At 69.0% G+C, this 43284-nt stretch carries 36 protein-coding genes and 1 tRNA gene (1 of these 37 cut by a window edge); 19 read left to right on the top strand and 18 right to left on the bottom strand.

Annotated elements, in window-relative coordinates:
• Positions 1 to 58: 58 nt before the first annotated feature.
• Positions 59 to 1111 (top strand): alginate lyase family protein, encoded by a 1053-nt coding sequence (locus AOZ53_RS19665; RefSeq protein WP_082385686.1) that lies wholly within the window; start codon positions 59 to 61, stop codon positions 1109 to 1111.
• Positions 1112 to 1217: 106 nt separating this feature from the next.
• The gene (locus AOZ53_RS34260; protein ID WP_116523079.1) at positions 1218 to 1385 is read left to right on the top strand and encodes a hypothetical protein; all 168 of its coding nucleotides are present in this window, start codon (positions 1218 to 1220) and stop codon (positions 1383 to 1385) included.
• On the opposite strand, the gene AOZ53_RS19660 is transcribed toward AOZ53_RS34260, so the two are convergent.
• The 4 genes from AOZ53_RS19660 to ykgO are packed head-to-tail and all read right to left on the bottom strand — an operon-like array spanning position 1364 to position 4585.
• Positions 1364 to 1618 (bottom strand): hypothetical protein, encoded by a 255-nt coding sequence (locus tag AOZ53_RS19660; RefSeq protein WP_054478955.1) that lies wholly within the window; start codon positions 1616 to 1618, stop codon positions 1364 to 1366. The genes AOZ53_RS34260 and AOZ53_RS19660 overlap by 22 nt on opposite strands.
• A gap of 18 nt (positions 1619 to 1636) precedes the next feature.
• A complete protein-coding gene (locus tag AOZ53_RS19655) occupies positions 1637 to 3289 on the bottom strand; it encodes a nucleoside recognition domain-containing protein (RefSeq protein ID WP_054429078.1) in 1653 nt (550 codons plus the stop codon).
• Positions 3290 to 3307: 18 nt separating this feature from the next.
• Positions 3308 to 4423, bottom strand: a complete 1116-nt coding sequence (locus tag AOZ53_RS19650; protein ID WP_231689909.1) for an NAD(P)/FAD-dependent oxidoreductase — start codon at positions 4421 to 4423, stop codon at positions 3308 to 3310.
• A gap of 21 nt (positions 4424 to 4444) precedes the next feature.
• Positions 4445 to 4585 (bottom strand): type B 50S ribosomal protein L36, encoded by a 141-nt coding sequence (gene ykgO, locus AOZ53_RS19645; protein ID WP_025138121.1) that lies wholly within the window; start codon positions 4583 to 4585, stop codon positions 4445 to 4447.
• Between the two features lie 207 nt (positions 4586 to 4792).
• Here ykgO and AOZ53_RS19640 point away from each other — a divergent pair, with 207 nt between their 5' ends.
• The 4 genes from AOZ53_RS19640 to AOZ53_RS19625 all read left to right on the top strand — a co-directional run bounded on the left by AOZ53_RS19640 (position 4793) and on the right by AOZ53_RS19625 (position 11393).
• The gene (locus AOZ53_RS19640; protein WP_054429081.1) at positions 4793 to 5503 is read left to right on the top strand and encodes a GntR family transcriptional regulator; all 711 of its coding nucleotides are present in this window, start codon (positions 4793 to 4795) and stop codon (positions 5501 to 5503) included.
• Complete coding sequence (gene acnD / locus AOZ53_RS19635) at positions 5500 to 8118, top strand: Fe/S-dependent 2-methylisocitrate dehydratase AcnD (protein WP_054489014.1); 2619 nt, start codon at positions 5500 to 5502, stop codon at positions 8116 to 8118. Before AOZ53_RS19640 ends, acnD begins: the two co-directional genes overlap by 4 nt.
• 64 nt (positions 8119 to 8182) lie before the next feature.
• Positions 8183 to 9367 (top strand): 2-methylaconitate cis-trans isomerase PrpF, encoded by a 1185-nt coding sequence (prpF, locus tag AOZ53_RS19630; RefSeq protein WP_054429084.1) that lies wholly within the window; start codon positions 8183 to 8185, stop codon positions 9365 to 9367.
• A 73-nt stretch (positions 9368 to 9440) separates the two neighbouring features.
• On the top strand, positions 9441 to 11393 hold the full coding sequence (locus AOZ53_RS19625; protein WP_054489012.1) for a YncE family protein: 1953 nt from the start codon (positions 9441 to 9443) through the stop codon (positions 11391 to 11393).
• Between the two features lie 61 nt (positions 11394 to 11454).
• Here the strand turns inward: AOZ53_RS19625 and AOZ53_RS19620 are convergent, their stop codons facing one another.
• Both AOZ53_RS19620 and AOZ53_RS19615 read right to left on the bottom strand, forming a co-directional pair.
• Positions 11455 to 13002, bottom strand: coding sequence for an argininosuccinate lyase (locus AOZ53_RS19620; protein WP_054489010.1), 1548 nt, complete (start codon positions 13000 to 13002; stop codon positions 11455 to 11457).
• A 103-nt stretch (positions 13003 to 13105) separates the two neighbouring features.
• On the bottom strand, positions 13106 to 14368 hold the full coding sequence (locus AOZ53_RS19615; protein ID WP_369816837.1) for an ATP-binding protein: 1263 nt from the start codon (positions 14366 to 14368) through the stop codon (positions 13106 to 13108).
• Positions 14369 to 14715: 347 nt separating this feature from the next.
• On the opposite strand from AOZ53_RS19615, the gene AOZ53_RS19610 reads away from it, so the two are divergent.
• Complete coding sequence (locus tag AOZ53_RS19610) at positions 14716 to 15258, top strand: SMI1/KNR4 family protein (RefSeq protein ID WP_054489007.1); 543 nt, start codon at positions 14716 to 14718, stop codon at positions 15256 to 15258.
• Between the two features lie 12 nt (positions 15259 to 15270).
• On the opposite strand, the gene AOZ53_RS19605 is transcribed toward AOZ53_RS19610, so the two are convergent.
• The 3 genes from AOZ53_RS19605 to AOZ53_RS19595 are packed head-to-tail and all read right to left on the bottom strand — an operon-like array spanning position 15271 to position 18230.
• Positions 15271 to 16047 (bottom strand): SDR family oxidoreductase, encoded by a 777-nt coding sequence (locus AOZ53_RS19605; RefSeq protein ID WP_054489005.1) that lies wholly within the window; start codon positions 16045 to 16047, stop codon positions 15271 to 15273.
• A gap of 34 nt (positions 16048 to 16081) precedes the next feature.
• The gene (locus AOZ53_RS19600) at positions 16082 to 16996 is read right to left on the bottom strand and encodes a beta-keto acid cleavage family enzyme (RefSeq protein ID WP_054489003.1); all 915 of its coding nucleotides are present in this window, start codon (positions 16994 to 16996) and stop codon (positions 16082 to 16084) included.
• Positions 16997 to 17006: 10 nt separating this feature from the next.
• A complete protein-coding gene (locus AOZ53_RS19595; protein ID WP_156333444.1) occupies positions 17007 to 18230 on the bottom strand; it encodes an ABC transporter substrate-binding protein in 1224 nt (407 codons plus the stop codon).
• Between the two features lie 138 nt (positions 18231 to 18368).
• Here AOZ53_RS19595 and AOZ53_RS19590 point away from each other — a divergent pair, with 138 nt between their 5' ends.
• Together AOZ53_RS19590 and AOZ53_RS19585 are read left to right on the top strand one after the other, a co-directional pair.
• Complete coding sequence (locus tag AOZ53_RS19590; RefSeq protein ID WP_231689910.1) at positions 18369 to 19145, top strand: Crp/Fnr family transcriptional regulator; 777 nt, start codon at positions 18369 to 18371, stop codon at positions 19143 to 19145.
• Between the two features lie 94 nt (positions 19146 to 19239).
• A complete protein-coding gene (locus tag AOZ53_RS19585; RefSeq protein WP_054489002.1) occupies positions 19240 to 19812 on the top strand; it encodes a GNAT family N-acetyltransferase in 573 nt (190 codons plus the stop codon).
• 43 nt (positions 19813 to 19855) lie between these two features.
• Here the strand turns inward: AOZ53_RS19585 and AOZ53_RS19580 are convergent, their stop codons facing one another.
• From AOZ53_RS19580 to AOZ53_RS19570, 3 genes are read right to left on the bottom strand one after another with little or no spacing between them, the layout of a single operon-like run.
• A complete protein-coding gene (locus AOZ53_RS19580; RefSeq protein WP_054489000.1) occupies positions 19856 to 20908 on the bottom strand; it encodes an RNA methyltransferase in 1053 nt (350 codons plus the stop codon).
• A 58-nt stretch (positions 20909 to 20966) separates the two neighbouring features.
• Complete coding sequence (locus AOZ53_RS19575; protein WP_054488998.1) at positions 20967 to 22022, bottom strand: DUF72 domain-containing protein; 1056 nt, start codon at positions 22020 to 22022, stop codon at positions 20967 to 20969.
• A 52-nt stretch (positions 22023 to 22074) separates the two neighbouring features.
• The gene (locus AOZ53_RS19570) at positions 22075 to 23535 is read right to left on the bottom strand and encodes an amidase (protein WP_054488996.1); all 1461 of its coding nucleotides are present in this window, start codon (positions 23533 to 23535) and stop codon (positions 22075 to 22077) included.
• A gap of 108 nt (positions 23536 to 23643) precedes the next feature.
• Between AOZ53_RS19570 and AOZ53_RS19565 the strand changes: the two genes are divergently transcribed.
• From AOZ53_RS19565 to AOZ53_RS19555, 3 genes are all read left to right on the top strand, one after another.
• A complete protein-coding gene (locus tag AOZ53_RS19565) occupies positions 23644 to 24264 on the top strand; it encodes a TetR/AcrR family transcriptional regulator (protein WP_054478935.1) in 621 nt (206 codons plus the stop codon).
• A gap of 116 nt (positions 24265 to 24380) precedes the next feature.
• Complete coding sequence (locus AOZ53_RS19560) at positions 24381 to 25463, top strand: hypothetical protein (protein WP_054488994.1); 1083 nt, start codon at positions 24381 to 24383, stop codon at positions 25461 to 25463.
• Entirely contained in the window at positions 25451 to 26323 is an 873-nt protein-coding gene (locus tag AOZ53_RS19555; RefSeq protein ID WP_197286503.1) for a nucleotidyl transferase AbiEii/AbiGii toxin family protein, read from the top strand. Before AOZ53_RS19560 ends, AOZ53_RS19555 begins: the two co-directional genes overlap by 13 nt.
• Positions 26324 to 26500: 177 nt before the next feature.
• Here AOZ53_RS19555 and AOZ53_RS19550 read toward each other — a convergent pair.
• The 5 genes from AOZ53_RS19550 to AOZ53_RS19530 form a co-directional block, all read right to left on the bottom strand.
• Positions 26501 to 26574, bottom strand: a tRNA-Gly gene (locus AOZ53_RS19550).
• A 78-nt stretch (positions 26575 to 26652) separates the two neighbouring features.
• Positions 26653 to 27639, bottom strand: coding sequence for a Bug family tripartite tricarboxylate transporter substrate binding protein (locus tag AOZ53_RS19545; RefSeq protein WP_054488992.1), 987 nt, complete (start codon positions 27637 to 27639; stop codon positions 26653 to 26655).
• Between the two features lie 66 nt (positions 27640 to 27705).
• Positions 27706 to 28668 carry a hydroxymethylglutaryl-CoA lyase gene (locus AOZ53_RS19540; RefSeq protein WP_054488990.1) on the bottom strand — a complete coding sequence of 321 codons (963 nt, stop codon included), beginning with the start codon at positions 28666 to 28668 and terminating at the stop codon, positions 27706 to 27708.
• A gap of 40 nt (positions 28669 to 28708) precedes the next feature.
• Positions 28709 to 29902: a CaiB/BaiF CoA transferase family protein gene (locus AOZ53_RS19535; protein ID WP_054475710.1), complete on the bottom strand. Its 1194-nt coding sequence runs from the start codon at positions 29900 to 29902 to the stop codon at positions 28709 to 28711.
• A 157-nt stretch (positions 29903 to 30059) separates the two neighbouring features.
• The gene (locus AOZ53_RS19530) at positions 30060 to 30971 is read right to left on the bottom strand and encodes a LysR family transcriptional regulator (RefSeq protein WP_054488988.1); all 912 of its coding nucleotides are present in this window, start codon (positions 30969 to 30971) and stop codon (positions 30060 to 30062) included.
• A 178-nt stretch (positions 30972 to 31149) separates the two neighbouring features.
• On the opposite strand from AOZ53_RS19530, the gene trmB reads away from it, so the two are divergent.
• The 6 genes from trmB (at position 31150) to lysM (ending at position 40843) form a co-directional block, all read left to right on the top strand.
• Positions 31150 to 31920, top strand: coding sequence for a tRNA (guanosine(46)-N7)-methyltransferase TrmB (trmB, locus tag AOZ53_RS19525; RefSeq protein ID WP_156333443.1), 771 nt, complete (start codon positions 31150 to 31152; stop codon positions 31918 to 31920).
• The gene (pip, locus tag AOZ53_RS19520) at positions 31920 to 32861 is read left to right on the top strand and encodes a prolyl aminopeptidase (protein ID WP_054429112.1); all 942 of its coding nucleotides are present in this window, start codon (positions 31920 to 31922) and stop codon (positions 32859 to 32861) included. Before trmB ends, pip begins: the two co-directional genes overlap by 1 nt.
• Before the next feature lie 12 nt (positions 32862 to 32873).
• Positions 32874 to 33074 (top strand): sulfur carrier protein ThiS, encoded by a 201-nt coding sequence (gene thiS, locus AOZ53_RS19515; RefSeq protein ID WP_006391536.1) that lies wholly within the window; start codon positions 32874 to 32876, stop codon positions 33072 to 33074.
• A gap of 294 nt (positions 33075 to 33368) precedes the next feature.
• Entirely contained in the window at positions 33369 to 34472 is a 1104-nt protein-coding gene (locus AOZ53_RS19510) for an AraC-like ligand-binding domain-containing protein (RefSeq protein ID WP_054488986.1), read from the top strand.
• Positions 34473 to 34667: 195 nt separating this feature from the next.
• Positions 34668 to 40148 (top strand): autotransporter domain-containing protein, encoded by a 5481-nt coding sequence (locus AOZ53_RS19505; protein ID WP_054488984.1) that lies wholly within the window; start codon positions 34668 to 34670, stop codon positions 40146 to 40148.
• Between the two features lie 248 nt (positions 40149 to 40396).
• A complete protein-coding gene (lysM, locus tag AOZ53_RS19500; protein ID WP_025138165.1) occupies positions 40397 to 40843 on the top strand; it encodes a peptidoglycan-binding protein LysM in 447 nt (148 codons plus the stop codon).
• A 176-nt stretch (positions 40844 to 41019) separates the two neighbouring features.
• On the opposite strand, the gene ffh is transcribed toward lysM, so the two are convergent.
• Entirely contained in the window at positions 41020 to 42426 is a 1407-nt protein-coding gene (ffh, locus tag AOZ53_RS19495) for a signal recognition particle protein (protein ID WP_049076369.1), read from the bottom strand.
• Between the two features lie 106 nt (positions 42427 to 42532).
• On the opposite strand from ffh, the gene AOZ53_RS19490 reads away from it, so the two are divergent.
• A protein-coding gene (locus AOZ53_RS19490) for a cytochrome C assembly family protein (RefSeq protein WP_054429115.1) crosses the window boundary here: on the top strand, positions 42533 to 43284 show its 5' portion. Its footprint extends 91 nt past the window's final position; 752 of the gene's 843 nt are visible here — the first part of the coding sequence; it begins with the start codon at positions 42533 to 42535; the stop codon falls past the right edge of the window.

Raw genomic sequence — 43284 nt, 5'->3', positions numbered from 1 at the left:
CCCCCCCCCCGGCAGGCGGGTGAACGGCAATCGGCCCGACCGGGCAAAGGCACCCGCGATGCGTTCTCTTTCCTCCCCCTTCCGTGGCGGCGCCCGGCCCGCCGCCGCGCGCTGGCGCTACGCCGCATGCCTGCCGCTGATCCTGCTGGGCGCCCAGGCGCTGGCCGCGCCGCAGCCGTGCGAAGCGCCGCCGCCCGGCCCGCGCGACCTGGAAGGCACCGGCTACTACACCGACGCCGCCCACTCGCAGATCGACCCCGCGCTGCAGGCCCGCAACCAGGCCCAGACCCGGCCGCTGAACGACTACGCCCGCCGCGTCGCCGACCTTTCCGACGCCTACCTGGCCCACGGCGACGCCGCCGCCGGCCAATGCGCGCTGACGTGGCTGGCATCCTGGGCCAAGGACGGCGCCATGCTCGGCCGCATGATCCACGGCAACAACGACCAGGCCGACTACCTGCGCCAATGGACCCATGGCGCCGCCGCCCTGGCCTATCTGAAGACGCTGCCGCTGGCCACGCCGGCGCAACGCGGCATCATCGGGCCCTGGCTCGAACAGCTGTCGCGCGCCAACCTGGCCTACTGGGAAGACCCCCGGCACCAGCGCAACAACCATTACTACTGGACCGGCGTCGGCATCCTGGCCACCGCCATCGCCAACGACGACGCCTGCCTGCGCCGCGGCGCGCAGACGATCTACCGGAAAGGCGTCGACGACATCCAGGCCGACGGCAGCCTGCCCATGGAAATGGCGCGCGGCGCCCGCGCGCTGCACTATCACGACTACGCCGCCGCGCCGCTGGTGATGATGGCGCAGCTCGCCGATGAAAGCGGCCAGGACTGGTATGCCTACCGCGAAGGCGCCCTGGGCCGGCTGGCGCGGCGCGTGGCCAAGGGCTACCTCGACAGCGCCTGGTTCGCCCGCCACGCCGGCGTGGCGCAGCAGGACGGCAAGCCGCATGGCTTCAGCGGCTGGATCGAGTTCTACCGCCTGCACGCGCCCAACACGCCGGCCTTCAGCGCCCTGCATGCCGCCGGCCCCTTCGACGATCCCCGCCTGGGCGGCAACCTGACCCTGATGGCCGCCCACGGCATCGTGCCGCGACGCTGATGCCGACCCGCCCGTCGGACGATGCCGGCGGGCCGCGCCAGGCGTAAACTGGATCCACACCCATACGCTGTATGCGGCCGCCGAGGGGCAGCCGCCGGAGATCACCATGCAAGCCACCGCCACACGCACACTCGCCCTGCTGGCCGCCCTGCTGATATTGGGCGGCTGTTCCTCCCTGGGTCCCGGCGGCCCGCCGCATCCGGGCGCGGTCAACCCCTACAGCAGCGGCGGCTTCCACGACGCCGGCCCGAACTATCCGGACACCGGCCCCTGAGCGCCCTGCCTGGCGGCCGCGCCCGACGCGGCCGCCGGATCGTTCGCCAGCTTGAACCAGCGTTGCACGCGCTGCCAATGCGCGTCGCCGTAGAGCCGGCGAAAACGCAGGTTCTCCTCGGACTGCGCGTCCGCCATCGCCGCCAGGCGCTGGGCAATGAAGGCCGGGGTCAATGCCAGGCCGCAGTCGACCGTGATGCAGCGATGCCACTGCGCGTACGTTTCAGGGATCATTTCCGTTTCTCCGGGCAATCAGGTCAATGCCTGCGCCAGCAGCCAGGCCGAGACCAGCGAGGTCACGGCCTGGCGCCCGGCCAGGCCCCAGGCGTGGCGCGCGCCCAATTCGCGCCCAACCGTCCATAGCGTCACCAGGCAGGCCGAACAGGTCGACGCCAGCCACACCAGCACGAACATCTGCGCCGCATCCAGCCGGGCCAGCAGCGCGCCCTGGCCCTGGTTCAACGCCAGCAGGCCATCCTTGCGCAGGATCGAGAACACCACGCCTGTCGCCGCGTCCGCCGGCAGGCCCAGCGCGGCCATCGGCGCGCGCAGCAGCGACGCCAGCGCCTGCAACGCGCCCAGTCCGTCCAGCAGCGAGGCCGCCACGCAGATCAGCAGGAACACCGGCATTGCCTGTTTCAGGAACTGCGCCACCACCGCGCGCAGGCGCCATGTCACGCCGCGCCACGAGGGCCATTGCAGATACGCCTTGCCCGGTAGCGGCGCGGCGGCCTCGGCCGGCAAGGCGCCATGCCACAACCGCGTGTGCGCCGCCCCCACCAGGAACAGCAGCAACAGATAGGGCACGAACAACCCCATCCGTCCCGCCGCGCCGAACACCGATAACGTCGCGCCGATCTGGTAGCTGCAGGCCGAGCCGAACGCGATCAGACTGACGCAGGCGCGCCGCGTGCAGGCCGAGCAGGCCCGACTCTGGAACGTCGCCACCACATTGCAGCCGAAGCCCGACAGCACCGGCACCAGGTCGCGCCCGCTCAGGCCGATATGCCTGAGCGCGGGATCGAGCGCCGCGGTCATGCGGTCCTTCAGGCCGCTTTCCTCGGTCAGCGCCATCGCCAGGCCGATCAGCGCCACCACCGGAAAGGCCCAGATGAACGAATACAGCCCCAGGCTGACGACGCCGTAGCCGCCCACCAGCAGGGTCTGCAATGCGGGCGGCGCGCCGGCCAGGGCGCGCGTCAAGGGTTCGACGAGCGCCGCGTCCGCCAGCGGCTGCAACCAGCCCGACAGGCCGTAGGCCAGGTACACCGGCAGCGCGAAACTCGACAGCAACGCCAGCAGCGCCCACCAGGGGCCCAATCCGGCGTGCTCGAACGGCGTGCGCTGCGGCCGGCGCGCGAGCGACGCGTGCCACAGCACGGGCCTGGCCGGCAGCGCGGGCAAGGCCACCGCGCCGGCCAGGGCATGGCGCACCGCCGCCAATTCCCGCGGTGCCGGCGCGCGCGCATTGATGATGGCCACCGGCACGCCCAGCGCCGCGCCGCAGCGCGCCGCCAGCGCCGGCGCGTCATCGCACTTGTCCGCGAACGTCAACACCACGCAGATCCGGTGCGCGCCATGCAACGCGGCCAGCACCTCGCGCATCAGGTCGGGCGCATCGGTGGCGCGCATCACCACCGCCACCACGGCGGCCGGCGCCATCCGCGCCAGGGCCAGCCGCGTGGCGGCGCTGTCGCCGCGCAGGCGCACGCCGGGCGTATCCACAACGCGCATCGCGGCGCCATCGAGCGCGGCTTCGCGGCAGGCCACGGTGGACCCGGCCACGTTGCTCTCGTCGCCGACCGCCTGGCCCGTCAGGCCGCGGAACAGCGCCGACTTGCCGGCGTTCTCCAGGCCGGCCAGCACCACCACGGCCTCGGTCGATTCAATGGCGTCGGGCCGCATCGCGTCCACCCGCCGCCGTCAGCATTCGCAGGCCTCGTCGCAGCAATCGGCGTTGCCGAATGGGCCCCAGGCGCCGGCGGCCCGCTCGGCCTCCAGCGGCGGCAGGCCCAGGTGCTGCGCGACCATGCGCGCCACGCTGTCGAAGCGTTGGCGGAATTTGTAGATGAAGCAATAGATGCGCCGGTCCTGGCGCACCTGCGGCCCGGCCAGGAACAGGCCCGGCATCAGGGTCGATTCATCGTGCGCGCTCAGCACCGGTCGGCCGTCGGGCGTCCAGTCGAAGCACGGGCGGATCAATTGCGCGCCGCCGCCGCGCAGGAAGCCGGTGCCCAGGATCGGCGCGTTCGCAGTGGCGAAGACCCGGCCGTCTTCTGCGTGCACGCTGAACCCCGCCGCCAGCCGGCGCACTTCCAGCACATTGACGCCGAAGGCGATCTCCAGCCGGCCGCTGTCCAGCGCCTGGTAGAGCCGCTGGCGGCTGTAGGGCGACAGCGACAGACTGGGGTCGTGCGCACTGGCGGGGTCCCAGGTCGATTTGCGCGCCAGCAGCTGCACCCGCGCGCCGCGCGCCACCAGGTTCACCGCCGCGTCCACGCCGCTTTCATAGCCGCCGATCACCAGGTATTCACCGGCCTCGAAGGCCGACCAGCTATCGACCTGCGCGTAATGCAGGCAGTCCGCCGCGCCGGCGAACGGCCGCAGATCGGGGTACTGGTATTCGCCCGTGGCCCAGATCACCGCCCGCGCCAGCGCGGCGCCCCTGGAGGTCTGCAGCTGGAATTCGCCGCGCGCGCCGCGCGTCAGCGCCGAGACCTCGCAGTCCAGCGCCAGCGGCAGGTCATGCGCCTGCGCCACCCGCGCCAGGTATTGCGCGTAACGCGGGCCGTCCAGGTGCTCCATGCCGGCCGTCAGCGCCGGCGAGCTGGTCTCGGTCACGGCGTTCAGGTCGGCCAGGCCGAACGGATTGCTGTAGAACGACGGCGTGATGAAACGCGTCTCCTGCGGCCAGGACAGGAACGAGGCCCCCACCTGATGCCGGTCGATCACCGCCAGCCGGTTCACGCCATGGCGGCGCAGCGCCACGGCCATGCCGATGCCGGCCGGCCCGGCGCCGACCACGGCGACTTCAAGCACTTTCGGTTCCACGGCGCGCGCCTATTTGTTCTTGGCCCCGCCCTGGCGCGCCTTGAAGCGCGGATTGGATTTGCAGATCACATAGATGCGCCCGCGGCGCTTGACCACCTGGCAGTCCCGGTGGCGGGTCTTGGCGTCTTTAAGGGAGGAAAGGACTTTCATGCGGCACTCCGGCAAGGATCGAAAGAAAAACCGACCCGCGCGGCGCGGGTCGACGTAAATGATATGTAATAACATTACGTTTGTCACGCAAAGCCCGCCAACAGTGCTTGCACCAAGATCAGACGGAAGGTAAATTGTTGACAATCAATCGCCCCATGGCGATTTAGAACGGGTTTTCACCCTGAAAATCCCTGGATTGTTGACACAATGAGCAAAGTGCTGACGCTTCCCGGCGCCGCATCGGGCGATAGCGAGACCCTGGCGGAACACATCTTCCGCAAGATCCAGTCCGCCATCGTCAAAGGCGAGATCGCCCCGGGCAGCAAGATTTCCGAACCCGAACTGGCGCGCATCCACGGCGTCAGCCGCGGCCCGCTGCGCGAGGCCCTGCACCGGCTCGAAGGCCAGAAGCTGCTGGTGCGCGTGCCGCACGCCGGCGCCCGCGTGGTCTCGCTCAGCCCGCAGGAACTGGCCGAACTCTACGAAATCCGCGAATCGCTCGAAGGCATGGCCTGCCGCCTGGCGGCCGAGCGCATGGCGCCGGCCGAAGTCGAGCAGGTGCGCCAAGTGCTGCACGCCCACGAAAAGGACGAGGCCTTCCAGGCCGGCACCGGCTATTACCAGCAGGAGGGCGACTACGATTTCCACTACCGCATCGTCAAGGGCAGCGGCAACCAGATGCTGTTCCGCATGCTGTGCGACGAGCTCTACCAGCTGGCGCGGATGTACCGTATCCAGTACTCGACCACTCCCAACCGCCCGCGGCAGTCGTATGCCGAGCATCACCGCATTCTCGACGCCATCGCCGACCGCGATGGCGAGCTGGCTGAACTCCTGATGCGCCGCCACATCCGCGCATCCCGTCTCAACATTGAAAAACAGATCGCTCAGGGCAACCTGAAGCGCACCGAGGCATGAACAAATCCTATCGCAAGCCCCTGCAAGGCACCCGCCTGGACTATTTCGACGCGCGCGCCGCCGTGGACGCCATCGCCCCCGGCGCCTACGACCGCCTGCCCTACACCTCGCGCGTGCACGCCGAGAACCTGGTGCGCCGCTGCGATCCGGCGCTGCTGACCGACGCGCTCAAGCAGCTGATCGAACGCCGCCGCGACCTGGACTTCCCGTGGTATCCGGCCCGCGTGGTCTGTCATGACATCCTCGGCCAGACCGCGCTGGTCGACCTGGCCGGCCTGCGCGACGCCATCGCCGACAAGGGCGGCGACCCCGCCAAGGTCAACCCGGTGGTGCCGGTGCAGTTGATCGTCGACCACTCGCTGGCCGTGGAATACGGCGGCAACGACCCCGACGCCTTCGCCAAGAACCGCGCGGTGGAAGACCGCCGCAACGAAGACCGCTTCCACTTCATCGACTGGACCAAGCAGGCCTTCCGCAACATCGAAGTGGTGCCCCCGGGCAACGGCATCATGCACCAGATCAACCTGGAGCGGATGTCGCCGGTGATCTACACGCAGGACGGCGTGGCCTTCCCCGACACGCTGGTCGGCACCGACAGCCACACCCCGCACGTGGACGCGCTGGGCGTGATCGCCATCGGCGTGGGCGGCCTGGAAGCCGAGAACGTGATGCTGGGCCGCGCCTCGTGGATGCGCCTGCCCGACATCGTCGGCGTCGAACTGACCGGCCGCGCCGGCCCCGGCATCACCGCCACCGACGTGGTGCTGACGCTGACCGAATTCCTGCGCAAGGAAAAGGTGGTCGGCGCCTATCTGGAGTTCTACGGCGAAGGCGCGGCCAGCCTGACACTGGGCGACCGCGCCACCATCTCGAACATGGCGCCCGAATACGGCGCCACCGCCGCGATGTTCGCCATCGACCAGCAGACCATCGACTACCTGCGCCTGACCGGCCGCGAGGACGAACAGATCGCGCTGGTGGAAAACTACGCCAGGACCGCCGGCCTGTGGGCCGACAGCCTCAAGACCGCCGAATACGAGCGCGTGCTGCGCTTCGACCTGTCGACCGTGGTGCGCACCCTGGCCGGCCCGTCCAACCCGCACCGCCGCCTGCCGGTGGCCGACCTGGCCGAACGCGGCATCGCCGGCACCGTCGAGAACCAGCCGGGCCTGATGCCCGACGGCGCCGTCATCATCGCCGCCATCACCAGCTGCACCAACACCAGCAATCCGCGCAACGTCATCGCCGCCGGCCTGCTGGCGCGCAACGCCAACCGCGCCGGTCTGACGCGCAAGCCGTGGGTCAAGAGTTCGCTGGCGCCCGGCTCCAAGGCCGTGGCCCTGTACCTGGACGAAGCCGGCCTGACCGAGGACCTGGAAAAACTCGGCTTCGGCGTCGTGGCGTTTGCCTGTACCACGTGCAACGGCATGTCGGGCGCGCTCGATCCCGTGATCCAGCAGGAGATCATCGACCGCGATCTGTACGCCACCGCCGTGCTGTCCGGCAACCGCAACTTCGACGGCCGCATCCACCCCTACGCCAAGCAGGCCTTCCTGGCCTCGCCGCCGCTGGTGGTGGCCTACGCCATCGCCGGCACCATCCGCTTCGACATCGAACGCGACGTGCTGGGCACCGGCGCCGATGGCCGCGAGATCCGCCTGAAGGACATCTGGCCGAGCGACGAAGAGATCGACGCCATGGTCAAGGCGGCCGTCAAGCCGGAACAGTTCCGCAAGGTCTACGCGCCCATGTTCGGCCTGCGCAACGAGCGCGACGCCACGGTCGACCCGCTGTACGCGTGGCGCCCGCAGAGCACCTACATCCGCCGCCCGCCGTACTGGGAAGGCGCGCTGGCCGGCGAGCGCACGCTGCGCGGCATGCTGCCGCTGGCCGTGCTGGGCGACAACATCACCACCGACCACCTGTCGCCGTCCAACGCCATCCTGATGGACAGCGCCGCCGGCGAATACCTGCACAAGATGGGCCTGCCGGAAGAGGACTTCAACTCCTACGCCACCCACCGCGGCGACCACCTGACCGCGCAGCGCGCCACCTTCGCCAATCCCAAGCTGTTCAACGAGATGGTCAGGAACGCCGACGGCACGGTCAAGCAGGGCTCGCTGGCCCGCGTGGAACCGGAAGGCAAGGAGATGCGCATGTGGGAAGCGATCGAGACCTACATGGACCGCAAGCAGCCGCTGATCATCGTGGCCGGCGCCGACTACGGCCAGGGCTCGTCGCGCGACTGGGCCGCCAAGGGCGTGCGCCTGGCTGGCGTCGAGGCCATCGCCGCCGAAGGCTTCGAGCGCATCCACCGCACCAACCTGATCGGCATGGGCGTGCTGCCGCTGGAATTCAAGCCGGGCGTGAACCGCAAGACGCTGGGCCTGGACGGCACCGAGAGCTACGACGTGGCGGGCGAGCGCAAGCCGCGCGCCGACCTGACGCTGGTGATCCACCGCCGCAACGGCGAGACGCTGGAAGTGCCGATGACCTGTCGCCTCGACACCGCCGAGGAAGTGTCGATCTACGAAGCCGGCGGCGTGCTGCAACGCTTCGCGCAGGACTTCCTGGAAGCCGAATCGGCCGCCGGTTCGGCCAAGAAGGCCGGCTGACATCCCACCGCATGGCGGGCGCCGCGGCGCCCGCCTTCTCCACCCAAGACATCAGGACTGCCCCATGGCCCATGCCCCCCAGATCAAGATTCCCGCCACCTACATGCGCGGCGGCACCAGCAAAGGCGTGTTCTTCAAGCTCGACGACCTGCCCGAATCCGCCCGCGTGCCGGGCCCGGCGCGCGACGCGCTGCTGATGCGCGTCATCGGCAGCCCCGACCCCTACGGCAAGCAGATCGACGGCATGGGCGCGGCCACCTCCAGCACCAGCAAGACCGTCATCGTCGGCAAGAGCAGCCGCGCGGAACATGACGTCGATTACCTGTTCGGCCAGGTCTCGATCGACCAGGCCTTCGTCGACTGGAGCGGCAACTGCGGCAACCTGTCGGCCGCCGTCGGCCCCTTCGCCATCACCAATGGCCTGATCGACCCGGCCCGCGTGCCGCGCAACGGCATCGCCGTGGTGCGCATCTGGCAGGCCAACATCCAGAAGACCATCATCGCCCACGTGCCGATCACCGACGGCGCGGTGCAGGAAACCGGCGACTTCGAACTGGACGGCGTGACCTTCCCGGCCGCCGAACTGCAGCTGGAATTCATGAACCCGGCCGAGGAAGGCGACGGCGGCTCGATGTTCCCCACCGGCAACCTGGTGGACGACCTGGAAGTGCCCGGCGTGGGCACCTTCAAGGCCACCATGATCAACTCCGGCATCCCCACCATCTTCCTGGACGCCGAGGCCCTGGGCTACACCGGCGCCGAGCTGCAGGACGACATCAACGGCGACGCCGCCGCGCTGGCGCGCTTCGAGACCATCCGCGCCCACGGCGCGCTGCGCATGGGCCTGATCCAGAAACTGGAAGAGGCGGCCGCGCGCCAGCACACGCCCAAGGTGGCCTTCGTGGCCCGCCCCAGGGCCTACACCGCCTCCAGCGGCAAGCAGATCGGCGCCGGCGACATCGACGTGCTGGTGCGCGCCCTGTCCATGGGCAAGCTGCACCACGCCATGATGGGCACCGCCTCGGTCGCCATCGCCACCGCCGCGGCGGTTCCCGGCACGCTGGTCAATCTGGCGGCCGGCGGCGGCCAGCGCGACCAGGTCAACTTCGGCCATCCCTCGGGCACGCTGCGCGTCGGCGCCGAGGCGCAGCAGATCGACGGCGAATGGACCGTCACCAAGGCCATCATGAGCCGCAGCGCGCGCGTACTGATGGAAGGCCGCGTGCACGTGCCGCCCACCGGGTTCTGAGGCGGCGGCCGCCGACGGGCGCGGGCTGCGGTATTCTCTGCCGCAGCCCATTCCCTTATCGACGGAACCGTCCATGGCACACCCCGGCGCCCCACGCCGATTCCAGCGCGTCCTGGCCCTCGCGGCCCTGCTGCTGTCCGCCAGCGCGGCAGCCGCCCCGATCCTGATGCAGCCGCTGCCCGGCGCCACCTACGCGCAGGGCCGCTACTACCTGATTCCCCAACCGTACGCGACGGTCAAGGCCGACCTGGAACAAGGCCTGGCCGGCAAGGACCTGGGCGGGTTCCGCGGCCGCGACGACAGCGGACCGCTGTCATCCATGGAGTTCTACTGGGCCGAGATCGGCGCCCGCCATCAGCCCGCGCTGAAACAGGCGCTGGACCAGCAGGCCAACCAGGCCGCCGACCCGGTCCTGGCCAAGGCGCTGGCGGCCGGCGCCATCAACCGCGACGAGCACGACGCCTTCCGCGCGGCCATCGCCCGCCAGCCCGACTACGCCCCCGAACAGATCAAGTCACTGCCGTTCTTCTCGCAACCGGTGGCGCGCTGGTCGTTCCAGCGCGAACGCGGCAAGTCCCGCCGCACCCAATCCGACTACGGCACGGTCATGGATCTGTCGGGCCTGACCGGCCGCGAGGCGCTGACGCTGGTCTGGCACGGCGGCACCGACACCACCATCACGCGCCATTTCCGCCTGACCCGCTGCATGGTCGGCGTGACCTGCTTTCCCGATCCGCATTTCGAATACAACAGCCAGAGCGTCGACCACGCCGACCCGGCGCTCGACCGCTACCTGGACGGCCTGGCCCGGCGCTTGCAGGCCCTGCCGGAGGCCGACGCCGACCGCTTGATGCAGGCCTATTTCGACGCCTACGCGCGCGGCCGCGCCACGGCCACGCAGCCGGTCGGCCCCGCCCCCGCGCAGGCCACGCTGCCCGAGACGCCGGTGTCCGGCATCCGCCTGCCGGCCGACGAGGCCGACCTGCGGCGCTACGACAACGACGAATGGCGCCTGCTGGCGCTGCCCGACGGCAGCCTGCTGGCCTCCGGCGGCGCCACCCAGCGCTTCGTGCCGCGCGCGGGCGCCACGCCCGCGGCCAATGGGCCGCGCCAGGGCGCGGATGCGGCCATCACGCGTGAAGACACCGCCGGCTTCGGCCTGGCGCGCGCGCTCAAGATCGCCGCCGACGGCCAGGTCTGGGCGCTGGGCCTGCGCGAGGACGATGGCGGCCGCACGCTGCTGGCGTGGCGCCCCGGCCAGCGCCGCGCCGCCGTCCACGCGCTGGACCCGCAGCTGCCGCAATGGCGCATCGACGACTGGACCCTGCCCGCCGCCGGCGGCGTGGCGCTGCGCGTGGGCGACGACCTCTACACCATGACGCCCCAAGGCCGCTGGCGCCAGCGGCACTGGGACGCCTCGCTGCGGCGCGAGGCCAGCGACACGCTCGAAAATGCCCTGCCCTGGGTCCCCAGCGATGCGATCCAGTTCGGCGACGGCCTGTTCTGGGGCGGCGACCGCGGCGGCTATGGCATCGATCCGGCCACCGCGCGCGTGGTCGCCAGCGTCCGCACCGCCACGCCCAAGCTGCTGTTCGGCAGCCGGCCGGGCAACTGGGCCCTGGCCGTGGCGGAAACGCCTGACGGCCGGCGCCTGCGCGCCGTCGACCTGGGCACGGGACAAGTCCGCTTCGACCTCGAGACGCCTGCCGTCTACTACACCTCGGCGGCCGCGCGCAGCGCCCGCGGCCGCCTGCTCGCCGTCAGCGGCGCCGACAACACGGTGGTGGTGATCGACATGGCGCAGGGCAGGCTGCTGGCCAACCTGCGCGCGCCCAAGGACTACAGCGTCAGCGCGCTGGCGTTCTCATGGAAGGGAGACCGGCTGTGGATCTACGCCCGGCCGGTGGGCAACAACGACGTGGCGCAGTTGATTGCCTGGGACGCGCCGGCCGACGCGGTCGATCCGGCCCAGGGCCGCGATCTGCCCGACCAGATCCGCTGCGGCTACTCGATGGCGTGCCGCTGACACGGGCCGGCGCGGCGCGCCGGCCCCGCCGCCCGGCATCGAGGGATGCCGGGCGCCCCGCTTACTGGCCCTTGTCCTTCGGCGCGCTGGCCACCAGCGCGTCGAACGCCTTGTCCAGGCTGGCCAGCGAATCGGCGATGTGGGCGCGGCGGGCCGCGATCCACTTGTCCTGCGCGGCCAGCTGCTCGCGCGCTTCCTTGATCATGCGGTCCATCTCGGCCGGCTGCGGACCGCCGCTGGTGGCGCGGTTCTTGACGATGGCCACGGGGTCCAGCGTCGAGCGGAACTCGGCCTCGCTCATCGGCAGCTCGTTCGGATACTTCGAGCCCTTCATGGCTTCGGCGTAGATGCGGCGCGCCTGGTCATACGGGAAATCCAGCGGCTTGATATTGTTGGTCTTGGCGTAGCTCACGACCTCGGAGGCGAAATGATGGCCGTCGCGGAACGGCAGCTTGTACTTGCGCATCAGCACGTCGGCCAGTTCCTGCGAGGCGGTCCAGTCGCTGTTCAGTTCCTCCAGCGCGCGGTCCGGGCTGATCACCATGGCCTTGAGCACGCGGTCCCAGCGCTTGAGCGCGGAGATGCCGGCATCGACCATGGCCGAGTTCTGCTTGACGTCCTTCGGATCGCTCATGCCCGGCGTGATGTTGTGCGTCTGGATCACCGGCCCCATGGCCAGCGTCACCGCCGTCGAGGCGTCGCTGCGCGTATCGTTGAGCAGGCCGGGGTTGCGCTTTTGCGGCATGGCGCTGGACACGTAGGTATTGCCGCCGCCCTCCTCCAGCAGGATCCACGGCCGCGATTGCGCGTACTGCGTCATCACGTCCTCGACGAAGTTGCCGGTGCGCAGCGCGATGCTGGTGACGATCGACGCCACCTCCACCGGCTGGTCCATCGACGAGATCTGCGAAGCGTCATAGGCGTTGTCCACCAGCGCCGTGAAGCCCAGGTACTGCGCCATGCGCTTGCGGTCCAGCGGCCAGCTGGTGCCGTTCAACACCGTCGTGCCCATCGGCGAGCGGTCGATGCGCGCGTAGGCTTCGCGGATGCGCTGGGCATCACGCTCCAGCCCGGCCGCTTGGCCCAGCAGATAGTGGCCATAGCTGTTGGGCTGGGCCGCGACGCCGTTGGTGTAGTTGGGCACGATGGTGCCGGCGTGCTTGGCCGCCAGCTCCACCAGCGTGCGGGAGGTGGCGTTCAACTGGTCCGCCAGCTCCAGCAGCTTGTCGCGCAGGATGGCGCTGCGGTAGGTGGCATGCATGTCCTGGCTGGAACGGCCGGCGTGCAGCAGCGTCACGTCCTCGCCCGCGGCCTTGATCAGCAGCGGCTCGAAGGTGATGACGCTGGCCGGGCGCTTGGCGCCGGGCTGATTGCCGTCGTTGATCACCTTCGCCACGCCCGCGGCCAGCCGGGGCGCCATGGACTTGTCCAGCAGCCCTTCGTCGGTGTTGATCACCGCCGTCGCCTTGTTGATCTCCCCGAGCCAGAAAAAGGGATCGCGCAACGGCTTGGCGGTGGCGCTGGCGGCGGGCGCCTGCTGCGCCGAGGCGGCGTGGGCGCCGAGCGAAAGGACCAGGGCTGCGCCCAGGGCGGGCAGGAAATGTCTCATGGCGTTCTCGTTATGAAGGGGGAAAGGAAACCCCCGTATGAAACACCATTTTTGCTCGCCCTGCGCATGAAAATGCAATGTGAAAACGTAACCGTGCCCGGCGCTACGGCGGCAGCCCCTGGTCGGCGGCCCAGCGCAGCACGAAGCGCGCCCCGCCCGCCGGGCTGTCTGTCACGCTGATGCTGCCGCGGTGGCTCATCGCCACCCGCTGCACGATCGCCAACCCCAGCCCCGCGCCGCCGGTGCCGCGATCACGGCTTTCATCCAGGCGGATGAAGGGTTCGAAGATCCGCTCGCGGTCCGCCGCCGCGATCCCCGGTCCGTCGTCGTCCACCACCAGCTCGAAGCCGCCCTCGGCGCGCTGCGTCAACGCGATGTCGATGCGGCCGCGCGCGTAGCGCACCGCGTTCTGCACCAGGTTCAGCAGCGCCCGACTCATGTAGCGCGGATTCAGCCGCACGTGCGGCGGCGGGTCCGGCGCCACCACGCAGCGCACATTGCGCGCCGCGGCCTGGTGCGCCACCTGCGCCAGCGCCTCGCCCAGCCAGTCGCGCGTGTCCACCGTCTCGAGCTGCACGGTTTCCTCGGTGGGCCGTTCCAGCCGGGCGTACACCAGCAGTTCCGCCACCATGCTTTCCAGCTCGGAGATGTCCGCGCGCATGTCGCGCAGCACCCGGCCATGGCGGGCCGGCAGGCCGCCGCGGTCCAGCTGGTCCACCTCGAACGACAGCCGCGCCAGCGGCGTGCGCAGCTCGTGCGAGACGGCGTTGGTCAGGCTGCGCTGGTTATCGACCAACGCGGCGATCCGCTCGGCCATGGTGTTGAAGCTCTCGCCGACGTGGCGGATGCCCGAAATACGCGACAGGTGCACGCGCATGCTCAATTCGCCCTGGCCCATGCGCAGCGCGGCGTTGCGCAGCGCGTCCATGTCGCGCCACATCGGCAGCGCCCACAGCGCCAGCAGGCTCATCGCCATCATGAACCCCAGGAACACCCAGACGCCCCAGGTCAGCAAGGTGTCGACCAGACCCTCGCCCGGCAGACGCACCTCGAGCCACTGGGCGGGCTGGCCCGGCAGCGGCACCAGATGGGTGCTGTACTCGTCCCGCATCACGAAGCCCAGGATCTCCAGCTGCTCGCGTTCGTCCTCGTTCAGCCGCACTTCGTCCTGGCGCAGCAGCTGCAGCCGCAAACCGTAGTAGGGCCGCACCTGCTCGCGCAGCACCGTCTCGCGCTGCGCCGGCGCAACGTCGTCGAGCCGCAGGCGCAGCTCATGGACCTGGCCGCGCAGCGACTGGAAGGCGACGTTCTCCACGATCGGCCGGAACAGCGTGCCCAGGCCTTTGTCCACGAGCTGGTAAGCCACCCCGAGACTGATCAGAACCACGACGAAAACGCGAACGAGAAATTTGAGCATCGATGGCCTTCGGGCCGCCCGCCAACGGCTCGACGCGGCGGGCGCGCCCGCGTGGCGGAGCCGGCGGGGAAGCGGGAAACTGCGGGGGCAAGGTCGCGCGGCGGCCGGACGGCCGGGCCCGCGTGATCCGCGGGCGCGCCCCGGGATGATAGGGAACAAGCCCGTTCGCGTTCCGCCGTGTTTTGTGTGGGATTTGTGAAAAAAAGTGAAACAGGCAGGACAGGCGCGGCAGGGTATGCTGACCAGACCGCGCTTGCCCTGCCCCCGAGCTTTCCCTCGAAAGGACTGGAATCCCCATGGACCCGCTAGACAAGCTGTTGCGCTCCGACAAGATCCTGCAAACGTTCGACGGCGCCTCCGAAGGCGCGATACAGGCCTACGAGGACGCCTGGAGAACGCACTTTTCGGCGGCCTACCGCGCCTTCCTCAAGCGCAGCAACGGCCTGCGGTTCGGGTTCGAATTCGACCAGGCCCACCGCGCCGGCGTCTCGCCCGCGCTGGCGGACATGAACACCTTTTTCGGCATCGGCAACGGCGATCCGCACCTCGACCTGGCGCTGCTGACGCCGCGCATGGGCTTCCACAACCCGGCCTTCCTGCCGTTCGCGCCGGTGCTGGGCCTGGGCGGGGATTTCTGTACCTACGTCGAGATCAGCCAGGGTCGCCATGCGGGCCGCATCATGTACACCGACGGCGAACTGTACTCGGCGTATGCCGACCTGGACGTCACGGACAAGCCGGTGGACGCGCTGGTCGACGGCTTCATCGAGGACGGCTGGTTCATGCCGGTGGCGCCGTCGTTCGACGCACTGATCGCGCTTTACGCCAAGATGGCCTAGGGCGCGGCTCCCTCACCCCAGGTATTCGACATTGCCGCACACCGAGATGCTCTGGCCGCTGACCATCGTGCCCTCGTCCGAGCACAGGAACGCCACCTGATTGGCGATGTCCTCGGGCTGGGTCATCTTGCGCAGCGACACCTTTTCCACCAGTTGCGCGCGCATGGCATCGTTGCTGACGCCGCCGGCCGCCGCGCGGGCGGCGATGATGCGCTCGACCCGGTCGCCCGCCACCACGCCCGGCAGCACCGAATTGACGCGGATGCCGGACGGCCCCAGCTCCATCGCCCAGGTCTGCGTCAATCCGGCCAGCCCGAACTTGCTGGCGCTATAAGGGCTGCGCAGCGAAAAGCCCAGGCGGCCCGCCACCGACGAGATATTGATGATGGCCCCGCCGCCCGCCTCGCGCAGCAGCGGCACCGCGCTGCGCGCGCACAGGAACGTGCCCGTCAGGTTGACGTCGAGCGTGGCCCGCCATGCCGCCAGGTCCGTGTCCTCGAGCCGGCTGGTGGGCCCCGAGACGCCGGCGTTGTTCACCAGCGCATCGAGCCGGCCCCAGCGCGTGGCCAGGTCCGCGAACATGGCCAGCACCTGGGCTTCATCGGACACGTCCGTGACGCTGCCGCTCAAGCCGGGATGCGCCTGCACGGCGGCCTGCACCGCCTCCGCGGCCACATCGCAGATGTGCACCTGCGCCCCCGACGCGAGGAACTTGCGCGCGATCGCCAGGCCGATGCCGCCCGCGCCCGCGGTGATCAGGACCCGCTTGCCTTTCAACGATTCGATCATCAGGCTTCACTCCTTGGAAAATGCCGCGTCGGTCTCACAGCGCGAAGGCCGGCCGCACGCCGCTGCGCAGCGGCAACCCCAGGATCTCGCGCGCCTCGGCGGGCGTCGCGGGCTCCATGTCCATCTCGCGGATGATGCGCACGATGCGTTCGGTCAGTTGCACGTTGGTCGCCAGCTCGCCATGGCGGTAATACAGGTTGTCTTCCAACCCCACCCGCGCATGGCCGCCCAGCAGCAGCGCGCTGATATTGGCCTCCAGCTGCGACGGCCCGATGCCGCTGACGCAGAAGATGCTGTTCTTCGGCAGCAGGTCCACCATCATCTGCAGGTGGCGCGGCGAGAACGGCATGGCGTTCTGGAAGTTGCGGTGCACGTTCATCACCAGGTTGATGAAATGCGGCTCCTCATCCAGTCCCTCGCCGATCAGCGTGGTCGCGTCCTGCAGGATGTGCGTCGGGCTGAACACCTCCCACTCCGGCTTGATGCCGCGCGCCTTCATGCCGGCCGCCATCTCGCGCGCGCGGCTGAGCGGCGTGTTCATCAGGTACTCGCGGTCGCCGAAGGCCAGGTTCAGCGTGGTGGCGTCCAGCGTGCACATCTCGGCGCCCGCGTCCATGCCCTTCAGGCGTTCCTCCCACAGGATCTCCCAAGTGCCCGGCGTGGTCTCCCTGACCATGTCGCCGTGCACGCCGCCGCCCGTGGAATTGTTCAGCACGATGTCGCAGCGCTCGCGGATGCGCTGGTTCATGTCGCGGTAGATGGCCGCGTCGCAGGTGGCCTGGTCGTCGGGGCGGCGCGCGTGCAGCGCCACCACGCTGGCCCCGGCGTTGTAGCAGCGGTAGACGTCCTCGGCGATCTCGGCCGGCTGGGTCGGCAGGTGCGGGTTCTGGCTCTTGAACGCCATGCCCCCGGTGGGGGCAATGGTCACGATCACTTTGCGTTTTGCCATGGCGGGTCTCTTATTTCCAAAGGGCGCAGCGGGTTTCCGCCTTGGTGGTGAAGGCCTCGTTGCCGTCGATGGTCTGCACCACCTTGAAGTAGTCCCAGGGTGCCTTCGATTCCTCGGGCGTCTTGACCTGCAGCAGGTACATGTCATGCACCACGCGCCCGTCCGGCCGCACCACGCCGTTCTTGATGTACACGTCGTCGAGCTTGTTCGCGCGCAGGTAGGCCAGCACCGTGTCGGCATCGTCGGTGCCGGTGGCCTTGACCGCGCGCAGGTACTGGATGGCCGCCGAGTAATCGGCCGCCTGCAGCGACGACGGCATGGCGTTGCGCCGTTCGTAGAACTTCTGCGCCCAGGCCCGCGTCTCGTCCGACGCATTCCAATACCAGCTGTCGGTCAGGTACATGCCCTTCGCCGTCTCCAGGCCCATGGCGTGGATGTCGTTGATGAACATGATCATGCCGGCCAGCCGCATCGTCCGGGTCAGGCCGAACTCGTTGGCCGCCTTGATCGCGTTGGTCGCGTCCGCGCCGGCATTGGCCAGCGCCAGGATCTCGGCCTTGCTGGCCTGCGCCTGCAGCAGGAACGACGAGAAATCGCTGGTCGACAGCGGATGCTTGACCGACCCGACCACCTTGCCGCCGCCCGCCTCGACCACCTTGGTGGTGTCGGCCTGCAACGCATGGCCGAAGGCGTAATCGGCCGTCAGGATGTACCAGCTCTTGCCGCCCGCCTTCACCACCGCCGCGCCCGTGCCGCGCGCCTGCGCCACGGTGTCATAGGCGTAGTTCAGCGTGTACGGCGTGCACTGCTCGTTGGTCAGGGCCGGCGCGCCCGCGCCCACCACGATGATCGGCTTCTTCTTGTCGGCGGCCACCTTCGACATCGCCAGCGCCGTGCTGGAATTGGTGCCGCCGATCAGCAGGTCCAGGCCGCGCTGGTCGAACCACTCGCGCGCCTTGGCCGAGGCGATGTCCGCCTTGTTCTGGTGATCCGCCGTCAACAGCTCGATCTTCTTGCCATTGATCTCGCCGCCCATCTCCTCGATGGCCATTTTGATGGCCTCGGCGCCGCCGGGACCGTCCGGCCCCGAATAGACGCCCGACATGTCGGTAATGAAGCCGATCCGGATCACGTCGTCGGAAATCTGCGCCCGGGCCGCGCCCGCGTGCAGCAGCGCGCCGGCGATGGCGCCGGCCAGGACAGCGCGCGAAAACCTGCGTGGCATTGACAACATACCTGTCTCCTCTTATGGTTTTTTGGCTCTGGGGCCCCGAATATTCTCGGACCGGCCCCCAATGCGGACAGTCATCATGTTGACAAAGCGCCCTAGGGTTTACCTGGGCGCGATCATCACGGCGAAACGGGGAAGACCATGCGAGCACCGGCGGGCGGCACTGGCCACGAAACAGCCAGCCCCAGGCGGCGGCCCAAGCAGGATCCGGTGGACCGGATGCTGGCCGTCGTGCCCTGGTACAACGGCCTGCCGCGCCTGGAACGCGAGGTGGTCCGCGCCGAGTTGCGCGTGGTCACATTGCAGGCGGGCGAACGCCTGTTCCGCGAGGGTTCGAAATCGCTGGGCTGGTATGGCGTGGTGGACGGCCTGGTGAAATGGTCGTCGCGCGGCTCGGACGGCCGGTCGCTGTCGCTGGCCGGCTTCAGCACCGGCAGCTGGTTCGGCGAGGCCACCATGATCCGCCGCGAACCGTTCGAGTACGAAGTGGTGGCGCTGCGCCCCAGCCAGGTGGTGATCCTGCCGCGCGACACCTGCGAACGCCTCTGGAACCACAACATCGAATTCACCAAGGCGCTGATGACGCACCTGGCGCAGCGCGTGAACTGGCTGATGGCCTGCTATACCGGCAACGTGCTGCTGGACGTCGACACCACCGTCGCCCGCGCCGTCGCCGCGCAATTGAACGCCGAACAACATGCCGGCACCAACGGCCGGCTCAGGATCTCGCAGGAGGAGATCGCCAGCCTGTGCGGCGTGTCGCGCCAGCGCTGCAACACCGCCCTGACCCGGCTGGCGCGGGAAGGCGTATTGCAGACGCATTACGGCGGCATGACGATCCTGGACCGCGAAGCGCTGTACCGGCATGCGAAACTGAACCGGGAACCGGCGGATCATCCGGCGGACATGCCGGCGTAAGAGCATTTCGCCGTCCGCGGCTCGGCAGCGCCAACGCGGTCGCACGTCCGCGTTATCGTTACGCCTTCGGATTTTTCTGCCCGCGTCTCGACCCATGACCTCCGCGCCACCGCCGCCGGCCGGCTCCCTGGACACGCAGCGCCTGTCGTTACGACCGGCGCTGCGCGAGCATGCGCCGGCGCTGCTGGCGTATCACCTCGCCAATCTCGCCCACCTGCAACCCTGGGAACCCGCCCGCCCCGAATCATTCCATACCCTGTCGGCGACCGAGGAGCGGCTTGGCGCGATGCAAACGCACGCAGCGGCCGGCCAGGCGTTGCACCTGCTGCTGTTCGATCGCGCCGATGCGCGCTTGATCGGCAACTGCAGCTTCACCAATATCGTCCGGGGGCCGTTCCAGGCCTGCCATCTCGGCTTCTCGATCGCACAGGATCGACAAGGGCAGGGACTGATGCGGGAATGCCTCGTCGCCGCGACGCACCACATGTTCACCGAACACGGACTGCACCGCATCATGGCCAACCATCGGCCCGAGAACACGCGCAGCGCGCGCCTGCTGGACAGCCTGGGGTTCGAGCGCGAAGGCGTGGCGCGCGCCTACCTGAAGATCAACGGCGCCTGGGCCGACCATATCCTGACATCCCTGATCAATCCCGCGGACTCGTGACCCGGCCTTGAAACGCGGGCGCCGCGGCCCGCACGCCGCCGGTCTAGGCCACTTCCCGCCGCAGGCGATGGCGGCGCAGCTCCACCACCTGTTCCGCCCCCACCGCGCGGGCCCGCAGCTGGCCACAGCCGCCGTCCACGTCCTGCCCGGCGCTGTTGCGGATCTTGGTCAGCACCCCGCGGCGATGCAGGATGCGCACGATCTCGCGGATGCGTTCGGTCTCGGGCCGCTGGTAGTCATCGCCCTCGAGGCTGTTGAAGGGAATCACGTTGAGCACGCCGAACTTGCCCTTGAGCAGACGCGGAATCGCGTCCAGCTCATCGTCGCCGTCGTTGATGCCCTTGAGCAAGGTCCACTGGTACTGGATCGGGTAGCCGGTGTCGCGGGCGTACTTTTCACCCAGTTCCACCAAGGCCTCCGGCGCGATCTTCGGCGCGCGCGGCAGCAGGTGCTCGCGCAGCTCGGCCCGTGTCGTATGCAGCGACAGCGCCAGCGCGGGCTTGACGGATTGCCGCGGCAACGCGTCGAACACGCGCGGATCGCCCACGGTGGAGAACACCAGGTTCTTGTGGCCGATATTGCCGTCGGTGCCGAGCAGATTGATGGCCTCGAGCACGTTGTCGAGGTTGTGCGCCGGTTCGCCCATACCCATGAAAACGACCTTCTTCACCGCGCGCAAGCGCCGCGCCAGCACCACCTGGGCCAGGATCTCCATGCTGGCGACCTGACGGATCAGGCCGCTCTTGCCCGTCATGCAGAAACGACAGCCCACGGCGCAGCCGACCTGGGTCGACACACAGAGCCCGTCGCGCGGCAGCAGCACGCTTTCCACCATCTGCCCGTCGGCCAGGTCGACCAGCAGGCGCGAGCCGTCATGTCCGGCGTGTTCGGAGCGCACCCGCGCCAGCCCGTCCAGTTCCGCCGCCAGGGCCGGCAGGGCCTCGCGCACCGCCAGCGGCAGGAAGTTGTCGAAACGCCGCCGCCAGGTGTCGCTGTCGAATGCCTGCCCGGTCAGCCAGGCGCGCATGACCCGGCCGCGATGAGTCGGCTGGGCGCCCAGGGAGGCGAGACGTTGTTGGAAATCGGAGTAGCGCATGGGGAGCGGATTTTACCGCGCCCGGCACCGGCGCCCGGCATGCCGAGCCGGGCTGGCCCTACGCCGCGATGGCCTGGGCCAGTTTCTGGATGGACAGCGGCGCGCAGCCCTCGGCATCGTTGCTGATCGTCACGTAGGCCGGCTGGCCCGCGCCCGTGATGCCGCGGATCGTGCGCGCCAGCGCCGTGCGCGTGGCGAGATCCTCGCTGACGATGGCATTGAACGGATCGTGCTTCTTCTGCGCGTCGGCATAGCCATAGGCGCCGAAGACACGGTTCAGGTTCCAGCGGCAGACCAGCGGCCCCGGCCATAGCGCGCGCAGCACCGGCAGTTGCGCGTCGATCGGCGGCATCTTGCCATGCAGGCCCAGGCAGAAAGTGGCCCCATGCGCCCTGAGCGTGTCAACCAGCGCCTGACCCAGCAGTTCCGGGTCCCGCACTTCCACGGCGACGATCACGGCATCATGCCCGGACAAGGCCTCCCGGACAGCCGCCAGCAGGCGATCCAGTTTCTCGAACAGCGATGCCGAGCGGCTCAGCATGCCCAGCGGCAGCGGGCTCAGCTGGAACACCAGGACGCCGAGCTTGGCGCCCAGGCCCTCAAGCGCCGGGCGCACGAATTCCTGGACAGCCACCGACGGATCGAGGAAAAGCGGGTTGGCCTCGCGCGTCCTGCCCGCTTCGCCGCGCACCTGGGCGTCGGTAACGCTGGCGGGACATTTGACGACGAAACGGAAATCGTCATCGACCTGCCCCGCGTAGGCGGCGTACTGGCTCGCCGTCAACGGCTGCCAGAAAGTGCGGTCCACGCAAACCGTGCGCAACAGCGGATGCCGATGGTAGGCGCCCAGGCCGTGTCGGGATAGCGTGCTCGAATCGTATTCACCGTCCCAGACCAGCCCTTCCCAACCCGGGTATGACCAGGTGGAGACGCCAAAGCGCAATTGGGCCGGCAACTGCTGGGCGAGCGCGCGCCACTCCTGCCCCGCGGGAGCGGGAAGCACCCTGGCCATGCTCCGCAGGGCGGAAAGGTCGGGAGCGGCCCGAGGCGCTGCGGGATCCGGCGCGTTGGCCGACGGCACGGGCAGCGCATCGCCGAAAAGATCGTCTTGCATACTTGTGGTTCTGGCACGGGAATGGGCTATAGGGTACTTGAATCACGCCGGTTCACGCGTGCACCGTCGACGCCCACACGCCTGGTTCCCGCCCCGCCCACGGCAGGCTGCGCTCCAACTGGCCGGCCACCTGGAACAGCACATCCTCGCGGCCGGCCGGCGCCACGAACTGCATGCCAATCGGCAGGCCGGTCGCGGCGTCCTGGAACAACGGCACCGACATGGCCGGCAACCCGGCGGCGTTGAACACCGGCGTGAACGGCGAACTGCCGAAGACGCGGTCGGTCCACTGGTGGCCGTCCAGCGTTTCGGCGCCGGCGGCATAGGTCCCCAACACCGGCGCCAGGTCGGGCAGCGTGGGGGTCAACAGCAGGTCGTAGCGCGAGAAGAACGCCGCCACGCTGCGGGTCACGGCATTGCGCAGATCGAGGGCATGGACCATCTCGATGGCGCCGATCCCGCGCCCCGTTCGATAGACCGCGAGCGTCTGCGGCTCCAGGGTTGCCAGGTCGGGCTGGCGCCCCATGGCGCCCGCGATTCCGTCGATCCATGTGGCGATATTGGCGGACCACAGCACCGAGCTGGCATGCACGAACGCCTCCCAGCTGACGCCCAGCGGCGCCTCGGCCTCTTCGACCTCGTGGCCGAGCGAGGCACACAGCCGCACCGCCTCGGCAAGGCGCTCCAGGATGCAGGCCTGGGTGCGCTGGCCTCCCCAGGCCTGCGGCATGACACCGATACGCAGCTTGCCGGGCTCGATGCCGACTTGCGCCAGGTAACGGCCAACCGGCGGCGCAATTGCGTACGGCTCGCCATCGGCCGCGCCCTGCACCGCGTCGAGCAGCGCGGCGCTGTCACGCACCGAACGGCTGACGCCAAGCTGGGCCGCCAGGCCGTTGATGGCCTCTTCCAGCGCGAGGCCATTGGACACGCGGCCGCGCGTCGGCTTGAGCCCGAACACGCCGGAAGCCGCCGAGGGAATGCGGATCGAACCGGCCGCGTCGGTGGCATGGGCCAACGGCACGATGCCGGCGGCAACCGCCGCCGCGGCGCCACCGCTCGATCCGCCCGCGCCATGGGCCACATTCCACGGGTTGCGCGTCGGGCCGCACAGCGTGGATTCTGTCGTGCCGCTCCAGGCGAACTCGGGCGTGGCGGTTCGCCCCAGGGTCACCAGCCCGGCCTCGCGAAAGCGCCGCATCAGCAGCGAATCGGCTGCGGCCGTGAAGCCTTGCGCCAGCCTGCTGCCGAACTCGTTTTTCCTGCCGGCCATCGCGACGCCCACATCCTTGATCAGGAAAGGGACGCCCGCGAGGGGCGAATTGCTTTCCCGCGCGGGGGCAACGTCGGCAAGGTCCGGCGACCAGCTTTCGATCACCGCATTGATCTTCGGATTGATCTGTGCGCACGCTTGCAGCGCCGTGTCAGCGAGCTCCCGCGGACTCACCTCGCCATGCGCGATGAGGCTGCCAAGCCCGATCGCGTCGTACTGCACGTACTCTGAGAGCTTCATTACTGTTTCCTATCGACCAGGGGTGGCATAGAATCGCCACTGAGTGATACTGATCAGTACCAACGAAATCCGAATGATGATACCGATCGGTATCGTCGTCAAGAACCCATGAAAAGAAAACAGAGCGACAACCAGAACGAGGCCGTGCCCGCACCCGCGCCCGCGCCGCGTGAACGCGTGCTCGCGGCGGCCGGCGAGCTGTTCTACAACGAAGGCATCCGGGCGACCGGCGTCGAGGCCATCGCCGCCCGCGGCAACACGACGAAGATGGCGATCTACCGCCATTTCCAATCAAAGGATGTGCTGGTGACCGAATGGCTGCGCCAGGTGATCGACGACTATTGGCGCGCGCTCGATGCCATCGAAGCCGCGCATCCGGACGATCCCCGCGCGCAGATCCTCGGATGGGTCACCTATTTTTCGGACGAGGCGCGCGCCTGGTCGCACCGCGGCTGCGCGTTCATCAACTCGATCGCGGAGCTGCCCGATCCGGAACATCCCGGCCGCAAACTGATCGAGGAACACAAGGTGCGGCAATGGCGGCGACTGGCCAGCCTGTGCGAGCAGGCGGGCCTGGCGTCGCCTGAAGAGACGGCGAGCGAACTCACGTTCCTGTTCGAGGGTGCGCAGGTGTCCGCGCAGAACCGGTCAGTCCGCGACGCCGACCGGCAGTTGCGGCGGATCGTCGAGGCCGTCATCGCACGGCAGGGTACGGTCGATCGTCGGTGAATGGAGCGGGTGAAGAGGATAATTTCACTTTATGAAAGAGTTTCAGCAAAAGTTGAAACAACCAATAATAATGAAATCATGCCGACGATTTTCAATAAATATGGTATTTTCAGCAAATGATGAAAGATACTAATCCAATGAAAGCGTCGGAAGCCCGGGCGGGTGAGGCGCTGCGCTTGGTGCTTGAAAAAATCCCGATCCTTCAGATAGAAGGCATCGAAGCCGAAGCCTTATCCGGCGGCGATTGGGAGCCGGACTTGACCGCTCGGCTGCTCGTCAACGGCCAACGGCACCTACTTATCTGCGAATACAAATCGAACGGGCAACCGCGGCATGCCCGGTCCGCGTTGCTGGAGCTACGGAACTACATTGCGGAGCGAGCTCCCGAGGCGACGCCTGTCTTCATTGCTCCCTACCTCTCACCTGCGGTGAGGCGATTGTGCGAAGAGAAGGACGTCAGCTATCTCGACCTGGAGGGCAACGCCCGGATCGCTTTTGGTGGCGTGTTCATCGAGCGCCTGATGGCGGACAAACCGGCGGCCGAACAGCGCGAACTCAAATCGCTGTTCAGGCCAAGATCGGCTCAGGTTCTGCGCGTCATGCTGCGCGAACCTGGCCGTGCATGGCGCGTCACGGAACTGTCGGAAATTTCCGGCGTCAGCCTGGGGCACGTCAGCAATGTGCGCACCGGCTTGATTAATCGGGAATGGGCACGCGCCTCGAACGATGGCCTCATCCTCTCGGAACCCGATGCACTGCTAGACGCATGGCGAGACAGCTACACCGCACCGTCAGGTGAACATCTGCGGTTTTACACCCCCCTGCATGGCAGCATGTTCGAAAACGCGGCCCGTACCGCGCTACGCTCGGACGGTCCTGGACGTGCTGTTTTCGCATCGTTCTCGGCAGCGCAGTGGCTTTCGCCCTACGGTCGTACCGGCACACACTACTTCTTCGCCGACGAGGATGGCCTGCGCAAGCTTCAGGCAGCGCTGCAGCTCGCGCCTGCCGCAAAGGGCGAGAACATGGTCATCATCGTGCCGAAGGACACGGGATTGCTAGCCGACACCGTTGAACCTGCGCCGGGCGCAGTCTGCACGAGTCTGGTTCAAACCTACCTCGACCTGTCCATTGCCGGCGAACGCGGCGCCGAGGCCGCCGACCACCTGCGCAAGGAAAATCTTTCATGGCCCAAATGACGCCATCTCAGGAGCCCCAATCGGCCGCCGAATATGACGACCGCACGACCGCGGCCGTGAAATCCGTGCTGATCGAGATCGGTCAGATACTTGGCAGCTTCCAAGGCAAGTTTGCCATCATCGGCGGGGCAGTACCCTGGTTGCTGTTGGCCAACGAGGATATGCCCCACGTCGGCACGCTCGATGTGGACGTTGGTCTGGATGCAGAAGCGCTCGGCGACGGCGAGTACGCAACCTTGATCGGTGCGCTTCAGAGCCACGGATACACCCAGCGCGACGGGCTTCGGCGCTTCCAGCTGGTTCGCCAGGTTCCCGCACGAGATGACGGAGAGGCGATCGACATCGTGATCGATTTCTTGATGCCGCGCGACGCGGAGATCGTCAAGAACACCCCTCCCCTGATCAGCAACTTTGCCGTACAACGGGCCGACGGTGCTGACTTGGCGATGCGGTTCTATCAGCTGGTGGCGGTGGAGGGCCCAATGCCGGACGGAGGGACCAACCGCGTAGAGATCGCGGTGTGCTCCATCCCTGCGCTATTGGCCATGAAAGGTCATGCGCTGGCGGGCCGCTACAAGCAGAAGGATGCCTACGATATCTACTACTGCGTGCGGAACTACCTTGATGGCATCGAGGCGCTGGCGCAAGAATGTCTCCCTCTACTGGAACACGCAAGCGGCGAGCGCGGGTTTCGACACATCGCCGACAAGTTCGATGCCTTCGAGGGATACGGCCCCACCTGCGTGAGGCGCTTCGTCGAAGACACGCATGCGCTGGGAGACCGCACACCCGAACAATGGCAGCAAGATGCATTCGGGCAGATTGATGCGCTGCTGCGCGCCATGGCGCTGCGAACTTGAGTCATGACCCCAGGGGCCAGGCGCGAACCTCGCGGCCTGCCGGAGCCTCCGATCACTGCACTGAAAGACGCTGCCTTACCAGGAACTCAAACGGTAATTCAGGTTGGAGCATCATGTGAGGGAGACGCGGCTCACGCGGATCTGGACGTCAGTAGCCGTCGTTGGCATTCTTTGGAATGGAGCGGGTGAAGGGAATCGAACCCTCGTATGAAGCTTGGGAAGCTGCCGTTCTACCATTGAACTACACCCGCTCGGGTGTCGTGCCCTGGCGCAAGACCAGGGCAGAGGCAAAGATTATAGCCTGGGTTTTACCCCCCCAGGCCGCCCCCTCAGTTGGCCGTGATGCCCGCCGCCTTGACCACCTTGCCCCAGCGGTCCAGCTCGGCCTGGGTGTAGTCGCCCAGCGCCTTCGGCCCCATGAATTCGGCCTCGGCGCCCTGCTCGGCCGCCTTCTGGCGGAAGGCGTCGGTCTGCATGATCTTCTGGATTTCACCGGCGATCTTGTCCACCACCGGCGCCGGCGTGTCCTTGGGCGCGTACATGGCGAACCAGGACGAGACGATCAGGTCGGGATAACCGGCCTCGGCGGCGGTGGGCACGTCCGGCAGCGACGCCAGGCGCGTGTTGCCGGTGACGGCCAGCGCGCGCAGCTTGCCGGCGGCGATCTGGCCGAGCAGCGGCGGCGGCGTGGTGATGGTCATGTCGACGGCGCCGCCCAGCAGGTCGTTCAGCGCGGGGCCGGTGCCCTTGTACGGGATGTGCGTGATCTGCGTGCCGGCCATCTGGTTGAGCAGCTCGGTGGCGACCTGCTGCAATGAACCGTTGCCGGACGAGGCGTAGTTGAGCTTGCCCGGGTTGGCCTTGGCGTATGCGACCAGGTCCTTGAGCGACTTGATCGGCAGGTCCGGCCGCACCACCACGACCTGGGGCGCGGACAACACGTTGGCGACGGGCGCGAAGTCCTTGATCGGATCCCAGCCGGAGGTCGGCGTGACATGCGGGGTGATGACCTGGAAGCCCGAATACTGCAGCAGCAGCGTGTAGCCATCAGGCTTGGCGCGCGCGACGGCCTGGGCGGCGATGCCGCCGGAGGCGCCCGGCTTGTTTTCGACGACGACGCTCTGGCCCAGGGCTACGCCCAAGGGTTGGGCGATGAGGCGGGCGGCGATGTCGGTGGTGCCGCCGGGCGCGGCGGATACGATCAGCGTGACAGGACGATTGGGAAAATCCGCCTGCGCGTGGGCGGCGCCGGCGGCGGCCAGGCCCAGCGCGACGGCGCAGGCGCGCAGGACGGGAACGGAACGGAATGCGGTCATGCGGTTGTCTCCTTGCTGTTTTTGTATAAAGCCCCCGATGACGGGCGCGTGGGGTAAGGCAAAAATCTAGGCGGCGTCGATGGCCGGTCCGAACCGCTCCGCCAGCCAGGCGGGCGGCGCATGCGCGGCCAGTCGGGGGCCGGCGCGCAGCAAAGCCATGGGCAGTTCGCGGCCGACCAGCCCCGGCAATCCGCGCAGGATGGCCAGCAGCGCGTCGAGCGACACGCCCGTCCGCACGCCCATGCACTCGAACATGTGGACCAGTTCCTCGGTGTTGACGTTGCCGCTGGCGCCCGGCGCGTACGGGCAGCCGCCCAGGCCGCCCGCGGCGGCGTCGAAGCGGGTGATGCCGGCCTGCCAGGCCGTGATGGCGTTGGCCAGGGCCATGCCGCGCGTATTGTGCAGGTGGGCGGTGAGCGCGATGCCCGGCAGGCGCTGCGCGGCCTGCGCGCACAGCTCGCCCACCTGGCTGGGATAGGCCATGCCGGTGGTGTCGCACAGCGTGATGCCGCGGGCGCCGGCGTCGACCAGCCGGGCGGCCAGGTCCAGCACCTGCGCCGCGGGCACGTCGCCATCGAACGGACAGCCGAACGCGGTCGACAGCGAGACATTGCAGGGCGCCCCGGCGCGACCGGCGGCGGCCAGCACCTGGCTCAGCTCGTCGAACGATTGCTGGCGGGTCATGCGCAGGTTGGCGCGGTTGTGCGTCTCGCTGCACGACATGACCAGGTTCATCTCATCGACACCGGCTTCCAGCGCCCGCTCCAGGCCGCGGATGTTCGGCACCAGCGCGGTATAGATCACGCCGGGTCGGCGGCGGATGCCCTGCATCACGGCGCCCGCATCGGCCAGCGCCGGGATGGCCTTGGGCGAGGTGAAGCTGGTGACCTCGATACGGGCAAAGCCGCAGTCGGACAAGGCATCGACGAAGGCGATCTTGTCCTCGGTGGGCACCATGCGCGCTTCGATCTGCAAGCCATCGCGCGGGCCGACTTCGTTGATTTCCAGGAAGGGGGAACCGGTATTCATGGATGCATCCTCGCTGCCGGGCAGTGGAAATTGAAATAGCTCATGCGATCACGCCGCGCGCCCGCAGCGCCTCGCGTTGCTCCTCGCTCAGGCCCGCCGCCTCCAGTACCGCATCCGTATGCTCGCCCAGCGTCGGCGCGCGCTCGCGCACCGCGCCGGGGTTGGCCGACAAGCACGGAAACACCGCCGGCATGTCCACCGCGATGCCGCTGGCGGCCTCCAGGCGGGTGATGGCGCCGCGCGCCTGATAGTGCGGGTCATGGGCGATGTCGGCCACCGAATAGATGCGGCCCGACGGCACGTCGGCCTCCCGCATGGCCTGCAGCACCTCGTCGATGCCGCGCTCGCCGGTCCAGGCGCCGATGGCCTGGTCGATCTCGGCGACGCGGCGGGCGCGGCCGTCGTTATGCGCCAGGTCGGGATCGCGGCCCAGGTCGTCGCGGCCGATGCGGGCCATCAGGCGGGCGTAGATGGCATCGCCGTTGCCCGCGATCAGCACGTAGCCGTCGCGGCACGGATAGGCGTTGGACGGCGCGATGCCCGGCAGCGACGCACCCGCCGGCTCGCGCACGGCGCCGAACACCGAATACTCCGGCAGCAGGCTTTCGCTGAGGTTGAACAGGCTTTCGTACAGGGCCGCGTCGATCACCTGCCCCTGGCCGCCCCGGGCATCGCGCTGGTACAGGGCCAGCAGCACGCCCAGCGCGCCGTGCAGGCCGGCGATGGTGTCGCCCAGCGACAGGCCGGCGCGCACCGGCGCGCGGCCGGGCTCGCCATTCAGGTAGCGCAGGCCGGCCATGGCTTCGCCAATGGCGGCAAAGCCCGGCTCGCGCGCCTTCGGCCCGGTTTGGCCGTAGCCGGAAATGCGCAGCATGATCAGGCGCGGGTTCAGCGCGTGCAGGGTCTCCCACGACAGGCCCCACTTCTCCAGCGTGCCGGGGCGGAAATTCTCGATCAGCACGTCGGCCTCGGCCGCCAGCTGGCGCACGATGTCCTGCCCCTCGGGCTGGCGCAGGTCCACGCACACGGATTTCTTGTTGCGCGACTGGGCCTCCCACCACACCGAGGAGCCCTCGTGCAGCAACCGCCATTTGCGCAGCGGGTCGCCCTGCCCCGGCGGTTCGATCTTGACGACCTGCGCGCCGAAGTCCGCCAGCGTCTTGGCGGCGAACGGCCCCGCGATGAGTTGTCCGAGTTCCAGCACGCGTATGCCGGCGAGTATCTGCCCTGCCATGTCGCCTCCCGGGCGCATCCAACCAATCATGGCGGGCAGTGTGCGCCATCGCCCATGGCGGTGGAATGGACGATTCGGGAAAGGGGCATTCCCGGATCGAGAAAGCCCCTTGATGCGCCACGCCGCGGCTGAAACCGCGGCGGGCCGTCGCGCCGCCTCAGGCCGCGGACGGCTCCTGGCCGCCGCGCAGATGCGCCAGCAGCAGCCGCGCCGCCACCGGCAGCGCGTCGGCGTCGCGCACGCCCAGCAACAGCCAGCGGCGCGCCCAGTCGTCCGACAGCGCGATCAACCGGATCGGCATGGAGCGCGCATGCGGTTCGGCCGCCAGGCGCGGCAGGATGCCGACCCCCCGCGTGGCCGCCACCATGCGGCAGATGGCGTCGAAGCTGCGCACCTGGATGCGCAACCGCATGTCGCGCCCCAGCCGGCCGCTCTCGTCGGCCAGGCGGGTGGCCAGGGACGTGGCCGGCGGCAGGCCAACGTAGTCGTAGGCCAGCGTATCGGCGAACGCCACCCGCGCCTGGCGCGCCAGCGGATGGCGCTGCGGCACGATCAGCACCAGCTCGTCGAGCCGGTACGGCACGGTGGCCAGCCCCGCCGCCGGGGTGCGGTCGGCGAACACGCCGATGTCGGCGCGGTTTTCCAGCACGGCGGTGACGATGTCGCTGCTGTTTTGCTCTTCCAGGTCGATGCGCACGGCCGGATGCGCTTCCATGAAAGACGCCAGGTCCTCCGGCAGGAACTGGGTCAGCGACGAGGTATTGGCGGCAATGCGCACCTGCCCGCGCACGCCCCGCGCATAGTCGGACAGCGTGCCCGCCATCTGCTCGACTTCCTGCAGCACCCGCAGGGCATGGACCAGGCAGGCCTGGCCCGCCTCGGTCAGCTCGACGCCGGCCGCGTTGCGGTACAGCAGCTGGGTGTCCAGCGCGGCCTCCAGGTCCGAGATCCGCTTGCTGGCCGCCCCCACCGCCAAGTGGGACGCGCGCGCGCCGGCCGAGATGCTGCCCTGGCGGGCCACCGAGACGAAAAGCGAGAGCGTGACGAGGTCGATGCGGGCGATATTCATGGCGGGCAGGCGGCGCCAGGCGGACGCCGCGGCTGCACTATAGCGCGTGGGCCCCCGGGCCACGGCCGGGCAGCGCGCCAGCGATAAGTCCCCATTTAATCCCCAATACGGACTGCAGCCCGGCGGGGCTGCCACTACAATCCCGCCTATGACAACGAACAGCTCTGCGAATCCGCCCGTGAACACCCCCGCAACACCCGGCAACCCCGACGCGCCCGCGCCGGTTTCCCCCCAGACCGAGGCCGCGCTGGCCAGCGCCGCGCACGCCCCCAACAGTCCGGGCGCCACGCACATCCGCAGCTTCGTGCATCGCCGCGGCCACATCACCCAGGGCCAGCTGGCCGCGCTGGAACAGCTGCTGGGCAAGTGGTCGATTCCCTATGCCGCCCGCCGCCTGGATCCGGCCGCCGCCTTCGGCCGCGAAGCGCCGACGGTGCTGGAAATCGGCTTCGGCATGGGCGAGACCACCGAGAAGATCGCGCTGGCGCGTCCGGGCGACAACTTCCTGGGCGTGGAAGTGTTCAACGCCGGCGTCGGCTCGCTGCTGCGCCGCATCGAAGACTCCAGCATCCCCAACCTGCGCATCATTCAGCATGACGCGGTCGAGGTCGTGCGCGACATGATCGCGCCGGATTCGCTGGCCGGCGTGCACATCTACTTCCCCGACCCGTGGCCCAAGAAGCGCCACCACAAGCGCCGCCTGGTGCAGCCGCCGTTCATCGCACTGCTGGCCAGCCGCATCGCGCCGGGCGGCTACATCCATTGCGCCACCGACTGGGAAGACTACGCGGTGCAGATGCTCGACGTGCTGGGCAACGAGCCGCAACTGAAGAACACGTCGGACGGCTACGCGCCGCGCCCCGACTACCGCCCCCTGACCAAATTCGAGACGCGCGGCCTGCGGCTGGGCCACGGCGTCTGGGACCTGATCTTCAAGCGAGTCGCCTGATGCTCTACCCCGCGATCGAACCCTACCGCCACGGCATGCTGGAGACCGGCGACGGTCACCAGGTCTATTGGGAAATGTGCGGCAATCCGCAGGGCAAGCCGGCGGTGTTCCTGCACGGCGGCCCCGGCAGCGGCTGCTCGCCGGTGCATCGCCAGCTGTTCGATCCGCAGCGCTACAACGTGCTGCTGTTCGACCAGCGCGGCTGCGGCCGCTCGACGCCGCACGCCAGCCTGGACAACAACACCACCTGGCACCTGGTGGCCGACATCGAACGCCTGCGCACCGAAATCATGGGCGCCGACCAATGGCTGGTGTTCGGCGGCTCGTGGGGTTCGACGCTGGCGCTGGCCTACGCCGAAACGCATCCGCAGCACGTCAGCGAACTGGTGGTGCGCGGCATCTTCACGCTGCGTCACGCCGAAGTGCAATGGTTCTACCAGGAAGGCGCGTCGTGGCTGTTCCCCGATCGCTGGGAAGAGTACCTGGCCCCCATCCCCGAAGCCGAGCGCGGCGACCTGGTGGCGGCGTACCACAAGCGCCTGACGGGCAATGATCCCGCCGAGCAGCTGCGCGCCGCCAAGGCCTGGAGCAAGTGGGAAGACAGCACCATCACGCTGCTGCCCAGCCCGCGCCACCAGCAGAGCCACGCCGCCGACCGCGCGGCGCTGGCCTTCGCCCGCATCGAGAACCACTACTTCGTCAACGCCGGCTTCATGGAAGAAGGCCAGTTGATCCGCGACGCCCACAAGCTGCGCGGCATCCCCGGCACCATCGTGCAGGGCCGCTACGACGCCTGCACGCCCGCGCGCACCGCCTGGGACCTGCATCGCGCCTGGCCCGAGGCCGAATTCCACATCGTGCCCGACGCGGGCCACGCCTTCGACGAACCCGGCACGCTGGCGCGCCTGATCGCCGCCACCGACGCCTACGCCAAACGCTGAGGAGACCACGACATGCACATCACCCTGAACGGCGACGCCCGTGAGTTCCCGCTGGACACCACGGTGAACGAACTGCTCGAAACGCTGGGCTATGCCGGCAAGCGCGTGGCGGTCGAGCGCAACGGCGAGATCGTGCCCAAGAGCCAGCACGCGCAGACCGCGCTGACCGACGGCGACCAGGTCGAGATCGTGGTGGCGGTGGGCGGCGGCTGAGCCGCGCCGCCAGCCGGACACCCCGGGAAAGGGCTGCAGCGATGCAGCCCTTCGTGTTTTCCGGCCTGTGAAACGCCTTCCGTCGGCGCCGGGGTTAATGATCCGCCGCAAACGCCGTCAACCTGTCAGCGGATAACGCTTTCCGGCAATGCCGGGTGTCGTCGATAATCCGCAGCACACAAGCGCCTGGGCCGAACCGGCCCGGCGGAGAAGTCCACTTCCCGGAAGCATCCGGCCTGGTGTCGCGGCCAGGCGGGACGCCTCACAACAAGACCGACCAGGGAGCTTCGACGCGTGAGCCGCAAACCTTCCCCCCGCCCCGACGCCCCGGACCGGGCCGGCGCCCCGCCGCAATTCCACGCGCGGTTCGACAGCCGCGTCACGCCCGACGCGCCGGACATCTGGCGCACGCTGGTCCGCCCCTACGTCGACCTGGAGATCGAGTCGGGGCCGCAGCCGTTCACCGGCGAAATGAGCGGCACCCACCTGGGCGACAGCCTCATCAGCCACAGCACCTGCTCGACCGCCATGCGCCATCGCCGCAGCGCGCTGGACGTGCGCCGCAGCCAGGTCGACCACCTGCTGATCCAGCTGTTCGTGGACGGCGGCACCCAGGGCGACTATGGCAAGCGCCAGGTCAAGGTCGGCGCGGGGTCGATCGGGCTGCTCGACCTGGGGCAGACCATGGACAGCCGCACTGCCTCCTTCTCCACCATCACCCTGACCGTGCCGCGCGACCGCCTGCCCACGGCGCTGCGCGACCGCAAGCTGCATGGCGCCCTGCTCGACCCCTCGCAGGGCGCGACGCGCCTGCTTGCGTCGCACCTGACGCAACTGATGCAACACGCCTCAGGCCTGACGCGCGAAGCCATGTCCGCCTCGGTCAACGCCGGCCTGATGCTGCTCAGCGGCAGCCTGTCGGCGCTGCGCGCTGCCGACAACGATGGCGAGGCGCGCCAGATGGTCAGCGACGGCATGCACCGGCTGGTCCGGCGCCACATCGAGCGCCACCTGGATTCCGACCAGTTGTCGCCGGAGACGATCGCGGCGGCCATCGGCATCTCGCGTTCCAGCCTGTACCGGCTGTTCCTGCGCGATGGCGGCGTCAATGCCTATGTGCAGGGACGCCGCCTGGACCGCTGCTTCGACGAACTGCTGCTGGCCACGGGCAACCGCATCGGCATCGCCGAGCTGGCCTACCGCTACGGATTTTCCAGCGAAAGTGCCTTCAGCCGGGCCTTCCGGCTGCGTTTCGGCGCCAGTCCCAGCGAGGTCCGGGCCAACGCCCAGCGCACCCGGGACGATGAGCTGGCCGGCGTCCGGTCGCACGCGGACGCCATCATGATCCAGGCCTGGCTCGCCGATATCCGCCAGCCCGCCGGAGCCGCCGCCGGCTAGCCGGCGCCTCCCGCCGCGACGCGCCGGACGCGCGGACCCGCGCAGGCGGAACGACGAGACGCCTGGCCGCTGGGACGCTGGGACGCTGGGACGCTGGGACGCTGGGACGCCAGGTATGGTTTTCCGGGACGTGGCGCCAAGGAAAAAAGTCCTGGATCCCGGAAGATTGTCCGCTTTCAAATTGCGGGCAATCCCATGCATCCCACCTGCCGCTCTCCCCTGCGCCTGTCGGCCCTGTCCCTGGCGATCGCCCTCGGTTTCGCGACCGCATCCGGCGCGCACGCGCAGCAGATCCTGTACGGCGGCGGCGACGGCGGCGGCCTGAACTTCAACAGCGGGCGGGGCGGCATCGGCGGCGGCGGCGGCGGGGCCGGCAGCACCCCGGCCAGCCGGGGCGGCAACGCGGTGCAGACGCTCGAACCCTGGCTGCAACCGGAGAACGGCCAAGGACCGGGAGGCGGCCAGGCCGCCTTCAACGGCGTGGCGGGCGGCGCCGGCGGGGGTAGCGACTCCAGTGGCTGGCCCGGCGGGGCAGGCGGAATCGGAACGGTCACCAACCAGGCGTACTTCAGCGTGTTGACCGGGCTGAATGGATCGAACGGCGGCAACGCCGATTCCAGCTCCCCCAACGCCGCGGGCGGCGGCGGGGGCGGCGCAGGACTGGTGTCCCTGGGGCAGAACGCCACCATCGAGCTCAACAACGCTTTCTTGCGGGGAGGCTCGGGCGGCGCCACCACGGACATCTACGCCATCACCAATGGCGGCGGCGGCGGCGCCGGGCTGGTCCTGGCGCGGGGGGGCACCATACGCCTTTCGGGCAACAGCCAGGTCACCGGCGGCGATGGCGGCGCATCCGCCGACCTCATACGCTCCGCCGCTGGCAGTGGTGGCGCGGGAATATTCCTCTACGATGGCGGAACCCTCATCGTGGCGGGCGGCCTGGTACGCGGCGGCGCGGGCGGCAGCAGCCCGTTCCTCGCGGGAAACGCGGCCGCGGGCGTGCTGAGCAACCTCGGACAGATCAGGAACGCGGGCACCATCTCCGGCGGCGCGGCCGCGTCGACCCGCGAGTTCTACGGCCGCCCCGGCGGCGTCGGCATACAGGCCTGGGGCGGCACGATCACCAATGACGCCACCGGCCTGATCAACGGTGGCGAGGGCGGTTCCACCGGCTATGACAGCGCCGCCAGTGTCTCGGGCACCGGCGGCGCGGCGGTCAGCTTCCTGGCCGGCCAGGCGGCCAGCCTCGTCAACGCGGGCAGGATCCACGGCGGCGCGGGCGGCGACGTGTATGCGAACTCAAAGGTCGCCGGCGCGGGCGGCGTCGGCATCTCTGGCGCGGCGACCGGCAATATCTCGATCATCAACAACGGCGCCATTGCCGGCGGCATGTCCAACGACGGCAAGCGCGCCAACGCCATCGAGCTGGCCGGCAGCGGCAACCGCCTGGAATTGCAGCCGGGGGCGATCATCCTCGGCAACGTCGTCGTCGCCGAGGGCGGCGCCGACAACGTCCTGGCGCTCGGCGGCGATGGCGCAACCGGCACGTTCGACGTCACGCAGATCGGCGCCGACCAGCGCTACAGCGGCTTCGACCGCTACGAAAAAACCGGCAGCGGCGCCTGGGTGCTGACGGGCACCGGCAACCAGGACTGGACGGTCAGGCAAGGAGACCTGTCCGGCAACAGCGCGAGCATCGCCGGCAACGTCACCTTCACGACGGGCGCGAACGGCACCCTGACCTTCAACCAGGCCATCGACGGCGCCTACGACGGCGCCATCTCGGGCGATGGCAAGCTGGTCAAGGCCGGCGTCGGCACCCTCACGCTGACGGGCAGCAACGCCTACACCGGCGGCACCGTCGTCACGGGCGGCACGCTGGCCTTGAACACCCCCAATCCCGCCGGCTCGATCAGCGGCGCCATCGATGTCGGCGCGCGGCTCGAGTTCTACAGCCCCAGCACCGGCATCAGCCTCATCACGATTGCCAGCGGCGCCAGTTCGACGCATTTCTATTCCGACGCCAACGCGGGCGACACGCGGCTGATCAACAACGGCCTGCTGGGCTTCCATGACCACGGTTCGGCCAGCCGCGCCAACGTGACCAACAACGGCAATCTGTTCTTCTTCGACAACAGCACCGCCGGCAGCGCCACGATCACCAACACGTCCCGCGTCAACTTCCTGGGCCACGCCGACGGCGGCAGCGCGAAGCTCATCAACGGGGCGGGCGCCATCGTCGATTTCAGCCAGAGCATCGGCGTGGCGGGCGACGGCAAGCTGTCGATCGGCCAGCTCACCGGCGAGGGCAGGATTTTCCTCGGCAGCAACACGCTGACGATCGGCGGCGGCGCCGACGCCACCGAACTCTGGAGCGTCATCGCCGACGGCGGCAACGCCGGCGGCGCCGGCGCCTCGCTGATCAAGGCCGGCAGCGACACGCTGATACTGCGTGGCAGGAACGGCTACACGGGGTCGACCACGGTGCGTGGCGGCACGCTGCAGGCAGGCGTCGCCGACGCCCTGTCCGCCAGCAGCGCCCTCAACGTGGAAAGCGCGGGCACCTTCAGCATCGGCGGCTACGACGTCGCCGTGAGCGCCCTGTCGGGCGCGGGCCTGGTCACCAACACGGACGGCGCGCTGCGCACCTTGACGGTCGACGGCGCGCAAAACTCGACCTTCAGCGGCCGCCTGGCCGACTCCCAGAGCGCCGGCCTGTCGCTGACCAAGCGCGGCAGCGGCACGCTGATCCTGAGCGGCTCCAACACCTATGCCGGCTACGCGCGCGGCGAGCGCGGCCAGACCGCCATCTACGGCGGCACCCTGCAATTCGGCGATGGCGCCAGCGCCAGCGTCAACCAGCTGGGCGGCGACCTCTTCGTGCACGAGAACGGCGCCCTGGCGATCAGCGGCAAGACCACGGTCGCCGTCGCCAACGACGTCAACCTGATCGGCAACAACGGCGCCGGCGCCGTGCTGTCGATCACCGCCAACGCGAACGGCCCCTCGCTGACCGCCGACCGCGTCATCATTGGCGCCGACGCCACGTTCAATCTCAGCGGCATCGACGGCCCGCTGGTCCAGGACCGGCTGCTGATCGACACGCGCGGCGGCATCCAGGGAGAGTTCGCCACGCTCAACATCGGCGGCTTCGCCGGCGCGGTGGACTACCTCGCGGCCTCGACCCGCAAGTCGACCGATGGCAAACAGTATCTCGCCACCTACGGCCTGAGCTGGACCGCCAACAACAGCCTGGCGGGCGGGACTTTCACCCTCGCCGACGCCGGCAACCGCTTCACCGTGGGCGCGGCCCTCGCCGACCAGGCCGCCAACGCCGCCACCGGCTGGAACGGCAAGTCGCTGACCAAGGCCGGCAACGGCACGCTCGTCCTGACCGGCGCCAACACCTACAGCGGCGGCACCACCATCACCAGCGGCACGCTGCAGCTGGGCGACGGCGGCAATACCGGCTCGATCAGCGGCAACGTCGTCAATCAGGGCATGCTGGCCTTCAACCGCGGCGATACCCTCACCTTCGCCGGCGACATCTCCGGCAACGGCGCCCTGCGCCAGTCCGGCGGCGGCACCACGGTCCTGACCGGCGCCAACACCCACACCGGCGGCACCCTGGTCGACGGCGGCACGCTGCGCGCCGGCAGCGCGGGCGCATTCGCCGCCCGCACCGCCTACGTCATCAACGGCGGCACGCTCGACCTGAACAATCACGACCTGACGATGTCCGCGCTGTCCGGCGCGGGCGGCACGGTGGCGCTGGGCACGGCCACCCTGACGGTGGACCAGTCCATCGACACGGCCTACGCCGGCGCGATCACCGGATCGGGCGATCTCATCAAGCTGGGCACCGGCACCCTGACGCTGACCGGCGTCTCGGCCATGAACCTGCGGCTCGCCAGCGGCGCCATGGCGACCCATGCCAACGCCTTGCGCGGCAACGCCGCGCTGGCCGCCGGCACGTCCCTGGCCTTCGACCAACCGGCCGATGCCGCCTATGGCGGCCAACTGTCGGGCCAGGGCGACCTGCGCAAGCTCGGCGCCGGCAAGCTCGACCTGACCGGCGACTCCTCCGCCTTCGCCGGCGCGACGACCATCCAGGCCGGCACGCTGGCGGTGAACGGCAAGCTCGGCGGCACGCTCGATGTCGGCGCGGCCGGCCGCCTGCAGGGCAATGGCAGCGTGGGCGACACCGCCGTCAGCGGCACCGTGGCGCCCGGCAACTCGATCGGCACGCTCAACGTCGCCGGCAACCTGGTGTTCAACCCCGGCTCGACCTACGAAGCCGAAGTCGACGCGGCGGGGCGATCGGACCGGATCATCGCCTCGGGCACCGCCACGATCAACGGCGGCGCCGTGCAGGTGGTGGCCGGCGCCGGCAATTACGCCAGCCTCACCCGCTACACCCTCCTGACCGCCAACGGCGGCCGCACGGGCGAGTTCAGCGGCGTCACCTCGAACCAGGCCTTCCTGTCGCCCACGCTCGGTTACGACGCCAACAATGTCTACCTGACCCTGACCCGCAACCAGATCGGCTTCCAGGACGTCGGCGCCACGCCCAACCAGGCAGCCGCGGGCGGCGGCGCCGAACGTCTCGGCCAGGGCAACGCGCTGCATGACGCGCTGCTGGGCCTGTCGGCGCAGCAGGCGCGGGCCGCCTTCGACCAACTGTCGGGCGAGGTCCATGCCTCGATCCGCACCGCCTTGATCGAAGACAGCCGCTACCTGCGCGATGCCGTCAACTACCGCGTCCGCGCCGCCTTCGATGGCGGCGGCTACGGCGCCGCCCCCGGCGTGGCCTACGAAAACGGCCAGCCGCGCGCGCTGGCGGCCGGCGCCGAGCGCGCGGCGCTGTGGAGCCAGGCCTTCGGCGCCTGGGCCCAGACCCGCGGCAACACCAATGCCGCGCGGCTGAACCGCTCGACCGGCGGCTTTCTCGCCGGCGCCGACGCCCCGGTATCGCAGCACTGGCGACTGGGCGCGGTGGCCGGCTACAGCCGCACCGGCTTCAATGTCAAAGACCGGCAATCGTCGGGATCGAGCGACAACTACCACCTGGGCCTCTACGGCGGCGCCCAGTGGCGCGGCCTGGCCCTGCGCGCTGGCGCCAGCCACACCTGGCACGACCTGTCCACGCGCCGCGATGTCGACTTCCCCGGCTTCTCCGACCGCCTCAAAGGCGGCTATCGCGCCGGCACCACGCAGGTCTTCGGCGAACTCGCCTACCAGATCCGCGCCGGCGGCGCCGGTCTCGAACCCTACGCCAACGTCGCCCACGTCAAACTGCGCACCCACGGCTTCACCGAGCGCGGCGGCGCGGCGGCGCTCTCGGCCGCGGCCGCCAGCACCGACACCACGTTCACCACGCTCGGCCTGCGCGCCGCGACCGCCCTGGACCTGAAGGGCGCGCCGCTGACCCTGCGCGGCATGGCCGGCTGGCGTCACGCGTTCGGCGACGCGACCCCGCTCGCCACGATGCAGTTCGCCGGCGGCGGCGCCTTTGCCGTCAGCGGCGTGCCGCTGGCGCGCGACACCGCGGTGCTCGAGGCCGGGCTCGACTACGCGGCCACCGCCCGGACCACCCTGGGCCTGGCCTACAACGGCCAACTGGGCGCCGGCCTGAGCGACCACGGCGTCAAGGCCAGCTTCACGCTCCGGTTCTAACCCTTTTTTCGCCCCGGCGGCCGCTGGCCGGGGCGATGCCCGTGTTTTTGCCGTCAACTGGCGCGCATTCTTGCGGACTCTGGCAACCGGCTAGCAACCTGTTACACGTTACCCCCTCGTCTCGCGACGATGGGGCGGGTCATAATCGTCGAGGCTGGCGTTGTCGCCAGCGCGGACGGGGGCACCTGGCCGCGCACCCTGAACGCGCTTTCTCTTTTTCTCAACGCAGCATAGATAAAGGAAACACTATGGGTCTGCTCAATTTCATCAAGGACGTTGGAGAAAAACTCTTCGGTGCCAGCGAAGCCAAGGCGGCGACGGCGGATGAGCTGAAGAAGGAACTGGACAAGCACGGCCTGAACGCCGATGGCTTGCAGATCACGGTGGACGGCGACAAGGTCACGGTCGCGGGCGAAGCCGCCAGCACCGAAGCCGCCGAGAAGATTTCCCTGGCGCTGGGCAACACCGTCGGCGTGGCCGCGGTGGACAATCAGTTGAAGGTCAAGCAGGCCGCGCCCGAGGCCAAGATGTACACGGTGCAGAAGGGCGACAACCTCTGGAAGATCGCCGAGGCGCAATACGGCAAGGGCCAGGGCGCCAAGAACACGCTGATCTTCGAGGCCAACAAGCCCATGCTGACCAGCCCCGACAAGATCTACCCCGGCCAGGTGCTGCGCATCCCGCCGCTGTCGTAGGCAACCCAACGGAATGGGCCCTCGCGGGCCCGTATCGCGGCGCAGAACCCCCTGCCTGCCGCGATGATTTGGCCAGGCGCAATGCCTGGCCATTTTTTTGGTGACGATCACGGGCAGGGGCCGGCGGTCATCGGCGAGCCCGAGGGTCGGGCCCTGCCGCCGGACACCCGTGCCGATCAGCCCTTCATGAAGCGGCCCATGCCCTTCATGCCGCCCATGGCGCGCATCATCTTGGCCATGCCGCCCTTCTTCATCTGCTTCATCATGCCCTGCATCTGCTCGAACTGGGCCAGCAGGCGGTTGACCTCCTGCACCGGCACGCCCGAACCCGCCGCGATGCGGCGCTTGCGCGAGGCCTTGATGAGTTCCGGCTTGGCGCGCTCGGCGGCCGTCATGGAATTCAGGATGCCCTCGGTGCGGCGCAGCTGCTTTTCAGCCTGGCCGCCCTGCAGCTGGCCGGCGGCCTGCTGGAACTGGGCCGGCAGCTTTTCCAGCAGCGAGCCCATATCGCCCAGCTTCTTGACCTGGCCGAGCTGGTCGCGGAAGTCGTTCAGGTCGAACTTGTTGCCCGACTTGATCTTGGCCGCCAGCTTCTGGGCCTCGGCGATGTCGATGTTCTTCTGGGCCTGCTCGACCAGCGAGACGATGTCGCCCATGCCCAGCACGCGCTGCGCCATGCGCTCGGGGTAGAACGGCTCCAGGCCGTCCAGCTTTTCCGAGACGCCGACGAACTTCAGCGGCTTGCCGGTGACGTGGCGCACCGACAGCGCCGCGCCGCCGCGGGCGTCGCCGTCCAGCTTGGTCAGCACCACGCCGGTCAGCGGCAGCGCCTCGGCGAAGGCGCGGGCGGTGTTGACCGCGTCCTGGCCCTGCATGGCGTCGACCACGAACAGCGTTTCGACCGGCTTGACCAGGTCATGCAGCGCGCGGATCTCGCGCATCATGGCCTCGTCGATGCCCAGGCGGCCGGCCGTGTCCAGGATCAGCACGTCGTAGTGGTGACGACGGGCATGGTCGACCGCGTTGCGGGCGATGTCCTCGGGCTTCTGGCTGGGATCGGACGGCAGGAAATCGACGCCGACCTGCGCCGCCACGCTCTTCAACTGGTCGATGGCGGCCGGGCGGTAGACGTCGGCGGACACCACCAACACCTTTTTCTTGCCGGTCTTGCGGCCGTGCTGGGTGTGCTGGCCTTCGCTCAGCCAGCGGGCCAGCTTGCCGGTGGTGGTGGTCTTGCCCGCGCCCTGCAGGCCGGCCATCAGGATGACGGCGGGCGGCTGCACCGCCAGCGACAGTTCGCCGGAATCGGCGCCCAGGTCGCCGCCCATGAGGGCGGTCAGTTCCTTGTGGACCACGCCCACCAGGGCCTGGCCGGGGCTGAGGCTGCTGGCGACTTCTTCGCCCAGCGCCTTTTCCTTGACCCGGGCGACGAAATCGCGCACCACGGGCAGCGCCACGTCGGCTTCCAGCAGGGCCATGCGCACTTCGCGCAGCATTTCCTGGGTGTTGGCCTCGGTCAGGCGGGCTTCGCCGCGCAGCGTCTTGACGACGCGCGACAGGCGTTGAGTTAGGTTATCGAGCATGAGAGGCGTTTCCGCTTAAACTAGTTGATTGAACGGTGGCCGCAGGCGCGGATTCCGCACTGTCGGGCGGCATGCGCCCCCAGGCCCCATCCAGACAACGGTTTCTATGTCACTAGGCATTGTATTTCACACAGCGGCCGCCTTGGCGTACGCCGTGCTCGGAGGGTCCCTCTGGATCCGCCTGGCCGGCGCCGGGGAAGTCGAGCAAACGGGCAAGATCGCCCGTCTGTGCCTGCTGGGAGCCCTGGTTCTTCATGGAATCGGGCTGCAGCAATCCATGCTGGGGGCCCCGCACCTGTTCATCGGGTGGGCGCTGGCCCTGTCGGCCGCCATCTGGCTGGGCATGGTCGTCTTCTGGCTCGAAAGCCTGCTGGTGCGCATCGACGGCCTGCAGCTGCTGCTGCTGCCCGCCGCCACCCTGGCCAGCGGCCTGGCCGCCCTGTTCCCCCAGGGCCAGTTCGTGCCCCACGCCGACAACGCCTGGCTGCGCGTCCACCTGCTGATCGCCCTGGCCGCCTATGGCCTGATCACCATCGCCGCCCTGCACGCCATGATGATGGCGCTGCTCGACCGCCACCTGCACCGCCCGCTGGACGCCCCCGCCGAACGCAGCATCATCGGCCGCGTGCTGGACTCGCAGCCGCCGCTGCTGGTGCAGGAACAGCTGCTGTTCCGCATCATCTGGATCGGCTTCGTGGTGCTGACCCTGGCCGTCGGCTCGGGCTCCATCGCCTCCATGAAGCTCACCGGCCAGATCCTGCCGTTCGACCACAAGACCGTCTTCACCCTGCTGTCCTGGCTGACGTTCGGCGTCCTGCTGGCCGGGCGCCACATCTGGGGCTGGCGCGGCCGCGTCGC

It is taken from the genome of Achromobacter sp. 2789STDY5608621 (assembly GCF_001299375.1).
Lineage (GTDB): Bacteria > Pseudomonadota > Gammaproteobacteria > Burkholderiales > Burkholderiaceae_B > Achromobacter > Achromobacter insuavis.
Note: the sequence above shows the minus strand (reverse complement) of the source record. Positions and strands in the feature narration are given on the sequence as shown.

Coding starts and splice junctions, on each gene's coding strand:
- lysM (WP_025138165.1), top strand. CDS start 40,397: ATGGGTCTGCTCAATTTCATCAAGGACGTTGGAGAAAAACTCTTCGGT.
- AOZ53_RS19565 (WP_054478935.1), top strand. CDS start 23,644: ATGAAAAGAAAACAGAGCGACAACCAGAACGAGGCCGTGCCCGCACCC.
- AOZ53_RS19530 (WP_054488988.1), bottom strand. CDS start 30,971: ATGAATATCGCCCGCATCGACCTCGTCACGCTCTCGCTTTTCGTCTCG.
- acnD (WP_054489014.1), top strand. CDS start 5,500: ATGAACAAATCCTATCGCAAGCCCCTGCAAGGCACCCGCCTGGACTAT.
- AOZ53_RS19665 (WP_082385686.1), top strand. CDS start 59: ATGCGTTCTCTTTCCTCCCCCTTCCGTGGCGGCGCCCGGCCCGCCGCC.
- thiS (WP_006391536.1), top strand. CDS start 32,874: ATGCACATCACCCTGAACGGCGACGCCCGTGAGTTCCCGCTGGACACC.
- AOZ53_RS19640 (WP_054429081.1), top strand. CDS start 4,793: ATGAGCAAAGTGCTGACGCTTCCCGGCGCCGCATCGGGCGATAGCGAG.
- ykgO (WP_025138121.1), bottom strand. CDS start 4,585: ATGAAAGTCCTTTCCTCCCTTAAAGACGCCAAGACCCGCCACCGGGAC.
- pip (WP_054429112.1), top strand. CDS start 31,920: ATGCTCTACCCCGCGATCGAACCCTACCGCCACGGCATGCTGGAGACC.
- AOZ53_RS19660 (WP_054478955.1), bottom strand. CDS start 1,618: ATGATCCCTGAAACGTACGCGCAGTGGCATCGCTGCATCACGGTCGAC.
- AOZ53_RS19595 (WP_156333444.1), bottom strand. CDS start 18,230: ATGTTGTCAATGCCACGCAGGTTTTCGCGCGCTGTCCTGGCCGGCGCC.
- AOZ53_RS19620 (WP_054489010.1), bottom strand. CDS start 13,002: ATGAGACATTTCCTGCCCGCCCTGGGCGCAGCCCTGGTCCTTTCGCTC.
- AOZ53_RS19585 (WP_054489002.1), top strand. CDS start 19,240: ATGACCTCCGCGCCACCGCCGCCGGCCGGCTCCCTGGACACGCAGCGC.
- AOZ53_RS19545 (WP_054488992.1), bottom strand. CDS start 27,639: ATGACCGCATTCCGTTCCGTTCCCGTCCTGCGCGCCTGCGCCGTCGCG.
- AOZ53_RS19575 (WP_054488998.1), bottom strand. CDS start 22,022: ATGCAAGACGATCTTTTCGGCGATGCGCTGCCCGTGCCGTCGGCCAAC.
- AOZ53_RS34260 (WP_116523079.1), top strand. CDS start 1,218: ATGCAAGCCACCGCCACACGCACACTCGCCCTGCTGGCCGCCCTGCTG.
- AOZ53_RS19590 (WP_231689910.1), top strand. CDS start 18,369: ATGCGAGCACCGGCGGGCGGCACTGGCCACGAAACAGCCAGCCCCAGG.
- AOZ53_RS19580 (WP_054489000.1), bottom strand. CDS start 20,908: ATGCGCTACTCCGATTTCCAACAACGTCTCGCCTCCCTGGGCGCCCAG.
- AOZ53_RS19505 (WP_054488984.1), top strand. CDS start 34,668: ATGCATCCCACCTGCCGCTCTCCCCTGCGCCTGTCGGCCCTGTCCCTG.
- AOZ53_RS19600 (WP_054489003.1), bottom strand. CDS start 16,996: ATGGCAAAACGCAAAGTGATCGTGACCATTGCCCCCACCGGGGGCATG.
- AOZ53_RS19555 (WP_197286503.1), top strand. CDS start 25,451: ATGGCCCAAATGACGCCATCTCAGGAGCCCCAATCGGCCGCCGAATAT.
- AOZ53_RS19610 (WP_054489007.1), top strand. CDS start 14,716: ATGGACCCGCTAGACAAGCTGTTGCGCTCCGACAAGATCCTGCAAACG.
- AOZ53_RS19605 (WP_054489005.1), bottom strand. CDS start 16,047: ATGATCGAATCGTTGAAAGGCAAGCGGGTCCTGATCACCGCGGGCGCG.
- AOZ53_RS19560 (WP_054488994.1), top strand. CDS start 24,381: ATGATGAAAGATACTAATCCAATGAAAGCGTCGGAAGCCCGGGCGGGT.
- AOZ53_RS19655 (WP_054429078.1), bottom strand. CDS start 3,289: ATGCGGCCCGACGCCATTGAATCGACCGAGGCCGTGGTGGTGCTGGCC.
- AOZ53_RS19570 (WP_054488996.1), bottom strand. CDS start 23,535: ATGAAGCTCTCAGAGTACGTGCAGTACGACGCGATCGGGCTTGGCAGC.
- AOZ53_RS19535 (WP_054475710.1), bottom strand. CDS start 29,902: ATGGCAGGGCAGATACTCGCCGGCATACGCGTGCTGGAACTCGGACAA.
- ffh (WP_049076369.1), bottom strand. CDS start 42,426: ATGCTCGATAACCTAACTCAACGCCTGTCGCGCGTCGTCAAGACGCTG.
- AOZ53_RS19540 (WP_054488990.1), bottom strand. CDS start 28,668: ATGAATACCGGTTCCCCCTTCCTGGAAATCAACGAAGTCGGCCCGCGC.
- prpF (WP_054429084.1), top strand. CDS start 8,183: ATGGCCCATGCCCCCCAGATCAAGATTCCCGCCACCTACATGCGCGGC.
- AOZ53_RS19625 (WP_054489012.1), top strand. CDS start 9,441: ATGGCACACCCCGGCGCCCCACGCCGATTCCAGCGCGTCCTGGCCCTC.